The organism is Actinomadura pelletieri DSM 43383, assembly GCF_003634705.1.
GTDB classification, from domain to species: domain Bacteria; phylum Actinomycetota; class Actinomycetes; order Streptosporangiales; family Streptosporangiaceae; genus Spirillospora; species Spirillospora pelletieri.
Genome location: NZ_RBWU01000004.1, coordinates 676,856 through 733,588, shown reverse-complemented (window position 1 = coordinate 733,588; position 56,733 = coordinate 676,856). Strand labels below are relative to the sequence as shown.

52 protein-coding genes and 3 riboswitches are annotated in these 56,733 nt (G+C 73.1%); of the genes, 29 read left to right on the top strand and 23 right to left on the bottom strand.

Annotated elements, in window-relative coordinates:
- Window positions 1-125 precede the first annotated feature (125 nt).
- The gene (locus tag BZB76_RS21430) at window positions 126-926 is read left to right on the top strand and encodes a helix-turn-helix domain-containing protein (RefSeq protein WP_246007097.1); all 801 of its coding nucleotides are present in this window, start codon (window positions 126-128) and stop codon (window positions 924-926) included.
- On the opposite strand, the gene BZB76_RS21425 is transcribed toward BZB76_RS21430, so the two are convergent.
- Window positions 841-2,682, bottom strand: a complete 1,842-nt coding sequence (locus BZB76_RS21425) for an ABC transporter substrate-binding protein (RefSeq protein WP_121436116.1) — start codon at window positions 2,680-2,682, stop codon at window positions 841-843. The two genes, BZB76_RS21430 and BZB76_RS21425, sit on opposite strands and share 86 nt — an antisense overlap.
- Before the next feature lie 227 nt (window positions 2,683-2,909).
- On the opposite strand from BZB76_RS21425, the gene pgi reads away from it, so the two are divergent.
- Complete coding sequence (pgi, locus tag BZB76_RS21420; protein WP_121436115.1) at window positions 2,910-4,541, top strand: glucose-6-phosphate isomerase; 1,632 nt, start codon at window positions 2,910-2,912, stop codon at window positions 4,539-4,541.
- Between the two features lie 9 nt (window positions 4,542-4,550).
- Here the strand turns inward: pgi and BZB76_RS21415 are convergent, their stop codons facing one another.
- The 6 genes from BZB76_RS21415 to BZB76_RS21390 are packed head-to-tail and all read right to left on the bottom strand — an operon-like array spanning window position 4,551 to window position 8,643.
- Window positions 4,551-4,787, bottom strand: coding sequence for an EF-hand domain-containing protein (locus BZB76_RS21415; RefSeq protein WP_121436114.1), 237 nt, complete (start codon window positions 4,785-4,787; stop codon window positions 4,551-4,553).
- A 32-nt stretch (window positions 4,788-4,819) separates the two neighbouring features.
- Window positions 4,820-5,611, bottom strand: coding sequence for a sugar isomerase domain-containing protein (locus BZB76_RS21410; RefSeq protein WP_121436113.1), 792 nt, complete (start codon window positions 5,609-5,611; stop codon window positions 4,820-4,822).
- Window positions 5,604-6,035 (bottom strand): PTS sugar transporter subunit IIA, encoded by a 432-nt coding sequence (locus BZB76_RS21405; RefSeq protein ID WP_170180693.1) that lies wholly within the window; start codon window positions 6,033-6,035, stop codon window positions 5,604-5,606. Before BZB76_RS21405 ends, BZB76_RS21410 begins: the two co-directional genes overlap by 8 nt.
- Before the next feature lie 47 nt (window positions 6,036-6,082).
- A complete protein-coding gene (locus BZB76_RS21400; RefSeq protein ID WP_121436286.1) occupies window positions 6,083-6,385 on the bottom strand; it encodes a PTS sugar transporter subunit IIB in 303 nt (100 codons plus the stop codon).
- Window positions 6,386-6,414: 29 nt separating this feature from the next.
- Window positions 6,415-7,866 (bottom strand): PTS ascorbate transporter subunit IIC, encoded by a 1,452-nt coding sequence (locus BZB76_RS21395; RefSeq protein WP_121436111.1) that lies wholly within the window; start codon window positions 7,864-7,866, stop codon window positions 6,415-6,417.
- A gap of 48 nt (window positions 7,867-7,914) precedes the next feature.
- Window positions 7,915-8,643 carry a GntR family transcriptional regulator gene (locus tag BZB76_RS21390; protein WP_246007095.1) on the bottom strand — a complete coding sequence of 243 codons (729 nt, stop codon included), beginning with the start codon at window positions 8,641-8,643 and terminating at the stop codon, window positions 7,915-7,917.
- A 152-nt stretch (window positions 8,644-8,795) separates the two neighbouring features.
- Here BZB76_RS21390 and BZB76_RS21385 point away from each other — a divergent pair, with 152 nt between their 5' ends.
- The gene (locus BZB76_RS21385) at window positions 8,796-9,935 is read left to right on the top strand and encodes a carbohydrate kinase family protein (RefSeq protein WP_246007094.1); all 1,140 of its coding nucleotides are present in this window, start codon (window positions 8,796-8,798) and stop codon (window positions 9,933-9,935) included.
- Between the two features lie 36 nt (window positions 9,936-9,971).
- Here BZB76_RS21385 and BZB76_RS21380 read toward each other — a convergent pair whose 3' ends face one another.
- A complete protein-coding gene (locus BZB76_RS21380) occupies window positions 9,972-10,910 on the bottom strand; it encodes an AraC family transcriptional regulator (protein WP_121436109.1) in 939 nt (312 codons plus the stop codon).
- Window positions 10,911-10,991: 81 nt separating this feature from the next.
- Here BZB76_RS21380 and BZB76_RS21375 point away from each other — a divergent pair, with 81 nt between their 5' ends.
- Both BZB76_RS21375 and BZB76_RS21370 read left to right on the top strand, forming a co-directional pair.
- Window positions 10,992-11,843 carry an NAD(P)H-binding protein gene (locus BZB76_RS21375; protein ID WP_121436108.1) on the top strand — a complete coding sequence of 284 codons (852 nt, stop codon included), beginning with the start codon at window positions 10,992-10,994 and terminating at the stop codon, window positions 11,841-11,843.
- Between the two features lie 29 nt (window positions 11,844-11,872).
- Entirely contained in the window at window positions 11,873-12,373 is a 501-nt protein-coding gene (locus BZB76_RS21370) for an anthrone oxygenase family protein (protein WP_121436107.1), read from the top strand.
- Between the two features lie 11 nt (window positions 12,374-12,384).
- On the opposite strand, the gene BZB76_RS21365 is transcribed toward BZB76_RS21370, so the two are convergent.
- Window positions 12,385-13,821, bottom strand: coding sequence for an alpha/beta hydrolase family protein (locus BZB76_RS21365; RefSeq protein ID WP_211343107.1), 1,437 nt, complete (start codon window positions 13,819-13,821; stop codon window positions 12,385-12,387).
- Window positions 13,822-13,900: 79 nt separating this feature from the next.
- Here BZB76_RS21365 and BZB76_RS21360 point away from each other — a divergent pair, with 79 nt between their 5' ends.
- Together BZB76_RS21360 and BZB76_RS21355 are read left to right on the top strand one after the other, a co-directional pair.
- On the top strand, window positions 13,901-14,515 hold the full coding sequence (locus tag BZB76_RS21360) for a winged helix-turn-helix domain-containing protein (RefSeq protein ID WP_121436105.1): 615 nt from the start codon (window positions 13,901-13,903) through the stop codon (window positions 14,513-14,515).
- Window positions 14,516-14,544: 29 nt separating this feature from the next.
- On the top strand, window positions 14,545-15,381 hold the full coding sequence (locus BZB76_RS21355) for a metallophosphoesterase family protein (RefSeq protein WP_121436104.1): 837 nt from the start codon (window positions 14,545-14,547) through the stop codon (window positions 15,379-15,381).
- Between the two features lie 23 nt (window positions 15,382-15,404).
- On the opposite strand, the gene BZB76_RS21350 is transcribed toward BZB76_RS21355, so the two are convergent.
- From BZB76_RS21350 to BZB76_RS21335, 4 genes are all read right to left on the bottom strand, one after another.
- Window positions 15,405-15,992 (bottom strand): TetR/AcrR family transcriptional regulator, encoded by a 588-nt coding sequence (locus BZB76_RS21350; protein ID WP_211343106.1) that lies wholly within the window; start codon window positions 15,990-15,992, stop codon window positions 15,405-15,407.
- A gap of 154 nt (window positions 15,993-16,146) precedes the next feature.
- Window positions 16,147-17,889 carry a phosphomethylpyrimidine synthase ThiC gene (thiC, locus tag BZB76_RS21345; protein ID WP_121436103.1) on the bottom strand — a complete coding sequence of 581 codons (1,743 nt, stop codon included), beginning with the start codon at window positions 17,887-17,889 and terminating at the stop codon, window positions 16,147-16,149.
- Window positions 17,885-17,998, bottom strand: a riboswitch (TPP riboswitch). (Overlaps the previous gene by 5 nt.)
- An 87-nt stretch (window positions 17,999-18,085) precedes the next feature.
- Window positions 18,086-19,114 carry a hypothetical protein gene (locus tag BZB76_RS21340; RefSeq protein WP_121436102.1) on the bottom strand — a complete coding sequence of 343 codons (1,029 nt, stop codon included), beginning with the start codon at window positions 19,112-19,114 and terminating at the stop codon, window positions 18,086-18,088.
- Window positions 19,115-19,208: 94 nt separating this feature from the next.
- On the bottom strand, window positions 19,209-19,574 hold the full coding sequence (locus tag BZB76_RS21335) for an Mth938-like domain-containing protein (RefSeq protein ID WP_121436101.1): 366 nt from the start codon (window positions 19,572-19,574) through the stop codon (window positions 19,209-19,211).
- 87 nt (window positions 19,575-19,661) lie between these two features.
- Between BZB76_RS21335 and BZB76_RS21330 the strand changes: the two genes are divergently transcribed.
- Window positions 19,662-20,828: a sensor histidine kinase gene (locus BZB76_RS21330; RefSeq protein WP_211343105.1), complete on the top strand. Its 1,167-nt coding sequence runs from the start codon at window positions 19,662-19,664 to the stop codon at window positions 20,826-20,828.
- Between the two features lie 28 nt (window positions 20,829-20,856).
- Here the strand turns inward: BZB76_RS21330 and BZB76_RS21325 are convergent, their stop codons facing one another.
- Complete coding sequence (locus BZB76_RS21325) at window positions 20,857-22,518, bottom strand: serine/threonine-protein kinase (RefSeq protein WP_211343104.1); 1,662 nt, start codon at window positions 22,516-22,518, stop codon at window positions 20,857-20,859.
- A gap of 233 nt (window positions 22,519-22,751) precedes the next feature.
- Here BZB76_RS21325 and clsA point away from each other — a divergent pair, with 233 nt between their 5' ends.
- Window positions 22,752-23,444, top strand: a complete 693-nt coding sequence (clsA, locus tag BZB76_RS21320) for a cardiolipin synthase ClsA (RefSeq protein WP_246007093.1) — start codon at window positions 22,752-22,754, stop codon at window positions 23,442-23,444.
- Entirely contained in the window at window positions 23,441-25,951 is a 2,511-nt protein-coding gene (locus BZB76_RS21315; protein WP_121436099.1) for a mannose-1-phosphate guanyltransferase, read from the top strand. The genes clsA and BZB76_RS21315 overlap by 4 nt, the downstream gene beginning before the upstream one ends.
- A gap of 54 nt (window positions 25,952-26,005) precedes the next feature.
- Here the strand turns inward: BZB76_RS21315 and BZB76_RS21310 are convergent, their stop codons facing one another.
- The 3 genes from BZB76_RS21310 to BZB76_RS21300 form a co-directional block, all read right to left on the bottom strand.
- Window positions 26,006-27,436, bottom strand: a complete 1,431-nt coding sequence (locus BZB76_RS21310) for an aminotransferase class V-fold PLP-dependent enzyme (protein ID WP_211343103.1) — start codon at window positions 27,434-27,436, stop codon at window positions 26,006-26,008.
- Window positions 27,437-27,546: 110 nt separating this feature from the next.
- A complete protein-coding gene (locus tag BZB76_RS21305; protein ID WP_121436098.1) occupies window positions 27,547-29,148 on the bottom strand; it encodes an ABC transporter ATP-binding protein/permease in 1,602 nt (533 codons plus the stop codon).
- Between the two features lie 118 nt (window positions 29,149-29,266).
- Window positions 29,267-30,610: an aminotransferase-like domain-containing protein gene (locus tag BZB76_RS21300; protein ID WP_246007092.1), complete on the bottom strand. Its 1,344-nt coding sequence runs from the start codon at window positions 30,608-30,610 to the stop codon at window positions 29,267-29,269.
- Window positions 30,611-30,699: 89 nt separating this feature from the next.
- Here BZB76_RS21300 and BZB76_RS21295 point away from each other — a divergent pair, with 89 nt between their 5' ends.
- Window positions 30,700-31,338 (top strand): LysE family translocator, encoded by a 639-nt coding sequence (locus tag BZB76_RS21295; RefSeq protein ID WP_121436096.1) that lies wholly within the window; start codon window positions 30,700-30,702, stop codon window positions 31,336-31,338.
- A 67-nt stretch (window positions 31,339-31,405) separates the two neighbouring features.
- Here BZB76_RS21295 and BZB76_RS21290 read toward each other — a convergent pair whose 3' ends face one another.
- Window positions 31,406-33,571 (bottom strand): MMPL family transporter, encoded by a 2,166-nt coding sequence (locus BZB76_RS21290; RefSeq protein ID WP_121436095.1) that lies wholly within the window; start codon window positions 33,569-33,571, stop codon window positions 31,406-31,408.
- Window positions 33,572-33,714: 143 nt separating this feature from the next.
- Here BZB76_RS21290 and BZB76_RS21285 point away from each other — a divergent pair, with 143 nt between their 5' ends.
- The 9 genes from BZB76_RS21285 (at window position 33,715) to BZB76_RS21245 (ending at window position 41,411) form a co-directional block, all read left to right on the top strand.
- Window positions 33,715-34,407 carry a response regulator transcription factor gene (locus BZB76_RS21285; protein WP_121436094.1) on the top strand — a complete coding sequence of 231 codons (693 nt, stop codon included), beginning with the start codon at window positions 33,715-33,717 and terminating at the stop codon, window positions 34,405-34,407.
- Window positions 34,407-35,873: a sensor histidine kinase gene (locus tag BZB76_RS21280; protein WP_246007091.1), complete on the top strand. Its 1,467-nt coding sequence runs from the start codon at window positions 34,407-34,409 to the stop codon at window positions 35,871-35,873. The genes BZB76_RS21285 and BZB76_RS21280 overlap by 1 nt, the downstream gene beginning before the upstream one ends.
- A 38-nt stretch (window positions 35,874-35,911) precedes the next feature.
- Window positions 35,912-36,784, top strand: coding sequence for a DUF881 domain-containing protein (locus tag BZB76_RS21275; protein ID WP_121436093.1), 873 nt, complete (start codon window positions 35,912-35,914; stop codon window positions 36,782-36,784).
- 7 nt (window positions 36,785-36,791) lie between these two features.
- Window positions 36,792-37,124: a small basic family protein gene (locus BZB76_RS21270; protein ID WP_121436092.1), complete on the top strand. Its 333-nt coding sequence runs from the start codon at window positions 36,792-36,794 to the stop codon at window positions 37,122-37,124.
- On the top strand, window positions 37,121-37,816 hold the full coding sequence (locus BZB76_RS21265; protein ID WP_121436091.1) for a DUF881 domain-containing protein: 696 nt from the start codon (window positions 37,121-37,123) through the stop codon (window positions 37,814-37,816). Before BZB76_RS21270 ends, BZB76_RS21265 begins: the two co-directional genes overlap by 4 nt.
- Window positions 37,817-38,124: 308 nt before the next feature.
- Entirely contained in the window at window positions 38,125-38,655 is a 531-nt protein-coding gene (locus BZB76_RS21260; RefSeq protein ID WP_121436090.1) for an FHA domain-containing protein, read from the top strand.
- A gap of 20 nt (window positions 38,656-38,675) precedes the next feature.
- Window positions 38,676-39,383 (top strand): transcriptional regulator FtsR, encoded by a 708-nt coding sequence (gene ftsR / locus BZB76_RS21255; protein WP_121436089.1) that lies wholly within the window; start codon window positions 38,676-38,678, stop codon window positions 39,381-39,383.
- A gap of 142 nt (window positions 39,384-39,525) precedes the next feature.
- On the top strand, window positions 39,526-39,996 hold the full coding sequence (locus BZB76_RS21250) for a bifunctional nuclease family protein (protein WP_121436088.1): 471 nt from the start codon (window positions 39,526-39,528) through the stop codon (window positions 39,994-39,996).
- Between the two features lie 818 nt (window positions 39,997-40,814).
- A complete protein-coding gene (locus tag BZB76_RS21245) occupies window positions 40,815-41,411 on the top strand; it encodes a MerR family transcriptional regulator (RefSeq protein ID WP_246007090.1) in 597 nt (198 codons plus the stop codon).
- 38 nt (window positions 41,412-41,449) lie between these two features.
- On the opposite strand, the gene BZB76_RS21240 is transcribed toward BZB76_RS21245, so the two are convergent.
- Entirely contained in the window at window positions 41,450-43,966 is a 2,517-nt protein-coding gene (locus BZB76_RS21240; RefSeq protein WP_337959763.1) for a flippase-like domain-containing protein, read from the bottom strand.
- A 265-nt stretch (window positions 43,967-44,231) separates the two neighbouring features.
- Window positions 44,232-44,326: riboswitch (glycine riboswitch) on the top strand.
- Window positions 44,327-44,434, top strand: a riboswitch (glycine riboswitch).
- Window positions 44,435-44,495: 61 nt separating this feature from the next.
- Between BZB76_RS21240 and gcvP the strand changes: the two genes are divergently transcribed.
- Window positions 44,496-47,366 carry an aminomethyl-transferring glycine dehydrogenase gene (gcvP, locus tag BZB76_RS21235; protein ID WP_121436086.1) on the top strand — a complete coding sequence of 957 codons (2,871 nt, stop codon included), beginning with the start codon at window positions 44,496-44,498 and terminating at the stop codon, window positions 47,364-47,366.
- A 157-nt stretch (window positions 47,367-47,523) separates the two neighbouring features.
- The gene (locus BZB76_RS21230) at window positions 47,524-48,630 is read left to right on the top strand and encodes a tetratricopeptide repeat protein (RefSeq protein WP_121436085.1); all 1,107 of its coding nucleotides are present in this window, start codon (window positions 47,524-47,526) and stop codon (window positions 48,628-48,630) included.
- 397 nt (window positions 48,631-49,027) lie between these two features.
- Here BZB76_RS21230 and BZB76_RS21225 read toward each other — a convergent pair whose 3' ends face one another.
- Window positions 49,028-49,453, bottom strand: coding sequence for a PPOX class F420-dependent oxidoreductase (locus BZB76_RS21225; RefSeq protein WP_211343102.1), 426 nt, complete (start codon window positions 49,451-49,453; stop codon window positions 49,028-49,030).
- 66 nt (window positions 49,454-49,519) lie between these two features.
- Between BZB76_RS21225 and BZB76_RS21220 the strand changes: the two genes are divergently transcribed.
- Window positions 49,520-50,170, top strand: coding sequence for an alpha/beta hydrolase family protein (locus tag BZB76_RS21220; RefSeq protein WP_420534804.1), 651 nt, complete (start codon window positions 49,520-49,522; stop codon window positions 50,168-50,170).
- Between the two features lie 123 nt (window positions 50,171-50,293).
- Here BZB76_RS21220 and BZB76_RS21215 read toward each other — a convergent pair whose 3' ends face one another.
- Window positions 50,294-50,497, bottom strand: coding sequence for a DUF5999 family protein (locus BZB76_RS21215; protein WP_117402622.1), 204 nt, complete (start codon window positions 50,495-50,497; stop codon window positions 50,294-50,296).
- Window positions 50,498-50,773: 276 nt separating this feature from the next.
- Here BZB76_RS21215 and BZB76_RS21210 point away from each other — a divergent pair, with 276 nt between their 5' ends.
- From BZB76_RS21210 to BZB76_RS21200, 3 genes are all read left to right on the top strand, one after another.
- Window positions 50,774-51,517, top strand: a complete 744-nt coding sequence (locus tag BZB76_RS21210; protein WP_121436082.1) for a (Fe-S)-binding protein — start codon at window positions 50,774-50,776, stop codon at window positions 51,515-51,517.
- 80 nt (window positions 51,518-51,597) lie between these two features.
- Window positions 51,598-53,043, top strand: coding sequence for a lactate utilization protein B (locus tag BZB76_RS21205; RefSeq protein ID WP_121436081.1), 1,446 nt, complete (start codon window positions 51,598-51,600; stop codon window positions 53,041-53,043).
- Window positions 53,040-53,717 carry a LutC/YkgG family protein gene (locus tag BZB76_RS21200; RefSeq protein WP_121436278.1) on the top strand — a complete coding sequence of 226 codons (678 nt, stop codon included), beginning with the start codon at window positions 53,040-53,042 and terminating at the stop codon, window positions 53,715-53,717. The genes BZB76_RS21205 and BZB76_RS21200 overlap by 4 nt, the downstream gene beginning before the upstream one ends.
- Window positions 53,718-53,741: 24 nt before the next feature.
- On the opposite strand, the gene BZB76_RS21195 is transcribed toward BZB76_RS21200, so the two are convergent.
- Window positions 53,742-54,317, bottom strand: a complete 576-nt coding sequence (locus BZB76_RS21195; protein WP_121436080.1) for a TetR/AcrR family transcriptional regulator — start codon at window positions 54,315-54,317, stop codon at window positions 53,742-53,744.
- Between the two features lie 114 nt (window positions 54,318-54,431).
- Between BZB76_RS21195 and BZB76_RS21190 the strand changes: the two genes are divergently transcribed.
- The 3 genes from BZB76_RS21190 to BZB76_RS21180 all read left to right on the top strand — a co-directional run bounded on the left by BZB76_RS21190 (window position 54,432) and on the right by BZB76_RS21180 (window position 56,152).
- The gene (locus BZB76_RS21190) at window positions 54,432-54,848 is read left to right on the top strand and encodes a plectin (protein WP_121436079.1); all 417 of its coding nucleotides are present in this window, start codon (window positions 54,432-54,434) and stop codon (window positions 54,846-54,848) included.
- A 249-nt stretch (window positions 54,849-55,097) separates the two neighbouring features.
- A complete protein-coding gene (locus BZB76_RS21185) occupies window positions 55,098-55,862 on the top strand; it encodes a maleylpyruvate isomerase N-terminal domain-containing protein (RefSeq protein WP_121436078.1) in 765 nt (254 codons plus the stop codon).
- Between the two features lie 41 nt (window positions 55,863-55,903).
- Window positions 55,904-56,152, top strand: coding sequence for a hypothetical protein (locus BZB76_RS21180; protein WP_117402613.1), 249 nt, complete (start codon window positions 55,904-55,906; stop codon window positions 56,150-56,152).
- A 55-nt stretch (window positions 56,153-56,207) separates the two neighbouring features.
- Here BZB76_RS21180 and BZB76_RS21175 read toward each other — a convergent pair whose 3' ends face one another.
- Window positions 56,208-56,714: an NUDIX domain-containing protein gene (locus BZB76_RS21175; protein ID WP_121436077.1), complete on the bottom strand. Its 507-nt coding sequence runs from the start codon at window positions 56,712-56,714 to the stop codon at window positions 56,208-56,210.
- Between the last annotated feature and the right edge of the window lie 19 nt (window positions 56,715-56,733).

Here is a 56,733-nt window from a genome sequence, read left to right as displayed (position 1 = left end):
CGGGCAACGGTACCGGCCCCGGACCCGGCTCCACCCCGCCAACGAAAAATCTACAATGTAAAGGGCGGGGGCGTTACCTCCGACGTCATCGCCCTCCCGATGACGCCACGAGTAGCGTCGGAGCGGTGACGACGGCGTTGAGCGATGTGAAACCGATCGGGGAGCAGCTGCGCGCGTGGCGGCAGCGGCGCAGACTCAGCCAGCTCGAGCTGGCGTCTGAGGCGGGCGTGTCGACGCGGCATCTGAGCTTCGTCGAGACGGGCCGGTCGGCGCCGAGCCGGGACATGGTGCTGCGGCTGGCCGAGCACCTGGACGTCCCGCTGCGCGACCGGAACCTGCTGCTGGTGGCGGCCGGGTACGCGCCGGTGTTCGCGGAGACCCCGATCGAGGAGCCGAGGATGGACGCGGTGCGCGCGGCGATCAAACAGGTCCTGGACGGGCACGAGCCGTACCCGGCCGTCGTCGTGGACCGCTTCTGGAACCTGATCGACGCCAACGCCGCGGCCGGGCTCTTCATGGAGGGCGCCGCGCCGGAGCTGCTGAAGCCTCCGCTGAACGTGCTGCGCCTCAGCATGCACCCGGACGGCATGGCGAAGCACATCCTGAACCTGGCCGAGTGGCGCGCCCACATGATCGACCGGGTACGGCGGCATGTGGCGCTGACCGCGGACCCGGGGCTCGCCCAGCTCTACCGGGAGCTGCGGAGCTTCCCCGGGGACGTGGGGGAGGCGATGGCACCGCCCGCGGAGCACGAGGTGTTCGTCCCGCTGCGGATGCGGGTGGACGGGCGGGAGCTGTCGTTCTTCGGCACCATCGCCACCTTCGGCACGCCGGTCGACATCACCGTGGCGGAACTGGCGATCGAGTCGTTCTATCCGGCCGACGCGCCGACGACGGACTTTCTACGAGCGCGCGCGGGCTGGTGACGGCCCGGGCGTCCGACTCCTCCGTGGTGAGCGGGTCGTGGTGGACCTGGGTGAGCGGCATCCCGTGCCGGTGCAGCGCGTCGACGGTGTCCCGGACGAACGGGGGAGGGCCCGCCACGTAGGCGGCGCGGTCCCGCCACCGGTCGACGCCGTCCAGGAAGCCGGGCAACACGTCGGGCAACCGCCCGCGCCATTCCCCCCTCGCATCACCCCTCGCATCACCCACCGACTCACCCCGCGATTCACCCGGCGGTTCACCTGGCGCTCCCCCCTGGGACTCGCCCGCCGAGGCGCCGGACGACCGCGACGGGACCGGAACCACCCGGAGACGCGCGCCGGACGACTCCAGGAGGCGCAGATCCGCGAGGTCGTACAGGTCCGCCTCGGTGCGGGCCCCGACGATCAGGTGGACGTCGCGGTCCGGGTCGGTGGCCACGGCCTGTTCGGCGAGCGCCTTCATGGGGGCGAGGCCGGTGCCGCCGCCGATGAGCAGCAGCCCGCGGTCGGGGTCCGGGTCGAGGGGCATGGCGCCCGCGGCCGGGCCGACCAGCACGGAGTCCCCGGGCGCGGTGTGCCGGACCAGGGCGCCGCTCACCCAGCCGGCGGGACGGGCGCGGACGTGCAGACACAGCGTCCCGTCGGGGCGGGGCGCGTTGGCGATCCAGTACGAGCGCCAGACCCGGGGCCAGCGCGGCGTCTGCACGGTCACGTGCTGGCCCGGCCGGAACGGCAGCGGACGTTCGGGCGTGAGCGTGAGGACCGCGAGGTCGGCGGCGCGGCGGTCATGGCCGGTGATCTCGGCGACCCACCAGGGCGGGGCGTCGGCCGCGTCCGCCCGCGCGGCCTCGATCATGGTCGTGGCGGCGGCGGGCAGGTCCTTGGCCAGCGGCGCGGTGGTGGCGATGTAGCCGTCGGCCGCCGAGCCCGCCGTCTTCAGGACGGTCGAGTCGGTCGTCGCGTCCCCGCCCATCAGCGTGAACGTCAACCCGAGCTGCCTGCGCTGCTTCATCAGCAGCCCCGCCTCCGCGAAGTAGCCGGTGAAGTACAGCACGTCCGGTTTCGTCGAGGCGACCTTGGTGAGGACCGGGCTGTAGTCGGACTGGCCGGGTTGGAGCGCGTCCTGGTACACGACCTGCCCGCCGAGCCGCTTCACCGAGTTCGCCGCCGCGTCCGCGAGGCCCTTGGCGTACGTGGTGTTGTCGTGCAGCAGCGCGATCCGCCTGGCCCTGAGCTGCCCGGTCATGAACTTGGCGGCGACCAGGCCCTGGTTGTCGTCGCGTCCGCAGGTGCGGAAGACCTTGCCCTTCCCGGTGTCGGTCAGGGAAGGGTTCGTGGACGCGTCCAGCACGAACGGCACGTTCCGCCGCCCGTAGATCGGGATCGCGGGCACCGCGGCGCCCGAGCAGTAGCCGCCGGCGACGGCCACGACCCCGCTGTTGAGGAGCTTCTGCGCGGCCTGCGCCCCCTGCTGGGCGCTGCACTGGTCGTCGGCCTCCACGATCTCGATGTCGCGGCCGTCCACCCCGCCCGCCTTGTTGATCTCGGCGGCGGCGACCCTGGCGGCGGCGAGGATGTCCTGACCGGCCGAGGCGGAGTCGCCGCTCAGCGGCGCCGGGACACCGATCTTGATGGGGCCCGAACCGCCGGAGTCGCCGGACCCGCAGGCCGCGGCGAGCGGAACGAGCAGTAAACCGGCTCCGGTCGCGGTGAGGAGACGGAACCGGCGTCCGCGGTCCCGGGAGGTCGATCGATTCATCGGCGCCTCATGCGTTCACTCGTGGGAGGGATGGTGAAAGCGTGAAACGTCGGCGCACGGTCGTCGAGACGGCGAGCATGCGATCTCGTGGACGGATCGGTAAGCGCCGCTTGCCCTTTCGGTCGCCCGCGGCGGTGTCCGTGGCCGTCCTATGATCGCCGGTGGGGTACGGTCGCCCGTCCGGGGAACGACGGCGCCGTCCGCCCCGCGACGAGATGAGAGAGGCAATGGCAGATATCACCGAGTCGCCCGAGTGGTCCGCGCTGGGAGAGCATCACGCGGCGCTCGCCGGTCGGCACCTGCGCGAACTCTTCGCCGACGATCCGGCGCGCGCCGACCGTATGACCGTCACCGCGGGGGACCTCCACCTGGACTACTCCAAGCACCGCGCCACCGCCGAGACGCTGCGGCTGCTGGTGGCGCTCGCCGAGCGGGCCGGGCTGCGCCGCCGGATCGACGCGATGTTCTCCGGCGAGCACATCAACGTCAGCGAGGACCGCGCCGTCCTGCACACGGCGCTGCGGCTCCCGCCCGGCGAGGCCCTCACCGTGGACGGGCAGGACGTCGCGGGCGACGTGCACGCCGTCCTGGACGCGATGGCCGACTTCGCCGGACGCGTCCGCGCGGGGGAGTGGACGGGCTTCACCGGCAAACGCATCACCACGGTCGTCAACATCGGCATCGGCGGCTCCGACCTCGGCCCCGCCATGGCCTACGAGGCCCTCGCCGACTACGCGGACGCCGGGATCGCCTGCCGGTTCGTGTCCAACATCGACCCCGCCGACATCGTCGGGAAGCTCGCCGGGCTCGACCCCGAGCGGACCCTGTTCGTCGTCAGCTCCAAGACGTTCGGGACCCTGGAGACCCTCACCAACGCCAAGGTCGCGCGGCAGTGGCTCGTGGAGCGGCTCGGGGACGACAAGGCCGTCTCCCGGCACTTCGTCGCCGTGTCCACCAACGCCGACCGCGTCGCCGAGTTCGGCATCGACACCGCGAACATGTTCGCGTTCTGGGACTGGGTCGGCGGCCGCTACTCCCTCGACGGCGCCATCGGCCTCTCCCTGATGATCGCGATCGGCGGGGAGGCGTTCCGCGAGATGCTCGCCGGGTTCCGCGAGATCGACGAGCACTTCCGGACCGCGCCGTTCGAGCAGAACATGCCCGTCCTGATGGGACTGCTCGGCGTCTGGTACACCGACTTCTTCGGCGCGCAGACCCGGGCCGTGCTGCCCTACAGCCAGCGCCTCGCCCGGTTCCCCGCCTACCTGCAGCAGCTCACGATGGAGTCCAACGGCAAGTCGGTGCGGGCCGACGGCGCGCCCGTCGTCGCGCAGACCGGCGCGATCTTCTGGGGCGAGCCGGGCACGAACGGGCAGCACGCCTTCTACCAGCTGCTGCACCAGGGCACCCGGCTCGTTCCCGCCGACTTCATCGGGTTCGCCGAGCCGTTCGAGGACCGCGCGGGCATGCACGACCTGCTCGCCGCCAACATGCTGGCGCAGACGTCGGCGCTGGCGTTCGGCCGGACCGCCGAGGAGGTCGCCGCCGAGGGGACGCCCGCCGCCCTCGTCCCGCACAAGGTCATGCCGGGCAACCGGCCGACCAGCACGATCCTGGTGCCGAAGCTCACCCCGAAGACCCTCGGGTCGCTGGTCGCGCTCTACGAGCACATCGTGTTCGTGGAGGGGACGATCTGGGGGATCGACTCCTTCGACCAGTGGGGCGTCGAGCTCGGCAAGATCATGGCCATGGACCTCGCGCCCGCGCTCACCGCGCCGGAGCCGCCGTCCACGGCGCCCGACCCGTCCACGGCGGCGCTCGTCCGCCGGTACCGGGAACTGCGCGGGCGCCGGGTCTAGTCGCCGGGTCTAGTTGCCGGGGCTGTACTGGGCGTCCATGACGGCGCGGAACTCCTCGTAGGAGATGAACCCGTCGAGGTTGCTGTCGGCCTTCTCGAACCTGTCCTGCGTCTCGGCGCGCGTCCAGGAGAGCCCGAGGTCCTCCAGGACGAGCGTGAACTCCATCAGGTCGAGCCGTTGGTCGCCGCCCAGGTCCGCGCGCGTGAACACGGTGTGCAGGTCGTCCCCGGTCGGTCTGGTCGTCATCTCGCTCCTCGTTCCGCTCCGACGTGACCGCATCATGTCACAGGGCGGAAGGGCGACGGCCCGTCCCCGGTCAGCTCGGGCACGCGGTGCCGGTAACGCTCGAGCAGCGCGGCGTTGACCTCGTCGCCGCCGGGGACGTTCGCGCTCGTCCAGCGGGCCGGTTCGACACCGCGCTCCGCCGCGAGGTCGTCCAGGTCGGCCAGGACGCGCGACCACGCGTACGCGGCGAGGATCGTGGAGACCGCGGCGGTGCGCGGCGCCGCCGCCGGATGCACGACGTCGCCGCGCGGAACGCGGGTGTCCACCACGACCGCGGCGTGGTCGGCCAGGGTCGTCGCGGTCCGCGCCGTGGCGGCCCGCGACGCCCGCGCCGAGGTCACCGCGACGACGGGGACGCCGCGCGCCGCGCACTCGGCGGCGATCTCGACCGGGTACGGGTTGCGTCCGCTGGTGGAGAACACGACCGCGACGTCGGGCGGGACGGGTGCCGCCGCCTCGACCACGGCACGTCCCACCCCGGCCCGCCGCTCGGCGCGGGTGCTGGCCACGGCGTCGCCGAGCGGGAACACGGCGGGATCCCAGATCGGACGGACCGCGGCGAGCCCGCCCGCCCGGTAGAACGTCTCGCACACCATCGCCAGCGAATGCCCCGCGCCGGCGACGTGGACGATCCCGCCGGCCTCGACCGAGGCCAGCAGCAGCGCGGCGGCCTCGCCGATCGCCTCGCCGGCGGCGGCGTCCAGATCGTCCAGCAGGGCCCGCACCCGGTCGGGGAGCCCCGACCGGGCCCCGGGCCGGGCCTCGGAAGGCCGGGTCTCAGTCATGGGGCACGGCCTCCCTCAGTGCCTCGGCCAGTTCGTCCTCGTCGGACGCGGCGCGGAGCCGGTCGGCCAGACCGCCGCTCAGGGCGCGCGCGAGCCCCGCGAGCGTGCCGACGTGCGCGTCGGGGTCGGGTGTGCAGAACGCGAGCAGCAGGTCCACCGGGTCGTTGTCGGGGTGGCCGAACGCGACGGGCTCGGCCAGCCGGGTCACGCCGACGCCCACGGCCAGCCCGCCCTCCTCGGGACGGGCGTGGACGAGCGCGAGCCCCTTGGTCAACACGATGTACGGGCCGTTCTCCTCGACCACCCGGACGCAGGCGTCCGGGTATCCCGTGCCCGCCGCGCCCGCGTCGACCAGTGCCTCGGCCGCCTTCCGCGCCGCCTCGCGCCAGTCCGCGGCGGTCACATGGCCGGTCGCGGTGACCAAGGGTCGTTGCCGCGGGGCCCGGGGGGTCGTCCCCTCAGAATGAGAGGTCATGGGAGCCAGCCCTGGGTCGTCAGGTGCTCTCGGAGTTGCGCCTCCAGGCCGTCCTTGTCGAGGAAGTCGCTGATCGTGATCACCACGGGTGCGAGGTCGGCGATCTCGCCGGTGTGCATGCCCTGGCCGATCACCACGTCGGGCGACATCCCGCGCGCCGTGGACAGGTCGGTGTTCTCCACGCGCGCCTCCACGCCGATCGAGCGGAGCGCGTCCTCGGCGGTCATCTTGAGCATCAGGCTGGTCCCCATGCCGACGCCGCAGACCGCGAGCACCTCCAGTTGCCGGTCCAGTGCCATGTCGGTCCCTCCCTGTTTCGTGCTGACGGTCACGCCTTCGCGGTGGCCTTGTCGTCGGGCCGGTCGTCCGGCCGGTCGTCTTGTGCCGCCTCGGTCGCGGCGCGGTGCCTCTCGGCGCGGCCGAGCAGCAGCAGCGTCGCGACCATGGCGGCGAGCGCGACGATCGGAACGATCCAGACCGTGGCGTCGCCGACGACCGGGTCGACCGCCTTCAGCAGCCACGCGATCGCGTACCAGTCCGGGTCGGCGAGCGTGGCCAGCTCGGGCGCGGTCCGGTCGAACAGGTCCCAGGTGAGGGCCTGCCCGACGGCGAGGACCAGGCCGGTGATCACGCCGCCGAGGACGGCGCCGCGCCAGCCCGCCACGACGTTGCCGAACAGTCCGGCGGCGCCGCCCACGAAGAACAGCATGATCATGGGCGGGGCGAGGGTGAACCAGCCCGCCCCGGCGAACACGCCGAGGCAGACGAGGAACACGCCGGTGGACGCCACGAACCCGACCATGACGGCGGTCGGCGCGACGGGGAACACGGTCGGCGCGTCCAGCGCGGGTCGTGTGCCCGGGATGACCTTGTCGCTGAACCCCTTGAACGCCGGGACGATCTCGCCGAGGAACATCCGCACCCCGAACAGCAGGATCGCGATGCCGCCCGCGAACCGCAGGCCGACCAGCAGCGCCCACACCCAGGGCGACAGCTTGGGGTCCATCTCCGTCGCGGCCTTGCCGACCACGGAGTCGTCGGCGAGCGCGACGCCCACCAGCATGATCGCGGAGATGATCAGCGCGGTGCTGACGTTGACGTCCTTGAAGAACGACAGCTGGCGCGGCAGCTTCAGCTTCTCGGTGTCGTGCTTCTCCCGGCTGCCCAGCGGGCGCGCCGCGTACCCGGTGAGCAGGCAGGCGAGCGAGCTGGTGTGCGCGAATCCGAACCGGTCGTCCGGCATGACGCGGCGCATCAGCGGCCGCATCCACAGCGGCTGGACGGTCCAGTAGGCGGCGACGAACCCGGCCCCGCACAGCACGAGCGTGAGCTGGTCGGCGCCCGGCGCGATCGTCACCAGGGACGCGACGGTGACCGTGCTGACCCAGAACATCAGGTGCCCGGTCAGGTACAGGTAACGGGCCGCCGGGAACAGCCGGACGACCAGCACGTGGAGGAGGAACGCGACGGTGATGACCAGGGCGATCGTCCCGCCCTGGTCGGCGAGGAAGTCGGCGAGGGTCCGGTCCGCCTTCGGCGGCGTCGTGCCCATCGCGCTGGCGAGGACGGTCTGGAAGCTCGTCAGCCCGCCGGTGAACACCTCCACGCCGATGAACAGGATGACCACGCCGATCGTGGCGCGCAGCGCGCCGGCGAACACGTCCTCGAACCGCTTGCGCTGCAACATCAGGCCGAGCAGCGTGATGAGCCCGATCAGGATGGGCACCTGACCGAACACGTTGTCGGCCAGGAAGGTGAGGATGTCCTTGATGACGTCCATGGAGAAGTGGCCTCACTTCCGGGATGTGTGGTGCGCCCGCGGGCCCCGTCAGCGCGGTGGTCGCAGGTCGAGCTCCAGGCGGTACCGGTCGCCGCGGTAGAGCGACCTGACGTATTCGAGGGGCCGCCCGTCGGGATCCCTGGTGATCCGTTCGAACAGGAACGCCGGCATGTGCACGGGGACGCCGAGGTCGGCGGCCTCCTCGGCGGTGGTGACGGTCGGCTCGATCGTCTCCGTGCCCGAGGCGATCTCGACGCCGTTGCCGCGCAGCAGTTCGTAGAACGATCCTTCCTCCAGGTCCTGCCGGCGCAGGTCGGGCAGCAGCGCCCGGGGAAGGTAGAGCGTCTCGATGGCCATGCTGGCGCCGTCCGCCAGCCGTAGCCGCCGAATGGTAAATACCTCTTCGAGAGGCGACAGCGCCAGCCGCCTGCCGATCCGCGCCCCCGCGGCTTGCGTGCGGAACGACAGGACCCGACCACCCGGCTTCATCCCGCGTCTGATCATGTCCTCGGTGAACGAGGTCATGGTCAGTGAGACGGCGATGCGGGGTTCGGCCACGTAGGTGCCGCTCCCGTGCCGCCGGTCGAGCAGTCCCTCGGCGACGAGACCGTCGATGGCCTGCCGCAGCGTGGGCCGCGACACGCCGAGTTCCTCGGCCAGCCTGCGCTCTGACGGCAGGGCGTCCCCCACGTCCAGGCCGTCCAGCATCGTGAGGAGCTCGCGACGTACCGCCTGCCGTTTCGTGTTCCCGGAGCGGGACTCACCGGCGGATGTCACGCCGCTCACCCCCTTTGTTGTGGTTCCTATCGCGACACACCGTATGTCCTAATATGTTGACTGGTCAATACCACTTGTGGATGTCGAGCTGAATGTCGGAGGTGTCGACTAGGTTCCGTGGGAACGTGCCACACCGTGCTCAGGGGGGCGCAGTGACGCAACAAGTGACCCGGCGGGCCACCGGCCCGGGATCGACGCCCGAGCCGTCCTTCGCCGATCCGTGTGCCGAGCGGGAACCGGCGGGGCGGCGGCTGCACGGCGCGGGGCCCGGTCCGCCGGCGGACCTGGACGTGTTCCTGTCCGGCCGGGTGTTCATGGACATGATCTTCACGGGGCTGCCGGGGCTGCCGCCGCCCGGCACCGAGATCGTCACCGACGGGCTCGGCTCGGCTCCCGGCGGCGTCGCCAACATCGCCGTCGCGATGAGCAGGCTCGGGTTGCGGGTCGGGCTCGCCGCCGAGTTCGGCGACGACCTGTTCGGCTCCTACCTGTGGCGCACCCTCGCCGAGCAGGAGGGCGTCGACCTCGGACCGTCCCGGCGGGTGCCCGGCTGGTCCACGCCGGTGACGGTGTCGCTGGCCTACGACTCCGACCGCAGCATGGTGACCTACGAGCGGCCCGTCCCGACCCCGGTGGACGGTCCGCCGGTGGCGACGCCGTCCGCGCGGGCCTGCTTCGTCGACGTCGACCGTCCGGTGCCGGCGTGGGCGCCCGCCCTGCGCGAGCGTGGCACGCTCGTCTTCGGCGACCTCGGCTGGGACCAGACCGGCGCCTGGCCCGCCCAGGTCCTCGACCGGCTGGAGCACGTGGACGTGTTCCTCCCCAACGCCGCCGAGGCGATGGCGTACACGCGCACGAGCACCCCGGCGGGCGCCGCCGAGGCCCTCGCCGAACGGGTGCCGGTGGTGGTCGTGAAGTGCGGCGGGGACGGCGCCATCGCCGTCGACTCCACGACGGGGGAGCGGACCGAGGTCGGCGCGCTGCCCGTCGAGGCCCTCGATCCGACCGGGGCGGGCGACGTGTTCGCCGCCGGGTTCGTGTTCGCCACCCTCGCCGGTCTCCCGCTCGGCGAGCGGTTGCGGTTCGCCAACCTGTGCGCCGGGCTGTCGGTGCGGCATCGCAGCGGCTCCCTCGGCTCCCCCTGCTGGGGCGAGATCGCCGCGTTCGGCGAGTCCGGCGAGGTGCCCGAGTCGGTGCTCGCCGACTACGCGTTCGTGATCCCGTTCATCCCGGACGCCGCCGACGACACGGTCGTCGTCCGCGCGGAACCCACCCTCCGCCCGCAGCGGTAGCGCGGCCGTCACAGCCGTTCGGCTGTGACGGGCCGGTCAGCCGGTCGGGCCCGCGCGGTACTCCTGGGGGCTGACGCCGTGCTCGCGCTTGAACGCGGTGCTGAGCGCGAACCCGTTGCCGTAGCCGACGCGCCGCGCCACCGTCTCCAGCGTCGCGTCGCTCTCCCGTAGCAGGTCCGCGGCCTGCGCGAGCCGGATGCCGGTCAGGTACGCCATGGGCGGCTCGCCGATCAGTTTCGTGAACCGCTGGGCCAGCGCCGCGCGGGACACGCCCACCGCGGACGCCAGGTCGGCGACCGTCCACGGGTGCGCCAGGTCGTCGTGCAGGAGCCGGAGCGCGGGCCCGACGACGGCGTCGCCGTGCGCGCGGTACCAGCCGGGCGCCCCCGCGTCCGGGCGGGAGAACCAGGCGCGCAGCGTCGCGATGAGCAGCAGGTCGAGCAGCCGGTCGAGGACGACGTCCTGCCCCGGCTCGTCCTTGCCGATCTCCTCGCCGAGCACGTCGACGAGCGGTGACTTGAAGGTGTCGCCGCGCACGATCGCGATCGGCGGCAGCGCGGACAGCAGCCGCCGGGTGACGGCGCCGCGCATCTGGTAGGCGCCGATCAGCATGACCGTCGAGCCGTCCGGGTCGTCGCCCCAGGCGCGCACCCCGAGGTCCATCGCCTCCGACAGGCTCGTCCCGTCCGGGGTGGTGCAGCGCTGCCCGGGGTGGATGACGATCTGCGGCTCGGTCGCCGGGTCGTCGGCGACCGTGTACGGATCCGGCCCCCGGAAGATCACCATGTCGCCGGGGGAGACGCGCTCCGGCTCGCCGCCGTCGGGCAGCAGCCACGCGTCGTCGCGGACCATGGACAGCAGCGTCAGCGGCGCCTCGTCCTGGATCCGGATCGCCCATGGCGGGGCCAGCGTCGAGCGGATCATGAACGCTCCCCGGGCCCGCGGGCCGTCCAGCAGATCGGTGAGCGCGTCCATGCGACCAGCGTAGACGCTCACGTATGCGGGCGAGCTTCTCAACGATGGTCGCTGGAGCCGCGCCTCTGTTGACTTGAGGGCATGACGACGAACGAGACGCAGAACCCCAACGAGACCGGCCTCACCCTCGTCCTCGGCGGGACCGGCAAGACCGGCCGCCGCGTGGTCGAGCGGCTGGAGGCCCTGGACGTCGCGGTCCGCATGGGCTCGCGGTCGGCGTCCCCGCGCTTCGACTGGGAGGACGAGGCGACCTGGGCGCCCGTCCTGCGAGACGTCGAGAAGGTGTACCTGTCGTACTACCCCGACCTGGCCGCGCCGGGCGCGCGGGAGGCCGTCCGCTCGTTCACGGCCGCGGCCGTGGACGCGGGGGTCCGGCACGTGGTCCTGCTGTCGGGACGGGGCGAGGACGAGGCGGGGGAGTGCGAGCGGATCGTCCAGGCGTCCGGCCTGGCGTGGACGGTCGTGCGGGCGAGCTGGTTCGCGCAGAACTTCAGCGAGGACTACCTTCTGGACCCCGTCCGCGCCGGGCAGGTCGTCCTCCCTGCGGGCGACGTGCCGGAGCCGTTCGTGGACGCCGACGACATCGCCGACGTGGCCGTCGCCGCGCTCACCCGCGACGGCCACGAGGGCGAGGTCTACGAGGTGACCGGCCCCCGCGCGCTCACCTTCGCCGAGGCCGTCGCCGAGATCGGCCGCGCCGCCGGACGGGACGTGGCGTTCGTCCGCGTCCCCCTGGACGACTACGCGGCCGAACTCAGGAGACTCGGCCTCCCCGAAGACCTCGTCGCCTTCCTCGCGCACCTGTTCGGCACCGTCCTCGACGGCCGCAACGCCCGCCCGGCCGACGGCGTCCGGCGCGCCCTCGGCCGTGCCCCGAAGGACTTCGCCGACTACGCCCGGCAGACCGCGGCCAGCGGCATCTGGACCGTCTGACACACCTCTCCACGGAAGGAATCTCGACCATGAGATCCGCTCTCGCGGGCGTCTCGGTGACGCTCTCCCTGATCATGGCGGCCGGGATGGCCGGGACGTTCTTCGGCTTCTCCACCGGAGTGATGCCCGGCCTGAACGCGGCCCGGCCCGCGTCGGCGATCGACGCGATGCAGAGCGTCAACCAGAAGATCCAGAACCCGGTGTTCGTGGCGATGTTCCTGCTCGTCCCGCTGCTGGCCGTCGCGGCCGGGGTCCTGCTGCTGACGCTGGACCACAGGTCGGCGGCGATCCTGTTCTTCGTCGCCGCGGCCGTGTACTTCGTGGGCGCGCTGGTCCCGAGCTTCGCGGTGAACATCCCGATGAACAACGACCTGGACGCCGTCACGATCCCGACGGACCCGTCCGAGGCGGCGAGGGTCTGGTCGGACTACTCCGGCCGCTGGACCGCCTGGAACACCGTCCGCGCCGTCTTCGGTTGGGCGAGCCTCCTCGCCATGAGCGTCGGCGTGTACCTGTGGGGAAGGGACTGACCGGCACGGGGTCACGGGACGAGCAGACCCCAGTAGACCGCCCACGGAACGAACACCACGCCGCCGGTGAGCAGCAGCCCGGTCCGGACGCGTTCGCCCGCCGGGACGGCCGCGCCCGTCCCTCGCCAGGTCCTCCACCACGCCGCCACGGTCGCGACCGTGGCGGCGACGGCGGCCACGGCGAGCCCCTGCAGCACAAGCCAGGGCAGCGGCCGGCCCGCCAGGACGGGACCCGGGTCCGGCCACCGTCCGGCGGCCATCAGGTAGAAGACGTAGACGATACCGCCGAGCACGGCCGCGAGACCCGCCCCGGCGAGCAGTCGGGCCCAGCGGCTCACCGGGCGTACGGTCCGTCCGCGGAGCCGCCGCACCAGGGCGGTCAGGGGATACGCGGTGAACGCGACGACGAACAATGCCAACGCCGCGAGCTGCGACCAGCCCGACGCCCACCACGGCGAGGGCGAGACCTCCGCGCTCGGATGGTCCTGGGCCGGAGGCGCCGCCGCGTCGGCGTCGGGCAGCCGTCCGCTCGTCACGTCGCGGACCCACGAGCCGACCAGGTCGGCGTACCCCGGAGCCAGCGCCTCGCCACGGGTCAGCCCCCCGTCGGGGGACACGTGCGCGCCGTGGTCGGCACCCGGGAAGAAGCGGAACGTGTAGTGGGTGTTGCCGCCGCGGCGCAGCGCCCGCGCGAACAGCGGCGGGTTGTCCGCCGGTGGGGTCTGCAGGTCGCGTTCGCCCCAGACGCCGAGCAGTGGCTGCCGGACGCGCTCCAGCACGCCCTCGGCGTCGAAGAACGCCTCGGCGAACAGGCCCGCGTCCGCGCCGAGCCGCGCGAAGTTGCGCTTCGCGTGGTCGAGCAGCGACCCGGACACGCCCGCCCGGCGGAGCCCGAAGGTCTCGTTCCAGACCTGCTGCCGGATCGGGGACATGGCGTTGCCGCCGACCACGATCACGAATGCGACGTCCGTGGACCGCGACGCGGCCAACGGCGCCACCCAGCCGCCCTCGCTGAGCCCCCACACGCCCACCTTGGCCGGATCGACGCCGGGCCGGGCGCGTAGCGCGCCGACGGCCCCGAGCGCGTCGTCGGCGAGCTCGGAGAAGGAGCGGCGCAGGTCCGTGTACCCCTCGGAGCGCTTGTCGTAGATCAGGACGGCGAGGCCCCGCCGCGCGAACTGGGTGGCCTCGGTGAGCAGGTGCTCGCGCGGCACCCCGGCGCCGGACCCGGTGACGAGCACCACCCCCGGCACGGGCCCGCGGGCCCGTGCCGGGGCCAGGACCGTGCCGTGCAGGGTGAGCCCGCCGAACCCCTGGAAGCTCACATCGGTGGAGGTCAGGCCGGACGGCGCCGGGATCCGGTCGGAGGCGACGGCCGGCGTGAACCAGGACGTGCCCAACAGGACGCCGGCGACCAGTGCCAGCGCGAATGTCATCGCTGTCTTCATGCCGAGCACCGTAAACCACAGAGAACTCTCTGCAAAGAAAACTCTGCAAAGATACGTCTGTAGTACTAGACTGCTCCTCATGAAGGACGACACCGAGCCGGTGATCCTCGACGACCCGGGCAGGATCAAGGCGCTGAGCCATCCGCTTCGCCGCAGGATCCTGCACCGGCTGCGCACGCACGGTCCGGCGACGTCCACCACGATCGGCGAGGTGGTGGGCGCCAACACCGGGACGACCAGCTACCACCTCCGGCAGTTGGAGAAGTACGGGTTCATCGAGGAGATCCCGGAGCGGTCCACCGGCAGGGAACGCTGGTGGCGCCCGGCCGACACCCCGCGCGACCTGCGGCTGCCCGCCCCGGAGACCGTGGCCCCCGAGGACCGGGCCGTTCTCGACGAGCTGATCCGCGTCGCGCACGCCGAGGACATGGAACTGTTCCGCGCGCTGCCCGCCGAGTACGAGCGTGACCGAGCCTGGGCGCGGCTGTCGCGCGGCTTCGCCCACATGACCGAGGAGGGCCTCGCGTCGTTCTACGAGGCGTACATCCGGCTCCTGCACGAGCACGCCCACAGCCGCGAGGACGCGCCCCCCGGAGCCCGACCCGTGCACATCCGCCTCTTCACGCTCCCCGCCGACGGTCCGGACGACCGGCCCGACGTTCGGCCGGACGTTCGGCCGGACGAGGGGGAGTGAGCCGCCGTCATGGGGCTTACGATCATTGGATGGGCGATGTCCACGCGATCAGCGATCTGCATGTCGGCTTCCCCGAGAACCGCGCGTTCGTCGAGGGCCTGCGGCCCGAGTCGGGCGACGACTGGTTGATCGTGGCCGGAGACGTCGCCGAGCAACTGTCCGACGTCGAATGGACGCTCCGCACGCTCGCCGAGCGCTACGCCACCGTGATCTGGACGCCGGGCAACCACGAGCTGTGGACCGTGAAGAACGATCCGGTGCAGGCGCGCGGTGAGGCCCGCTACCGGGCGCTCGTCGAGATGTGCCGGCGCCTCGGAGTGCTGACGCCCGAGGACCCGTATCCGGTCTGGAACGGCGAGAACGGTCCCGTGACGATCGCGCCGCTGTTCCTGCTGTACGACTACACGTTCCGGCCGGACGGGACGTTCACCAAGGAAGAGGCCCTGAAGGTCGCGCACGAGGCGGGCGTGGTGTGCACCGACGAGGTCTACCTGCACCCGGACCCGCATCCCACGCGCGACGCCTGGTGCGACGCCCGGATCGCCTACACCGAGAAGCGGCTCGCGGCCCTGGAGCCGGGCACGCGGACGGTACTGATCAACCACTGGCCGCTCGTCCGCGAACCCACCCGCGTCCTGTGGTATCCGGAGTTCGCCCAGTGGTGCGGAACGGTCCGAACCGCCGACTGGCACAGCCGCTTCAACGCCGTGTCCGTCGTCTACGGGCACCTGCACATTCCCCGGACGATCTGGACCGGTGACGTTCCCCACATCGAGGTGTCGGTCGGTTACCCGCGCGAATGGCGCAGACGGGCCGACGCGCCGCGCGGCCCACGCCGGATCCTGCCCGTCCCCGAGACCGACTGACCCGGGTGGCGTTCCAGCCCGTGCTAGCCCGTCCTGCCGGGGATCAGCCCGGTGGCGGCGAGGGCCAGCAGCCGGTCGGCGGCCTCCGGCTCCTGTTCGGTGACCGTCGCGATCGCGCCCGCGAGGCGCAGCGCGTCGGCGAACGCGACGCCCGACGGCACGTCCCCGGCCTTCTGCGCGCGGACGAACAGCGTCTCGCCCGCCTCGAGCATCGCCCGGCACGCCGGGAACGACTCGGACCGGTCCTCCCGCAGCGACACCAGGGCGGCGGTCGCCATCCCGCGAAACGCCGTGGTCCGCGCGACGAACGCGCGCAGCCACTCCGCCAGCGCCTCCCCGGGCACGGGCGAGAGCCGCAGTTCCCGGCCCGTGGCGGCCAGCGCGTCGAAGGCGTCGGCGAGCAACGCCTCCAGGAGATCCTGGCGCGTCGGGAAGTGCCGGTAGAGCGTTCCGATGCCGACGCCCGCCAGCCGGGCGATCCCCTCGAGGGAGGCGCCGGCCCCGTCGCGTTCGAACATCTCCCGCGCCGCGGCGAGCAGCCGCGCGCGGTTGCGGCGCACATCGGAGCGCACCGCCCGCGCCGGGGCCGAGGGCGTGTCGTCGCTGGTCACCTGAGTTGTCGGTCCTTCCCGGCCGGGCAGCGGGCCTGCGGCGATCCGTGGGATCCGCGGCTTTTGGAACGGTCCCTCGATAGTAGCCCGCACCCTGCGGTAACTCCGCCGCCGGCCCGCGCACCCGGCCGGAAGGCCCGACGGGAACGACGGATCAGGCGCCGGGGGAGAGCGGCAGGTAGACCCGCCCGCCCGCCGACTTGAACTCCTCGGCCTTCTCCCGCATCCCGGCGGACAGGACCTCGTCCTCGGCCAGGCCGCGCTCGTCCGCGTACCGGCGGACATCACGGGTGATCTTCATGGAGCAGAAGTGCGGCCCGCACATCGAGCAGAAGTGCGCGGTCTTCGCCGGGGCGGCCGGGAGCGTGGCGTCGTGGAACGCGCGGGCGGTGTCCGGGTCGAGGGACAGGTTGAACTGGTCCTCCCACCGGAAGTCGAACCGCGCGTCCGACAGCGCGTCGTCCCACGCCTGCGCGCCCGGATGGCCCTTCGCCAGGTCGGCGGCATGCGCGGCGATCTTGTAGGCGATGACCCCGGCCTTGACATCGTCGCGGTCGGGCAGCCCGAGATGCTCCTTCGGCGTGACGTAGCAGAGCATCGCGGTGCCGTACCAGCCGATCATCGCGGCGCCGATCGCCGAGGTGATGTGGTCGTAGCCGGGCGCGATGTCGGTCGTCAGCGGGCCGAGCGTGTAGAACGGCGCGTCGTCGCACCACTCCCGCTGCAGGTCGACGTTCTCCTTGATCTTGTGCATCGGGACGTGCCCGGGACCCTCGTTCATCACCTGGTTGTCGAACTCGGCGGCGATCCGCGTCAGCTCGCCCTGGGTGCGCAGCTCCGCGAACTGCGCCTCGTCGTTGGCGTCGGCGATGCAGCCGGGACGCAGGCCGTCGCCGAGCGACCAGGTGATGTCGTACGCGGCGAAGATCTCGCACAGCTCCCTGAAGTTCGTGTAGAGGAAGTTCTCCTCATGGTGGGCCAGGCACCACGCCGCCATGATCGACCCGCCCCGGGACACGATGCCGGTCTTGCGCCGCGCCGTCAGCGGCACGTACGGTAGCAGCACCCCGGCGTGGACGGTCATGTAGTCCACGCCCTGCTCGGCCTGCTCGATGACCGTGTCGCGGAAGATGTCGAAGGTCAGCTCCGCGGGATCGCCGCCGACCTTCTCCACCGCCTGGTACAGCGGGACCGTTCCGACCGGCACCGGCGAGTTCCGCAGGATCCACTCGCGGGTGGTGTGGATGTCCCGGCCGGTCGACAGGTCCATGATCGTGTCGGCGCCCCAGCGGGTCGCCCACGTCATCTTCTCGACCTCGTCCTCGATCGACGACGCGACCGCCGAGTTCCCGATGTTCGCGTTCACCTTCACCAGGAAGTTCCGGCCGATGATCATCGGTTCGATCTCCGGGTGGTTGACGTTGGCGGGCAGCACCGCGCGGCCGGCCGCCAGCTCGTCCCGGACGAACTCCGGCGCCACGCCCTCGCGCAGCGCCACGAACTCCATCTCCGGCGTGATCTCCCCACGCCGCGCGTACGCGCGTTGGGTGACCGCGCCGCAGGTCGCCCGGCGCGGCCGGCGCGGCGGGAACGCGTCGGTGGCGGCGGTACCTGGCGTCGCGCGTCCTTCGGTGCGGCGACCGTCGTCCTCGGGGCGGACGGCGCGGCCCTCGTACGGCGCTGTGTCGCCGCGGTCGGCGATCCACGGCTCCCGTGGCGAGGGCAGCCCGCGGCGGACGTCGGTCGGCCGGTCGGGGTCGGTGTACGGCCCGGACGTGTCGTACAGGACGACGGCGTCGCCGCTGGTCAGCCGCACCTCCCGCATCGGGACGCGCAGGTCGGGACGCGACCCCTGGAGGTAGATCTTGTGGGCGGATGGAACCACTGGTTCGGTCATGACGACTCGATCTCTCCCTACGCCGGCATTACCCGGTCAGGTTCATGCGGTCAGCGGCCGTCTCAGCCGCTATCTCAGCCCGGTTCGCCGGGCCCCCGCGATCTGTCGTCCCTGACGCTAACCCGGCGCACCCCGGTTGCCGCAACCGCCGTCCATGGGATAGGAGGGCCGCCGGGAGCCCGCCGCTCGAGGTCGTTCAGGACCGGCGCGCGGACCGCACCACCAGCGGCAGCGCCAGGGTGAGCGTGCGCAGCGGCTCGGGGGCCGACGGCGACCGCTCCAGCCGCCTACGGCCGTCACCGGGGTCGCCCACGGTCCTCAGCGACGCGGACTCGCGGCCGTCGATGCCGGTGACGACGTGACGATCGCCATGCCGCCGGGTGGTGCCGAGGAGCATCCCGCTGGGCGTGTGGAAGGACGGCTCCTGCGAGCCCCGGACCGTCCCGAGGAACCGGCCGTCCGCGTCGGACACGCGCACGACCTTGCGCCGGGCGGGAAGGGGCGTCCTGCGGAACACCAGCAGCCGCGCGGCGTGCGGGTCGCGCAGCACGACCCTCCCGCGGCCGGAGGCGACCGCGAGGAGGGTGCCGCCGCGCTCGTCCCGGTAGCGACCCGCGCCCTTCGCGAGGCCGCCGTTCACGAGGACGCCCTCCACGAGGACCTGGTCGGCCCTGGCCAGCGCGTCCGCCTTGGGCGGATCGATCTCCTCGCCCGTGTCGTCGAGGACGCGCCAGCGCAGGCCGAGGTGCTCCGTGACGGCGGCGTGCACGGCCGGAAGCCGGCCGGCGGGGAGGTCCCGGTCACGGAGCAGAACGGCGGCGTCGCCCTCGACGGTCGTGACGGCGTCGACGCCCGGCGCCGCGCCGGTGTCGAACCAGACCGTCCAGACGGGGTCGGTGCCCCGCCACACGATCCCGACCGCGTCCACCGCGCCGACGGGGATGGTCGCCTCCTCGGCGCCGCGACGCAGCACCAGGCCCGTGTCCGCCAGGGTCACGACGAGGCGGTCGCGGTGGATCAGGAAGGCCCAGACCGCGGCGGCCAGGGCGAGGAGCGCGCCGACGCCGATGGCGGCGGTGCGGGAGGACGGCGCCGCGAGCGCGCCGACCACCAGGGCGGCCAGCGCGACCCGGAACGGCCACCGGTAGGCCCCGCGGCCGAGCGTGACCCGCGATACCGGTGCGGCCCCGGACGGTGCGGGAGGGGACGGCGAGGGGACGGACACGGTCGGCTCCCTATCGAGTTTGCAGAACTATAGGACGGGACGGGCCGTCCCACCGAGGTGTCCGAAGAAAGAGTGAAATGTCGGGAACAGCGGTTCAGCACGTCGAGTGGAAGAGACCGCCGACGCGTTCGGTCTCGACCAGCCCGTTGTAGAGGGCGACGGCCTCGGTCGTCTCCGCCACGTGCACCTCGATCCCGGCGTCCCGCAGCACCTGGAGGGTCTCCGGCATCGTCCCGAGACGCAGCTCCATGCCCCGGCTGAGGACGACGACCGCGCAGCCGTGCTCGATCAGCTCCTGGACGTCGCCCGGCTGGATGCCCGGGTCGTGCCGGGTGCCGTGTTCGGCCCAGTCCCACTCGCGTCCGCCGCCCGGATAGAGCTTGAAGTCCTTGCCGGGCTCAAGCCCTTCGACCTCCATGCGACCCCAAGCGATATGGGTGATCCGAGGTGACTTGGTCATGGGCGGAGCGTAGTGGTTTCCCGCAGGGTCCCTCTACGGTCAGGGCGATGCGCGGTGATCGGGATGATCGGCGAAGATGGTCGGGTGGTGAGGCTTCCCGGGATCGGCGCGGCGGCGGCGAGGGACGTCGCGTGCGCGGTGCTGCTGGCGTACGTCGCGGTGGCGGTCGCGGTGATGTGGCCGGGCGTCCGCGAGCTGGACGCGGCGGGGACGTTGCTGCTGGTCGCCGCGCACGTCCCACTCGCGGTGATCAGGCGCTGGCCGACGCCGGGACTGATGGCGCTGCTGGCGTTGGTCCTGCCGTACCACCTGGCGCAGTACCAGCATCACGCGCTGATACCCGTCGAGGTGGTCGTGCTGTTCGCGTACGCGGTCCTCGGCAGGAGAGTGCGGGTCTACCTCACCGTGGCGGGCGTCGTGCTGTTCGTCTGCGTGATCGGGGTGACGCTGCGGGCGGGCGGCGGCTCGGTCCGGGAGCAGATCGCGGTCATCGAGGCCGTGGTCGCCGTCGTGATCTCCGTCCAGATATGGCGGTCGCACCGGGCGCGGCTCGCGACGATCACCGAGCGGGCCGAGCGGGCGGAACGGGCCCGGGAGGAGGAGGCGCGGCGCCGGGTCGCCGAGGAACGGCTGCGGATCGCCCGTGACCTGCACGACCTCCTCGCGCACAGCATCACGCTGATCGGCGTCCAGGCCGGGGCGGCGGCGCATCTCGTGCGCGGGGACCGGCCGCTCGACCGGGAGGAGCTGGCCGACGCGCTCGCGTCGATCGCGGCCACCTGCCGCGAGGCCCGGACGGAGCTGCGCGGCACCCTTCAGGTCCTGCGCGGTACCGATGTCGCGACGCCCGGCGCGCCCGGGGCGCTGCCCGGCCTGGACGGGATCGCCGACCTCGTGCGGTCCGCGCGCAGCGGCGGCCTCACGGTCGCTCTCGACGCCGCGGAGACCGGTCCGCCGCCGGAGGTCGGCGTCGCCGCGTACCGGATCGTCCAGGAGGCGCTGACCAACGTCGTCAAGCACGCGCGGGCCGAGCACGTCGAGGTGTCGCTGAGGCGGGACGGCGAGGGAGCGTTCGTCGTGCGGATCGCCGACGACGGGGTCGGGCCGTCCGGAGGGCCGGGCGGTTTCGGGATCCTCGGGATGATCGAGCGGGCGCGCAGCGTCGGCGGGACCCTGGACGCGGGGCCCGGCGACGGCGGCGGGTACGTCGTCACGGCCACCTTCCCGCTCGCGGACGTCCCCTCCCCACGGTGACCGCGCGGACGCGTCCCGGGGCTGCGGCTCACAGCACGCGGACCGAGGTGAGGATCAGGTCGAGGTCGCCCGGGTGGGCGAAGGTGTCGGGAATCGACAACAGCAGCAGGCCCGGCCGTCCGCCGTCCGCGCCGTCCCGGTCGACGACCAGCAGCGCCATCGTGTCGCCCGTCACCGGCCAACCGTTGGCCTTGGCCTGCGGGAAGTCGAACCGGACCTTCTCCAGCCAGCCCTTGCCCCCGCCGTTCACGTCCACCGGACCTGACCGCAGCGTGGTCTCGGTGTGCTGGACGGTGAACAGTTCGCCGATGACCCGCGTCTTCACGCGGGCCGCGACGGCGGCGAGGTCACGGGGGCCGGTGTAGCCGCGGCTCTCGGCGTCCCTCGGCACCCCGGCCAGGGAGGTCGCGTTGAAGGTGGAGTCGCCGTTGCGCCGCGGCAGCGGCGCGATCTGCCCGCTGGTGAACATCCCCGGCTTCTTCCAGGCCCCGCCGGCCGTCACCCACGGCCCGCGGAACCGGGCGTAGGAGATCCCGGCCGCCGCGTCCTCGATCCGCCCCGCCACCGGCGAGACCGCCCCCGCCTGCCGGGACGAGGACGGCTCGTCCGCCGTGGAGCCCTTCGACTCGTCCCGGTCCAGCGCCACGAGGACGAGGGCCGCCACCAGCGACGCCACGGCGACGACCCCCGCGACACCACCGAGGACCCACCTGACGGGCGACCTTCCGCCTCTGCGCGGCGCGGGTGGCGCGGGCGTGGTCGGGTCGACCTCGGTCGGACCCGCGCTCGGCACCGCCGGGTTCAGGGCCGGGTTCATGGCGGGGTTCATGGCCGGGTTCATGGCGGAGGCCATCGCGAGGACGCCGGGCGGCAGCCAGTCGTCGCCCGCGGCGCCCGCGCACCGCTCCAGCACCTCCGGCAGCGCCGGACGGTCCGCGGGGTCCTTGGCCAGGCACGCGGCGACCAGGTCGCGCAGCTCGGCCGGGACGGCGTCCAGGTCGGGGTCCTCCCGGACGATCCGGTACAGCACCGTGTGCGCCTGACCGCGGCCGAAGGGGGCGGCGCCGGTGGACGCGAACACCAGGACCGAGCCCAACGCGAACACGTCCGCGGCGGGCCCGATCTCCTTGTCCGCGCGGGCCTGCTCGGGCGACATGTACGCGACGGTGCCGGTGATCGCGCCGGTGGCGGTGCCGGACGTGGCCTCCAGCGCCCGGACGATGCCGAAATCGATGACCCGGGGGCCGTCCGGCGCCAGGATCACGTTGCCGGGCTTGAGGTCGCGGTGCACCAGCCCGCAGGCGTGCACGGCCATCAGCCCCTCCGCGAGCCCCGCCCCGAGGACGCGGACCGCGCGGACCGGCAGCGGCCCCTGCTCGTCCACCGCCGACTGCAGCGACGGTCCCGGCACGTACGCGGTGACCAGCCATGGCCGCTCCGCGTGCGGGTCCGCGTCGACCAGTTGCGCGGTGAAGAACCCGCCGACCCGGCGGGCCGCCTCGATCTCCGTGGCGAACCGGCGCCGGAAATGCGGGTCGTCGCCGTACTCCGGCCGCACGAGCTTCACCGCCACGGGCCGTCCGCCGGGGGAGCGGCCGAGGAACACCTGGCCCATCCCGCCGCCGCCCAGGCGCGCCGACAGCGTGTACGCGCCCACCCTGCGCGGATCGTCGTCCTGAAGTGGACCCAACGCGACATCCTTCTGGGGCGTGCCCCGGACCGGGCCGGAGCGTCCGGAGAGATCATTTTCAGTGAAGCAGACGCCGCCCGGACGGGTTTTGTTGGCGGCGGTTTCGGGCGGGGCCGATTCCGGTCGCGCGCGTGATGTCGTTCGCCCGGGTCACGGGGCCGCACCCTCGGGGTCTTTCAAAATCCTTACCGATAAGGTCAGGATCGAGGGGACCAGGGGAGGCGAGCGCGTCGGTGAGCACAGAGCGGGAAGCCACGCAGGACCGGATCTTCACGGTGCCGAACAGCCTGAGTCTGGCCCGTCTGGTGGGCGTGCCGCTGTTCCTGTGGCTCGTCCTGATCGAGGCGGACTGGTGGGCGCTCGGCCTGCTGGTGTTCGCGGGCCTGTCCGACTGGCTGGACGGCAAGGTCGCGCGGATCCTGAACCAGACGAGCAAGCTCGGCATGATGCTCGATCCCGCCGCCGACCGGCTCTACATTCTGGCGACGCTGATCGGGCTGACGATCCGCGAGATCATCCCGCTGTGGCTGGTGGTGCTGCTCGTCGCCCGCGAGGTCGTGATCGTGCCGATCGCGCCGATCGTCCGGCGGCTCGGATACAGCGGCACGCTGCCCGTCCACTTCATCGGCAAGGCGGGCACGATGTGCCTGTTGTACGCGTTCCCGTTGCTCCTGCTGGGCGACCATGACGGCGCGGCGGCGACCACGGCGAAGGTGATCGGCTGGTCGTTCGCGATCTGGGGCGCGGGCCTGTACTGGTGGGCGGCCGTCCTGTACTGGACGCAGACCCGGCAGCTGATGGTGGCGGGCCGCGGCTCGCCCCCGGCCGCCGACCCGTCGCCGGGGTCCGACGCGCCGCCGGGATCCGGCGCGGCGCCCGCGGCCGATCCGGCGGGCGGACAGGAGGGAGCGGAAACCTCCCGATGAAGGCCGTCGTGATGGCGGGAGGCGAGGGGACGCGGCTGCGTCCGATGACCGCCAACCAGCCGAAGCCCCTGCTTCCGCTCGTCAACCGGCCGATCATGGAGCATGTGCTGCGGTTGCTGAAGCGGCACGGGTTCGGCGAGACCGTCGTCACGGTCCAGTTCCTCGCCGCGCTGGTCCGCAACTACTTCGGCGACGGCGAGGAGCTCGGCATGTCGCTGAGCTACGCGACGGAGGAGGTTCCGCTCGGCACCGCGGGCAGCGTGAAGAACGCCGCGGAGGCGCTGCGCGACGACCGGTTCCTGGTGATCTCCGGGGACGCGCTCACCGACATCGACCTGACCGACATGGTGCGGTTCCACGAGCGGACCGGCGCGCTCGTCACGATCGGGCTGAAACGGGTGCCCGACCCGCTGGAGTTCGGGATCATCATCGTCGACGGCGACGGCCGCGTCCGGCGGTTCCTGGAGAAGCCCACGTGGGGTCAGGTGTTCTCCGACACCGTCAACACCGGCGTCTACGTGATGGAGCCGGAGGTCCTGGACCATGTCGCGTCGGGCGGGCCGGTCGACTGGTCCGGTGACGTGTTCCCGGCCCTGCTGGACGAGGGCGCCCCGCTGTTCGGGTACGTCGCCGACTGCTACTGGGAGGACGTCGGCACCCACGCCAGCTACCTCAAGGCGCAGGGCGACCTGCTGTCCGGGCAGGTCGACGTCGACCTGGACGGGTTCGAGGTGTCACCGGGCGTGTGGGTCGCCGAGGGCGCCGAGGTGGACGCCGAGGCCGTCCTGAAGGGCCCCCTCTACATCGGCGACTACGCCAAGGTCGAGGCGGGCGCCGAGTTACGCGAGTACACCGTCCTCGGCAGCAACGTCGTCGTGAAGGAGGGCGCGTTCCTGCACCGCGCCGTCGTCCACGACAACGTGTTCGTCGCGCCGTCCACGACGCTGCGCGGCTGCGTGGTCGGCAAGAACACCGACATCATGGCCGGTGCCCGTGTCGAGGAGGGCGCGGTCATCGGCGACGAGTGCGTGATCGAGGCGGAGGCGTACGTCTCCAGCGGTGTGAAGGTGTACCCGTTCAAGACGATCGAGGCGGGCGCGGTCGTCAACACCAGCGTGATCTGGGAGTCGCGGGGGCAGCGCGACCCGTTCGGGCCGCGCGGCGTGTCCGGTCTGGTCAACGTCGAGATCACGCCGGAACTCGCGGTACGGCTGGCCAGCGCCTACGCGACGACGCTGAAGAAGGGCACGACCGTCGTCACCGGGCGTGACGTCTCCCGTGCCGCCCGCACCCTGAAACGCGCGGTGAACAGTGCCCTCACCGCGAGCGCGATCAACGTCCGCGACCTGGAGGCGACGCCGCTGACCGTCGCCCGGTTCGAGACCGGACGCGAGGACGCCGTCGGCGGCGTCTACCTGCGCACCACCCTCGGCGACCCGCAGGGCGTCGACATCGTGTTCCTCGACCCGGACGGCGCCGACCTGTCGCAGTCCGCGCGGCGCAGGCTGGCCCGCGTCTTCGCCCGGCAGGAGTACCGCCGCGCGTTCCCCGGCGAGATCGCCGAGCTGACCTATCCGCCGCGCGTCGTGGAGACCTACACCCGCGACCTGCTGCGGCGCGTCGACATCCGCGGGGTCCGCGAGGCCGGGCTGAAGATCGTCCTGGACTGCGCGGGCGGGGTCGCGTCGCTGGTCCTGCCGAGCCTGCTCGGCAAGGTCGGCGTGGAGGTCCTCACCCGCAACGCCGGGCTGGACGAGGCCGACCCGACCGAGACGCTCGCCGAGCGGATGCGGGACCTGGAACGGCTCGGCGAACTCGTCTCCTCGTCACGGGCCGCGTTCGGGGTCCGGTTCGACCCGGTCGGGGAGCGGATCTCGCTCGTGGACGAGAACGGGGAACTGGTCGGCGACGACCGCGCGCTGCTCGTCATGCTGGACCTCGTCGCGGCCGAGCGGCGCGGCGGACGCGTCGTGCTGCCGGTGACGACGACGCGGGTCGCCGAGCGGGTGTGCCGGTTCCACGGCGTCGAGGTCGAGTGGATGGCCACATCGCAGGACGTGCTCACCAAGGCCGCGGCGCGACCCGGCGTGATCTTCGCGGGCGATGGGCGCGGCGGGTTCCTGATGCCCGAGTTCAGCGGCACCGTCGACGGGATCGCGGCGTTCGTCCGGCTCGTCGGGCTCGTCGCGCGGACCCGGCTGACGCTGTCGCGGATCGACCGCCGCATCCCTGCGGCGCACCTGCTCCGCCGCTCCGTCCCGACGCCGTGGGCGGCGAAGGGCGGCGTGATGCGGCACGTCGTGGAGGCCGCGGGGGACCGCCCGATCGACACCACCGACGGGGTCCGCGTCGTCGTGGAGGACGGCCGCTGGGTCCTCGTCCTGCCCGACCCGGCGGAGGCGGTCACCCACCTGTGGGCCGAGGGACCGGGCGTGGACGCCGCGCAGGCGCTGCTGGAGGAGTGGGCGGCCGTGGTCGAACGCGCGGCCTCCGGGGCACGAGGGTGACCAGGGGCAGGGGTGACCAGGGGCAGGGGTGACCAGGGGCAGGGGTGACCGGGGTCAGCAGCGTTCGCGGGGTCGTAAGCCCGTGGCGTCCGGTTCCCGGTCCCGGTATGCGGCGTCCAGGAACCCGATGAGACGTTCGACGTCCGCGACGTTCGAGACGAGGCCGAGGGACGCGCGGACGGCGCCTCCGCTGGGCAGGCCGAGCACGTCGAGGTAGTCGTCGAGCGTCCGGGTCCGCGTGTGCGCGGTGCGGCGCAGCGCCCGTTCGGGGATCCGGAAGGCGCCTTCTCCGGCGCCGGGGTTGCAGAAGCAGCCGGTGCGGACGCAGATGCCCGCGGCGGCGGTGTCCCGGGCGACGATCCGCTCGTCCACGACGGCGCCGCGGGCGTCGAGGACGTTGAACGCGACGGTCCCGCCGCGCCGGTCCGTGCCGTCCGGCCCGTACAGCCTGATCATGGCGGAGCCGTCGGAGTGGCGCAGGGTCGCCAGGCCCCGCAGCAGCAGGGACGTCAGGTGGCCGACCCTGCGGTGGATGAGGTCCATGCCGATGGCCTGGACCCAGCCGATGCCGAACTCGACGTCCGGGATCGCCAGGAAGTTCAGGGTGCCGTCCTCGAACGCCGTCTCGTCGGGCGCGAGGACGTGCCAGCCGCCGAGGGCGCTGACCGCCTGGATCGTTCCGCCCGCGAACCAGGGCCGCCGCAGCCGGGCCAGCGCGTCCCGCCGCGCGACCAGGCAGCCGACGCCGGTCGGGTACCCGAAGACCTTGTACCAGCTCACCGGGACGAAGTCGGGGCGTGTCCGGCTCAGGTCGAGGCGGTTGGCGGGGACGAACGCGGCCGCGTCCAGCAGCACCTCGTAGCCGTGGTCGTGGGCCTCGTCGATCCAGTCCAGCGGGTGCTGCACGCCGGTGAAGTTGCTCTGCGCGGGGAACACCAGCAGACCGCGGCGGCCCGTGAGCGCGGCGCGGACCTCCTCGCCGGGGACCCGCAGTTCCGGGCCGCGGACGGGAACGTGCGCGACCTCGGCGCCGCGTGCCCGCGCGAACTCGCGGATCCCGTTGACGGAGTTGTGGTTGTCGCCGGTGAGGACGAGCCGGTCGCCGCGCCCGAACGGGTACGCCTCGCCGACCAGCCTGCACGCCCCGCTGGCGTTCTGGGTGAACACCACCGCGTACTCGTCCGGGGACGCGTTGAAGAAGTCCAGGATCGCCGTCCGCGCCCGCTCGATGAGAACCGTGGACGCGCTGGACGCCGGGTTCTCCGAGTGCGGGTTGCCGTAGCAGCCGCCGGACAGCCGCTCGACGTGCGCGCGGAGCTGGGCGGCGGCGGCCACGCCCGATCCGGTGTAGTCGAGGTAGGTCTGTCCGTGCTCGTCGAGGTGGCGGTACTCGGTGGCGCGGAGCTCGTCCAGGCGTCGCGTGTCCTCGTAGCCGGCCATGGTGTTCCCCCGGGCGGCCCGATGGCAGTCGGACAGAGCGGTCATGACGCACCCCCGCATGCAGTAAGCCACACTCTCCGAGAAAACGGTCCGAAATACGGAGATCGTCGACAAGGGTGTTGTCTGACCAATTTCGGACCACTATCGAATGTTTGTCAGGTTCGCCGGGCGAGGACCAGGCATGTTCCCGCGAGGAACAGCACCGTGAACCCGCCCAGCACCGCCCAGTCGACGGCCACGGCCCGCGCGAACGTGTCGCCGTACGAGGCGAGCAGCGGCGGCCCCAGCGGCGAACGGCCCGACCCCCACAGCCGCTCGACACCCAGGCTGTGGCCGAGGCCCTCGAACGCCCACCGGTTGGACATCGCGTGGCTCAGCCACCGTCCCGGCGCCGCCATCACCGGGACGGGCAGGATCGCGCCCACGAACAGCACCTGTGGGAAGCACAGCATCGGCAGCGCCATCGTGGCCTGCGTCGGATCCGTGACCGCCGCGGACACCAGCAGTCCCAGCGCCAGCGCCGCCAGGGAGCATGCCACCAGCGTGACGAACACCTCCCCGTACGCGCCCCACCCCAGTGCGGGCAGCCGGTCCAGCGCGCGCAGGACGCCGAGCATCAGGGCGTCCACCACGGCGAGCAGTGGCAGCAGCACCGCCACCTTCGCCAGCACGTACGGGCCGATCCGCAGCCCCGTGAGCCGCTCGCGTCGCAGCACCGGCAGCTCCGTGCAGATCTGCGACAGACCGTAGGTGAGGCCGAAGAAGAACCCGCCGAACGCGATCCAGAAAAGGATCATCACCGTCGCGCCGGGACTCGGGGATCCCGGCGAGAACGCGTCTGGCCGGAACAGCACCGCGAACATCGCCAGCACCATGACCGGCGAGCCGACCAGCACGGCCAGCGTCAGCCTGCTCCGCGTCAGCAGGTCGGCGTTCCGCCGGGTGAGCAGCGCCCACTGCCGCCACGCCCCGATCGGTCGGCCGCCGTCCCGCCGGACCGCCGCGCTGGTGCGGGAGGAAGCGTCACCGTCCGGGCGCCCGCGGTCCACCCGGCTCGGCCGGACATCGGCCAGACGAAGGTAGACGTCCTCGAACGCCTTGGCCTGGAAGTGGTCGAGCGCCTCGTCAGGTGTCCCGTGGAAGGCCAGCGTTCCGTCGAGGGCGAGGACGGCCACCCGGTCGCACACCGCGACGTCCGGTGGATGGTGCGTCGTGAGGACCACGGTCGTTCCCGTGTCGGCCAGGCCGCGCAGCAGCCGCATCAGCCCGGCCGCCGACGCCGGGTCCAGCCCCGACGTCGGCTCGTCGAGGAAGAACACCCGGGGCCCGGTCAGCAACTCGACGGCGATGCTGGCGCGTTTGCGCTCCCCTCCGCTCAGCGATCCGACGCGTTGCCCGGCGCGGTCGGTGAGCGCCAGCGCCGCCAGCGCCGCGTCGACGGCCTCGTCCAGCTCCTCCGGCGGCGTTCCGGACGGTAGCCGCAGCCCGGCCGCGTACCGTAGCGTGCGCCGCAGCGGCATCTCCAGATGGACGATGTCGTCCTGCGGCACGTAACCCAGCGTGCCCGCGTCCCCGTCGTGGCCGACCTCTCCCTCCGCGGGTGGCCGCACGCCCGCGATGGCGTCGAGCAGGGTGGTCTTCCCCGCCCCGCTGCCCCCGATGATCGCGACGAGTTCGCCGGTGCCGATCGTCAGCGACACGTCCCGCAGCGTCCGCCGCCCGCCCGCGCGCTGCCCCACACCCCGGACCTCGATCATCCGTCCCGCTCCCACCCGGGGGCGGCCCCCCGCGCCCGCCGCGTCGGACCCCGGTCCCCTTCAGGCCACGATGAACGATCACCCCGCGCCGGTCCAGGCTCCGTCAGGCCGGGTGCGGTCAGTCGACGGCCGCGTCCTCGGGCGATCCGGCGGCGATCCCGGCGAGGGTGTCGAGGGCGCGGGCGAGGACGTCCGGGGGCGGGGACGCCAGGCCGACGCGGACGGCGCGGGGAGCGGCGTTCGTTCCGGCGGCGAAGGCGGCGGCGGGCGTCACCGCGATCCCGTGCCGTGCCGCCGCGGCGACGAAGGTGTCGGCGCGCCACGGAGGCGGCAGCTCCCACCAGCAGAAGTAGGACGGCGGGCCCGACCGGGACACGGCGCCCGGAAGGTGCTCGGCGGCGATCCGGTGGCGGGCCTCGGCGTCGGCGCGTTTGGCCTCGACCACCTTGTCGACGGTCCCGTCGGCGATCCAGCCGGACGCCGCCGCCAGCGCGAAACCGGCGGGCGCCCACGCGCCGGACCGCAGGGCCCCGGCGACGCGCCCGGCCAGCGCGGTGGGCGGGACGACGAACCCGGCGCTCAACCCCGGGGCGAGGCGCTTGGAGAGGCTGTCGACGACGATCGTGCGGTCCGTGGCCACCGACGCCAGGGGCGCCGGACCGTCCTCGGGGAGGAACGCCCAGACGCGGTCCTCGACCGCGTGGAGACCGAGTCGTTCGAGGGTGTCTGCCAGCTCGGTGCGACGCCGGGACGGCATCGTCGTTGCGCACGGGTTGTGCAGCGTGGGCTGCAGGTACACCGCGCTCAGCGGGGCGGCCCGGTGGGCGTCGGCGAGCGCGTCCGGGCACAGCCCGTCCCCGTCGGCGGCGACGGGGACGAGCGTCACGCCGAGCCGTGCCGCGATGCCCCTGATCACCGGATAGGTCAGCGCCTCGACCGCGAGCCGGCCGCCCGGCGGCACGAGCGCGGCGACGGCGCCCGCGATGGCCTGCCGCCCGTTCCCGGCGAACAGGACGCCTGCGGGGTCGGGGCGCCAGCCGGGCACGGCGAGCAGCGTCGCCGCCGCCTCCCGGGCCGCGGGCGTGCCCGCGACGCCGACCGGGCCGAGCGACGCCCCGAGGACGTCCGGCCGCAGCAGCCGTTCCATGCCGGCGGCCAGCAGCGCCTCCTGCTCGGCCACCACGGGATGGCTGAGCTCCAGATCCACGCGCGCGTCCCCGGGCTCGGCCAACGCCGGGACGCCCGGACGGTCCGCCGCGCGGACGAAGGTGCCGCGCCCCACCTCCCCGACGACGAGGCCGCGCCGCCCCAGCTCCCGGTACACGCGGGCCGCCGTGGAGGGCGCGATACCGCGCCCGCGCGCGAAGTCGCGCTGGGGGAGCAGCCGGTCGCCGGGCCGCAGCCGTCCCGCCGCGATGTCGGCGGCCACCTCGTCCGCGACGCGCCGGTAGTCCTCCACCACACCTCCGATTGCACCGAGAGCAATCTAAATATTGCACTGAGATTACTCGACTGTCTAGCATCGGAGCACATCGACGACTGAGGAGTGTCATGATCTCGACCGGTGCGATGGCGGCGATCGCCCTGTTCGCCCTCGGGCTGGTGCTGAGCCCCGGCCCGAACATGATCTATCTGGTGTCGAGGTCGGTGACACAGGGCCGCCGCGCCGGGCTGATCTCGCTGGCCGGCGTCGCGGCCGGGTTCCTCGTCTACGTCACGGCCGCCATCGCCGGGATCACCGTCGTCTTCACGCTCGTCCCCGCGCTGTACACGGCGATCAAGGTGGGGGGCGTGGCGTACCTGCTGTGGCTGGCCTGGCAGACGCTGCGGCCGGGCGGCACATCGGCGTTCGTCCCGAAGGACCTGCCCGCCGACCGGCCGCGCCGCCTGTTCGCCATGGGCCTGGTGACGAACCTGCTCAACCCGAAGATCGCCATCCTGTACGTGGCGCTGCTGCCGCAGTTCGTCGACCCGGACCGGGGGCACGTCCCCTTCCAGATCATGCAGCTCGGTCTCATCCAGATCACCATCGCGGTCACCGTCAACGCCCTGATCGTGCTCGGCGCGGGCGGCGTCGCGGTGTTCCTCGCCCGGCGGCCCGGCTGGCGGCGGGTCCAGCGCTACCTCATGGGGTCGGCGCTCGCCGGGCTCGCCGTCCAGATCGGCGTCACCCGCCCCGCCGCCCACTGACCGCCGCCTCGCGCGGGCGGTCAGCGGGCCGGGCTCGGGTCGGGCTCGGGTCGGGCTCGGGCGGGGCTCAGGCGGGGATCGGAACGCGTTCCCGTTCGTCGGACGACGGCAACGGCGACGCGGGCACGCGCAGCACGCGGGCGGCCCACCCGGGCAGCCACCAGTTCCACCGGCCGAACAGCGAGACCATCGCGGGAACGAGCAGCGCCCGCACCACGGTCGCGTCCAGCAGGATGCCGATCCCCAGCCCGGTCGCGAAGATCTTCACCTCGACGATGGGGGCGGCGGCGAGCGAGGCGAAGGCGAGGAACAGGATCAGCGCCGCGCTCGTCACCAGCCGTCCGGTCCGGCCGAGGCCCTCGACGACGGCGGCCTCGGTCGACCCGGTCCGGTCGTACTCCTCCCGCAGCCGGGCCAGGATGAACACCTCGTAGTCCATCGAGAGTCCGTACAGGAACGCGAAGACCATCGCGGGGACGAACGAGGCGATCGACCCGGTCGCCGAGATGCCCCACACCAGGTCGCTGCCGTGCCCCTGCTGCCACACCAGGGCGATCGCGCCGAGGACCGCCGCCAGCGACAGCAGGTTGAGCAGCACCGCCTTCACCGCCAGGAGCAGCGAACGGAAGGCGCGGGCGAGCAGGACGAACGTCAGCACGCAGATCAGCGCGAGCATCAACGGGAACGTCCCGTACACCTTGGAGACGAAGTCGATGTCGTTCGCGGTCTCACCGCCGACCCGCGCGCCCGGCGGCACCGCGTCCCGGACCGCCTTGACGACGTCCTTGCCGGCGTCCGTGCCGCCCTCGGCGACGGGCAGCACGGTCACCAGCGCCGTCCCGCCCCGCCGCCACGCGTCCCCGGCGGGCGCGGCGACCGCGTGCACGCCCGGCAGGGCGCGCAGCTCCGCCGCGGTCGCCGCCGGGTCCGCGCCCGCGCCCACGGGCAGCAGCACGTCCACCGGCGTGAGGACACCGGACGGCACACCGGCGCGGCGCAGGTCGGCGAGCCCCTCGTAGGCGGGCCCCGACTTCGCCAGGGCGCCGCTGCTCGGCTCCCCGAGGTTCAGGCCCAGCGCGGCGAACGCCAGACCCCCGAGCACGGCCAGCGCCGCCAAGGCCGCCGGGGTCCGGAACCGGACGACCCGCCGGGCCCAGCCCGTCCAGGCCCGCCCGGCGCGGGCGCCGTCGCTCCGCCACCGGGGCGCGATCCGGTCGAGGGCGGGCCCGACCGTGACGAGCGTCACCGGCAGCAGCGTCAGCGTCACCAGCGCGCTCACCGCCGGGATGATCACACCGCCGTACGCGACGCTGCGCAGGAACGCGACCGGCACGACCAGCATCGCGACGAGCCCGATCGCGACGGCGGCCGCGCTGAACACCACCGCGTGCCCGGCCGTGGCCATGGCGCGCCGGGTCGCGTCCTCGGTCGACAGGCCCCGCGCCCGTTCCTCCCGCCACCGCGTCACCAGCAGCAGCGAGTAGTCGACGGCGACGCCGAGGCCGATGAGCGCCACGACGAACTGCACCATGAAGTTCACCTCGGTGACGCCGGTGAGCGCGTAGACCAGCAGGAACGAGCTGAGAATTGACACGACCGCGATGACGAGCGGCACGACCGCCAGCACCGACCCGAACACGAACGCCAGGACGACGAGCGCCCCGAGCCCGCCGACGAGGGTCTCGGTGAGGACGCTCGGTCCCTCACTTCCGGCCTCCTCCTCCAGGCCGTCCATGCTCGTGACGCGCAGCTCCGTCCCCGAGGGCAGCAGCGGACGCATCGCCTCGGTGATCGGTCCGACCGGGTCGGGCCCCTCGTCGAACTCGGTCGCCCCGGGATCGATTTGCGGGTAGACGAGGCCGTAGACGGTCCGGCCGCCGTCGCCGGTGAAGCGGACGTCACCGGTGTCCGCGTACGACACGACGCGGGCGTCGAGCCGATTTCCGGCCGCCGCGAACGCCGCGCGCAGGCCCTCGCGCACGGCGGGCGTGTCCGCGGACGTCCCGGCGGGCAGCTTCACCACGGGCACGAGGGGTTTGGCGTCGCCGCCCGTCCGGTACTCCGCCACGATCGCCGCGTTGGCGTCGCGCGCCGCCGAGCCGGGCGGCGCGAAGTCCTCGACGAGCCGGTCGGGGACGTTCAGCGCGGCGAACGCCCCGGCGCACGCGGCGGCGAGCCACACCAGCGCGATCAGGAGCCGGTGCCGCAGCACGAATCCAGAGAATCTGTCCATGCGCCCATGGCAGCGGCCCGCCCTTCCGGCGCCGTGTGAACGGTCTTGGAGTTCCCTGGGAATCCGCGTTCACAGGGAACTCCAAGGTCATTCACAGGGTTCCCGCAGTGCGCGAAGGAGGGCTCACCGGACAGACTTGCACCGTGACGCCCACCAAGATCCTTGTCGTGGACGACGAGGCGTACCTCGCCGACCTCGTCGCGACCGCGCTGCGCTACGAGGGTTTCGAGACGGCCGTGGCCGGGTCCGGCGCCGAGGCGCTGGCGAGCGTCGCCCGGTTCGGCCCGGACCTGATCGTCCTGGACGTGATGCTGCCGGACGGCTCAGGCCTGGACGCCTGCGCCCGGCTGCGCCGCGACGGCTGCGAGGCCCCCGTGGTGTTCCTCACCGCCCGCGACGCCACCGAGGACAAGATCAAGGGCCTGACGGTCGGCGGCGACGACTATGTGACCAAGCCGTTCAGCCTGGAGGAGCTGATCGCGCGGATCCGCGCCGTGCTGCGCCGCACCCGGCCCGGGACGCGGGAGCGGGCCCGGCTGTCGTTCGCCGACCTGGAGATCGACGAGGACACCTACGAGGTGCGGCGCGGCGGCCTCCTGGTCGACCTCACCCCCACCGAGTTCAAACTGCTGCGCTACCTGCTCCTCAACGCGGGCCGCGTGCTGACGAAACGGCAGATCCTCGACCACGTGTGGCAGTACGACTTCGGCGGCGGCGACGGCGTCGTCCAGACCTACGTCAGTTACCTGCGCCGTAAGCTCGACGACCGCGACCCCCGGCTCATCCACACCGTGCCGCGCGTCGGGTACATCCTCCGCATGCCCCGGGAGGGCTGATGTCGCTGCGCAGGCGCATCCTGCTGACCCAGCTCGGCCTGCTCGCGCTCGGCCTGCTGATCGCGGGCGCGTCGAGCTTCGCCGCGCTGAACGACTGGAAGAACGACAGCGAGCACCGCCGGATGACCGCGGTCGGACGCGAGGCGGCGGCGCTGTTCGCCGAGGGCGGGCCCGGCGGCGCGTGGTCGCGGCTCCCCGCCGCCACCTCGGAACTGGACCGGTTGTGGCGCGCCGCCGGCGACGGCGGAGGACTGCCGATGTTCATGCAGGTCCGCCGGGCCGACGGCGCGACCGTGGACACGGTCTCGTTCGGCGACGCGCCACCGCTGCCGGACGATCTGCGCCCGGACCGGGCGCACGACGACAACCCCGACGGGGAACGGTTCGTCCGCACCGACGCCCGTCCCCGCCCCGGCGAGGAGGCGGACGAGGGCCCGTTCGGGCACGAGGGCCCCGACTGGCTCGTCCGCACCGCGTGGGTCCCCGGCGGACGGCACTACCTCGTCACCGCCATGCGCACCACCGAGCAGGACGAGTTCTTCGGCCGCACCCTCGGCACCCAGACCATCGTCACGGTCGTGGTGCTCGCCGGGGTCGGGCTGCTGGTGTGGCGGGCCGTCCGCTGGGCCACCCGCCCGCTGGAGGAGATCGCCTCGACCGCCGCGCGGATCGGGGACGGCGAGCTGTCCCGCCGCCTCGCCGTGCCCGGCCCGAACACGGAGGTGGGCCGGCTCGCCGAGGCGCTGAACGGGATGCTCGCGCAGATCGAGGCGGCGTTCCGGGAACGGGAGGCCTCCGAGGACCGGCTGCGCCGCTTCGTCGCGGACGCCTCCCACGAGCTGCGCACCCCCGTCGCGACCGTCCGCGGATACGCCGAACTGTTCCGCCGCGGCGCCGCGGACCGTCCGGAGGACCTCGCCAAGGCGATGAGCCGCATCGAGTCCGAGGCCGAGCGGATGAGCCGCCTCGTCGACGAGCTGCTGCTGCTCGCCCGCCTCGACCAGGGCCGCCCGCTGGAACGCGAGCCCGTCGACCTGGCCGCGCTCGCCGCCGACGCGGTCGCCGACGCCACCGTCGTCGACCCGGACCGCCCGCTCACCTTGGACGCGGACGCCCCCGTCGTCGTCACCGGTGACGCCGCCCGGCTCCGGCAGGTCCTGGACAACCTGCTGGCGAACGTCCGCCGCCACACGCCCCCGGGCACGGCCGCGACCGTCCGGGTGTCCGGGCGCGCCGAAGACGCGGTCCTGGAGGTCGCCGACGAGGGCCCGGGAATTCCGCCCGCCGACCGCGCGCGGGTCTTCGAACGCTTCTACCGGGCCGACCCGTCCCGGTCCCGCGACCGCGGCGGGTCCGGACTCGGACTGTCGATCGTCGCCGCCGTCGCCGAGGCCCACGGCGGCCGTGCCTCCGTCGCCGACGCCCCCGGTGGCGGCACCGTGTTCGCGATCACCCTGCCGCGCTGATCCCGGCCTTCGCACCCCGGGCGGGCCATGATGGGCCGGTGAGCGCACACCGGGACGACGACCGGCACGGGTGGCGGCGCCCCGACGCGTCCATGTCCCTTCTCGCCGACCTGTTCAGCGGCGACGTCCTCGACCACGGCTACGCCGAGGCCGCGGCCCGCAGGTCCGGCGACGCCGCCCCTGCACGGGCCCGGACACGGCTGCGGGGCGGCGGCGTCCTGCTCGTCCTCGTCCTGGCCGGCACGCTGATCGCGGTCGCCGGGGCCGAGGTGCGGCGCGACCGGTCCGTGGCGGCCGAGCGGCGCGCCGGACTCGTCCGCGAGATCCACGCCCGCACCGCCGAGACCGACGCCCTCCAGCACCGCCTGAACCGGCTGCGCGCCGAGAACGAGCGGCGCCGCGCCGCCGCCCTCGCCGACAGTGACGCGGGCCGCGAACTGCGCCGGTGGCTCGCCGCCGTGGCCGCCGCCGCGGCGGCCACGCCCGCCGCAGGGAAAGGCCTGGTCGTCACCCTCGACGACGCGCCGCGCGACGAATCCGCCGGACGCGCCGCCGGCGGCGGACGGGTCTATGATCAGGACCTCCAGGTCCTGGTGAACGGACTCTGGGCGGCGGGCGCCGAGGCGATCGGGATCAACGGGCAGCGGCTCACGCCGACGACGGCGATCCGCGCCGCCGGGGAGGCCGTCCTGGTCGACTACCGGCCGCTCGGCCGCCCCTACGAGGTGACGGCGGTCGGGGACCCCGGCCGGCTGCGCGCCGCGTTCTCCGGCTCGGCCGCCGACCGACGGCTGCGGAACCTGAACGAGCGTTACCGGATCAGGTACGACACGCGCCGCGCGTCCGCGGTGGAACTGCCCGCGGCGGGCGGCGTCCGGCCGCGGTACGCGGCCCCACGCGAGGGAGGGTGACCCAACGGTGATCGCGCTGATCGGACTGGTGATCGGCGTGGCGCTGGGCCTGTTGGTCCAGCCGGACGTGCCGCTCTGGCTGGAGCCCTACCTGCCGATCGCGATCGTCGCGGCCCTCGACGCCATGTTCGGCGGCATCCGGGCCCGCCTGGAGGGGATCTTCGACGAGAAGGTGTTCGTGGTGTCGTTCGTCAGCAACACCGTCATCGCCGCGCTGATCGTGTTCCTCGGCGACAAGCTCGGCGTCGGCTCGCAGCTGTCCACCGGCGTCGTGGTCGTCCTCGGCATCCGGATCTTCTCCAACGCGGCGGGCATCCGGCGGAAGCTGTTCGGCGCATGACCGGCGAACGGCCCACCGGCCTGCGCGGACTTCTGCCGCTGCTGCGTCCGCGGGTCAGCGTCGGCCAGCTCGCCGGGGGGCTGCTGTGCCTTGTGCTCGGCTTCGCGGTCGTCGCGCAGATCCGCTCGAACGAGCGCGACACCGCCTTCGCCACCGCGCGCCAGGACGAACTCGTCGTCGTCCTGTCCGATCTGGGCCAGCGGTCCGAGCGGCTGCGCGGCGACCTCCGCGAACTCGAAGAGACCAAGGCCCGCCTGGAACAGGACGCCCAGGGACGAACCGCCCTGGAGGAGGCGCGTGAACGAGCGACCGCCTACGGTCTGCTGGCGGGCAGCCTGCCGGCCGAGGGTCCCGGCATCGAGATGATGATCTACGATCCGCGCGGTGGTGTCACGGCCTTCGGCCTCCTCGACGTCCTGCAGGAGCTCCGCGACGCCGGAGCCGAGGTCATTCAGGTCAACGACGTCCGGGTCGGTGTCGACACCTACTTTCTGGACGACCGGAACGGGGTCCAGGTCGATGGGCGACCGCTCGTTCCCCCGTACCGGTTCCGCGCCATCGGCGACGCGCACACGATGACGACGGCCCTGAACATTCCGGGCGGCGTGGTCAGGACGTTGCGGGGCGCCGGCGCGACCGTCTCGATCGCCTCACGCGCGAAAGTCGCCGTCGACGCGATACGGTCGTCATAGGGGGTACGGAGAAGGCGATGAGCCGGACGCCGGGCTCGGGCGTCGCGATCAGGGCGTCCGCGCGGCGGCGTAGACCTGCGATCATCGACGAAGGTAGTTTGGTCCGGGCGGCTCACCGTTCAGGTTGACCCCTCGGGTAATACCCGCGTAAGTTGCGGCGACCGTCCCGTGAACGGCGGTGAGTTGGACCGTGGTCCGGGGGCGGGTCCCCGGCGTGGGTTGGTTTGAAGGATGCGCGTGGCGCCGGCGGCTCCCGTTGTGAGACGGGGCACGGGCGGCACGCCGATGGTAGGAGGCCGAGCCGATCGATGCCGAGCGTCTACTGCACGCAGTGCGGTCACGCCAACCCGGACGATGCCCGCTTCTGCTCCAACTGCGGCACTCCGCTCATGCGGAGCGCGCTGCCCCCCCGGGAGTCGCCCGGCGAGTCCACGTCCACGATCTCCATCGGCGGGTTCGAGGCGCTGGACACCGACGCGGGCGCCGAGGAGCCGTCGCTCGGTCCCGACCAGATGGCCATGGAGGCGCTTCCCCCGGGAACCGCGCTGCTCGTGGTCAAGCGGGGCCCGAACGCCGGCAGCCGTTTCCTGCTCGACCAGGACCGCACGTCCGCGGGCAGGCACCCCGAGAGCCACATCTTCCTCGACGACGTCACGGTGTCCCGGCGGCACGCCGAGTTCGTCCGCCAGGGCGGCACGTTCTCCGTCCGTGACGTCGGCAGCCTCAACGGCACCTATGTCAACCGGCAACGGATCGACCACGCCGGCCTGTCAGGCGGTGACGAGGTGCAGATCGGCAAGTTCCGGCTGGTGTTCCTGACCAACCCGGCGCACGCCTGACGGGCGACGATGGGAGGGCCATGAACCCGCAGCCAGCCCGGTCCCCGATGACGATCGGGGACGTCCTCGGACTGCTCAGGCCCGACTTCCCCGACATCACCATCTCCAAGATCCGGTTCCTGGAGTCGGAGGGCCTCGTCGAACCGCAGCGCAGTCCGTCCGGCTACCGCAAGTTCAGCGACGCCGACGTGGAGCGGCTCCGGTTCGTCCTGACCGCGCAGCGCGACCACTACCTGCCGCTGCGCGTCATCAGGCAGCACCTCGAGGCCCGCGATCGTGGTGAGAACGTTCCGCCGCTCGGCGCCGACCGGCGCCGCCCCCGCACCCTCGTCGCCGCCGACACCACGGCGGACGCAACGGCGGTCCGGCTCACCCGCCGCCAGCTCCTCGACGGCGCGGGCATCGACGAGGCCCTGCTCGCCCGCCTGGAGGAGTACGGCCTCGTCCGCCGGACCGGCACCCACTACGAGGGCGACGCCCTGAACATCGCGCGCGCCGCCGCCGCGCTCGGCGAGTTCGGCTTCGAGGTCCGGCACCTGCGCGCCGTCAAGGCCGCCGCCGACCGCCAGGCGGGCCTCATCGAGCAGATGGTCGCGCCGCAACTGCGCCGCCGCAGCCGCGGCGCCCACGAACAGGCCGCCGCGACCGCACGCGAGATCGCCGCCCTCTCGGTCAAACTGCACGCCGCGCTCGTCTCCGCCGGCCTCCGCGAAAGTCTCGACCGCTGATCATGTGCGCCGCGGAGGATTTTGTCGGACCCGCGGCCTCACGAGCTGTCCGGGCCGGGGTGTACGTTGGCTACAGGGTTCGGTCACGAATCGATCCGCTGCACGTGGTGATCGAGACAGCGAGAACCGGCAGGGAGTCGCAGTGAAGCAGATGGAGGTCGTCGGCGTCCGGGTCGAGATGCCCTCCAATCAGCCCATCGTCCTGTTGAAGGAGACGGAGGGCGACCGCTACCTGCCCATCTGGATCGGGGCCGTCGAGGCGACCGCGATCGCCTTCGCCCAGCAGGGAGTGCTGCCCGCCCGCCCCCTCACCCACGACCTGTTCCGCGACGTCCTGGACGCCCTCGGCGTCCAGCTCCGCACCGTCAACATCACCGCGCTGCGCGAGGGCATCTTCTTCGCCGACCTCGTCTTCTCCAACGGCGTCGAGGTGAGCGCCCGCCCGTCCGACTCCATCGCCCTGGCCCTGCGCACCGGCGCCACCATCTTCGCCAGCGAGGACGTCCTCGAAGAGGCCGGCGTGGCCATCCCCGACGAGCAGGAGGACGAGGTCGAGAAGTTCCGCGAGTTCCTCGACACGATCTCCCCCGAAGACTTCGGCCGAGCCGGCTGACACCCCCGACCCACCCGCCCTCCGAGGAAACGGAGCCCGCCCGCTTGGGCGCCTCCCATAGCCAGGTGGGCCGTCGGTCCACGCGATGGTCGCGTTCGCTCTGGCCGAGCGGCCACTGCACCGCCAGCAGGAGGCCGGTTTCCCACCGCCCACCTCGTCCTACCGACGCCTTGTGGCGTTCGTGCCTTTGAGGACGGCCTGGTTCTGCCCGGCTGCGCCATCCAGCAGACCGTGTACGACGTCCCTACGTCGACAGGTGCGGCGCTCGCGGCGATCAACGGACGGAACACGTCCGAGGGGACGCTCCGACCCCCCGAACCGCGGTACCGGGCACATCCCTCCGCTCCTGTCGATATCAAGATTCGGCAACCATGATCGTTCATGGTGTCCCACCGAACCGAATGCCGTACCGTAGGCCCCATAAGCGGCGACCTCAGCCCCCGCCGCAACCACGCACGAACCCCAACCGTTGCGATCGCGTCCGAAGGCAGGTTCAAGCGAAGCGAGAACCTGATCGCGCAGCGAGCCGCAAGGCGAGCCGGAGCGATGCAGCGATCGCACCGCAGTTCACGACGATGGAGGGCGCCCCGCGCCCGAAGGAGGAGTGCACTGCAGACAACACGGGTAGGAGTGGGTTTGGCGTGGGAGGCGCGTAGTTTGCCCACGTGAAGCCGCTTCATCCGGGCATGCGACGCGCCGACAGTGAACGTTGACCACACCCTGACCGGCACCTTCCGTGCTGGTGGAACACCCGTGGTGGTATTTCGTCAAACCCCCTTGACGAAGCGCCACGGGATGATTTGGAGCCGGAGGTCCGCGTGGCGGTGAGCAGCGGCGAGGGCAAGGCGACCCCCGAGAGGCATATGGCGTCCCAGCGCGCCGGAGAGCAGGGTCTGCTCTTCGACACGCGGGTGTCGGTGCCACCGGAGGACGTCGGCTACCGTGGCCCGACGGCGTGCGCGGCGGCGGGGATCACCTACCGGCAGCTGGACTATTGGGCCCGCACGAAACTGGTGGAGCCGAGTGTCCGGTCGGCGCACGGGTCCGGGAGTCAGCGGCTGTACAGTTTCCGCGACATTCTCGTCCTGAAGGTCGTGAAGCGGCTTCTCGACACCGGGGTGTCGTTGCAGCAGATCCGTACGGCGGTGACCCATCTGCGTGACCGCGGCGTCCAGGATCTGGCGCAGATCACGTTGATGAGCGACGGTGTGAGCGTGTACGAGTGCACGTCGGCGGACGAGGTCGTCGATCTGCTGCAGGGTGGGCAGGGCGTGTTCGGGATCGCGTTGGGACGGGTGTGGCAGGAGGTGGAGGGCAGTCTCGCGGAGCTGCCCGGTGAGCGCGCCGCGACGGGCGACGACGCCCACCCGCACGACGAGCTGGCGAACCGGCGCCGTGCGCGCCGCACCGGTTGAGTTCACCGCGCTTCCCCCCATCGACGGCTCTTCGGTTCTCACAGCGCTTCCTTGCGCTGGAGGTAGGCGAACGCGCCCCAGCCGGGCAGCACCGGTAGCCACAGTGTGAGCAGGCGGTAGAGCAGGACGGCGGATGTCGCCGTCTCCGCGGACAGTCCCGAGATCGTCAACGCCAGGGTGAGGGCGCCTTCGACGGCGCCGAGACCGCCGGGTGTGGGCGCGGCGGAGCCGAGCGCGTTCGCGGTGAGGAAGACCACCATGACGGACGTCAACGGCAGTGCGCCGCCGAACGCGCGGATCGAGGCGTCCAGGCACAGCACGAACGCCAGTGTCAGCAGCAGCGTCCCGCCGAGTCCGGTGGTGAGCTTCCTCGGCGACTGCAGGACGTCCAGCAGGCGGGGCACCACCCCGGAGAACATGCTCTTCAGACGTGATGTGGCCTCCCGCCGGACGCGGGGGACGGTCATCGCCAGCCCGGCCAGCAGTCCCAGCGACAGCACCACGATGACGATCGTCCGGGACGGTGCGAGGTCCTGGGTGGCCTGCGACGTCGACCCGGTGAGGAATCCGAACAGGACCAGCAGCAGGATGTGGGTGACGAGGCCGACGAGTTGTGACGCGCCGACGCTCGCGACCGCCTGGCCCGGCCGTACCCCGGAACGCTGCAGGTAGCGGGTGTTGACGGCGACCCCGCCGACCGCGGCGGGCGCCACGAGCTTCACGAACGACGCCGCGAGCTGGGCGAGGATGGTCCGCCCGAGCGGTAGTCGCTCCGGGACGAAGCCCATCAGCATGAACGATGCCGCGACGTAGGTGAGCGCCGCCGCGCCGAGCGCGACGAGGACCCAGTGCCAGCTGGCCGTGGACGCCATCGTCCCGACGTCCAGGCTCGCCACCTGCGGGATGACGATGTACGCGGCGATCGACAGCGCCACGATGCTGACGACGGTGCGGAGCCGGAAGCGTTCGAGCCGGGCGGGCGCGACCTCCGTCTCCGGTTTCAGCCGGACGATCTGTTCCCGGATGCGGGACAGCAGGTCCCGGTCGTGCCGCAGCGCCGCCCGGGTCGCCCGGGACAGCGCCACCCGCTGCAGCAGCGGCACCGCCGTGGCGAGGGCCTCCTCGCCGAGGACGGTCACGGCGGTGCGGACGGCCCGCTCCGGTCCCACCCGCAGCGCCAGCGTGGTGAGCAGTTGCGCCAGGTCGAGCCGCAGCGCCAGGTCGCCCGCCGCGACCTCCCCGGCGCGCAGGTCGGTGATGTAGGCGTGGCCGTCGTCGCCGACGAGGACCGCGCCGTCCTGGAGCCGCCGGTGCGCGAGCCGTGCCGCCTGCAGGGCGCGGAACTGGCGCCACACGTCCGTCAGGAGGTCGTCGGTGACCTCCTCGTCGGGGACGTCCGTGAGCCGCCGTCCCGGCACGTGTGCGTAGGCGAGCATCGCGGCCTGCGTGCCGACCTCGGACGTTCCGGCGAGGCGCGGGGTGCGGGCGCCCGCCGCGTCCACGGCGTACGCCATCAACGTCTCCTGCTCGAGGGACCGGCGCAGCGACCGCAGCGCCCGCCCGGTCGTCCTGCCGCGCAGCCGCAGCAGCCGCCACATCCGGTACAGCAGGCCCGCCGTCTGCTGGTCGCGGTCGAGGACGTGCAGGACGACGTCCCAGTCGCCACGGTCGGTGTCGGAGCCGGCGGCGGGGCCGGTATCGGGGCCGGGGTCAGGACGTTCGGCGAGGACGACGCCGTACCGGCGGCCCTCCTCGGCGTCGTCGGCGGGGTCGTCGAGGCGCGCGGCCCGCTCCGCCCGCAACCCGAGGCGTTCCAGCGCCGCCACGACCGCCCGGCCGGAGGGCCGTGGATTGGGGGTGCCGACCACGTACAGGGTGCCGTGGCCGATGGCGCGGCCGAGGAAGTAGGTGGCGGCGAGCGCGGCGACCGAGGCGTACGACGCGGTGAGGCCCGTCAGCGCCGCGAGCCCGATCATCGCCCAGGTCGCGGCCTGCCACCGGGCGCGGCCCGCCATTCCCACGGCGGTCACGAACGCGATCACGGGGGCGATGTCGGTGTGGAGGGGGGCGGTGTCGGTGCCGCCCCAGATCAGCGAGTCCAGGACGCCGCCGGGCGCGGCCCGCATGACCTGGTCGTCCAGGCCCACCGTCAGCGCGAACGCGATCATGGCGGCGAGCAGCGCGATCGCGACACGGGTCCCGTCCTTGTGGAACAGCCGTTCGATCGCGAACGCGATCGGGACGGCCAGCACCCCGAAGCTGGACACCAGCGTCGCCAGCGACAGCAGCAGCCGCGGCGCGTGCGCGGTGCCCTCGGCGATGTCGGTCTGCAGTCCCTGCGTCGTCTGCTGCGCGAACGACACCAGCAGCATCACCACCGCCAGCCCCGCCAGCGCCGCCGCGAACCGGATCGCGTCTGAGGGCCGGCGGATCCGGTCGGGTTGGGCGGGCTCGTCCACGCGGACGCCCCCGGGAGCGCTCGGGGACGCGCCGGGCCCCGGCGCGTCGTCGGTGGGCGCGCCGTGGGAGGGCGTGTCGTCCCCGGCCGGCGTCACGTCGTACCGCCGCGCTGACCCTCCGTCATCATGATCGGAATCCCGGGGCCGTCGGCGCGCCGTCGAGCGACGGGCGCCCGGCAGGCGTCGCGTGTCCAACCCGCAGTTCCATCTCCGTCCCGCGTCGCCCGAGGCTCGTTCCGTCCCAGGTGGGAATGCACATCGTAGTGGCTGGTACACCGGTCGCCGCGGCGGCCGTCCCGCCCGCGGGGCGAAGCGATCACCGGATCGGTTCATTGGGTAGGGTTTGTCCAGGACATGCCGTCGACCCTGTGCGGGAGAGATTCCACGCCGCCAGCGTGGGACGCCGAAGGGGCAACCTCCCCGGAACCTCTCAGGCAAAAGGACCGCTCGGGCGAGGCGCCTCTGGAAAGCAGACGTCGCTTCCCTCCCGGGACGGCGCTCACCGAAGGGGAAATCCCGCGGACGCGGGTGAAGCTCTCAGGTGCCGATGACAGAGGGGGAGACCGGCCGCCGGCTCGCGCCCGGCGGTGCACCCTGAGCGACCGCAGCAGCCAGGAGGCTCTCCATGACCGCCCAGTTCTTCGCCCCCGTGGCCGCGCCCCAGCATCCCCGCGCGGCGTTCGCGGACCGGCACGTCGGCCCGTCCCCGGACGACCAGGCGCGGATGCTCGCCGCGATCGGCTACTCCGGCGTCGAGGCGCTGATCGACGACGCGGTCCCCGCGGCGATCCGCACGTCCCGGCCGCTGGACCTGCCGCCCGCGCTGAGCGAGTCCGCCGCGCTGGACCGCCTCCGCGAGCTCGCCGCCCGCAACACCGTCCACACCTCCATGATCGGGCTGGGCTACGCCGGCACGATCACCCCCGGCGTGATCATGCGGAACGTCCTGGAGAACCCCGGCTGGTACACCGCCTACACCCCCTACCAGCCGGAGATCTCCCAGGGGCGGCTGGAGGCCCTGCTCAACTTCCAGACCGTCGTCGCCGACCTGACCGGGCTGCCCGTCGCGAACGCGTCCATGCTGGACGAGGCGACCGCCGCGGCCGAGGCCATGGCCCTCGCGCACCGCGTGTCCAGGAGCAAGGAACCCGGAACGTTCCTCATCGACGCCGACGTGCTCCCGCAGACGATCGAGGTGGTCCGGACGCGGGCGGTCCCGCTCGGCATCGACGTGGTCGTCGCGGACCTGTCCGACGGGCTGCCCGAGGGCGACGTGTTCGGCGTGCTGCTGCAGTATCCGGGGGCGTCCGGGGCCGTCCGCGACCTGGAGCCGGCCATCGCGCGGGCGCACGACCGCGGCGCGCTGGCGGTCGTCGCCGCCGACCTGCTCGCGCTGACGCTGCTGCGCCCGCCGGGCGAGTCCGGCGCCGACATCGCCGTGGGCTCCGCGCAGCGGTTCGGCGTCCCGTACGGCTTCGGCGGCCCGCACGCCGGGTACATGGCGGTCCGCGAGGACATCCGGCGGCAGCTTCCCGGACGGCTCGTCGGCGTGTCCGTCGACGCCGACGGCGCCACCGCCCACCGGCTGGCGCTGCAGACCCGCGAGCAGCACATCCGCCGGGAGAAGGCCACCAGCAACATCTGTACCGCGCAGGTCCTCCTCGCCGTGATGGCGGGCATGTACGCGGTCTACCACGGCCCGGAGGGGCTCGCCGCGATCGCGCAGCGGACGCACCGCCGCGCCGCCGAGATCGCCGCGGGGCTCCGCGCGGGCGGGGTGGAGATCGTCCACGACGCGTTCTTCGACACGGTCCTCGCCCGCGTCCCCGGACGGGCCGCCCAGGTGGTGGCCGCGGCCCTCGACCACGGCATCAACCTGCGGCCGGTGGACGCCGACCACGTCGGGATCGCCTGCGACGAGACGACGCTGCCCGCCCACGTCACCGCCGTCCTCGCCGCGTTCGGCGTCCAGGCGGCCACCGACACGCCCGAGGCCGTCCCGGACGAGCTGCGCCGCGAGAGCCCCTACCTGACCCACCCGGTGTTCCACGCCTACCACTCCGAGACCGCGATGCTGCGTTACCTGCGCAGGCTCCAGGACAAGGACATCGCGCTCGACCGTTCGATGATCCCGCTCGGATCGTGCACGATGAAGCTGAACGCCACCGCGGAGATGGAGCCGATCACCTGGCCCGAGTTCGCGAACATCCACCCGTTCGCGCCCGTCGACCAGGCCGCCGGATACCTGGAGCTGATCGGCGAACTGGAGGCCGCGCTCGCCGAGATCACCGGATACGCGAAGGTGTCGGTCCAGCCCAACGCCGGCTCGCAGGGCGAACTGGCCGGGCTGCTCGCCATCCGCGGCTACCACGCCTCGCGCGGCGAGGAGCACCGGAACGTGTGCCTGATCCCGTCGTCCGCGCACGGCACCAACGCGGCCAGCGCCGCCATGGCCGGGATGCGGGTCGTCGTCGTCGCGTGCGACGAGGGCGGCAACGTCGACCTCGACGACCTGCACGCCAAGATCGACAAGCATGGTGACCGGCTTGCCGCGATCATGGTGACATATCCGTCCACGCACGGCGTCTTCGAGGAGACGATCACCGATGTGTGCGCGGCCGTGCACGACGCGGGCGGCCAGGTCTACGTCGACGGCGCCAACCTCAACGCCCTGGTCGGCCTCGCCCGCCCCGGCGAGTTCGGGTCGGACGTCTCGCACCTCAACCTGCACAAGACGTTCTGCATCCCGCACGGCGGCGGCGGACCCGGCGTCGGGCCGATCGGCGTCCGGGAGCACCTGGTCCCGTTCCTGCCCAACCATCCGTTGCGCGCCGAGGCGGGGCCGGAGAGCGGCGTCGGCCCGATCTCCGCGGCCCCCTGGGGATCGGCGGGCATCCTGCCCATCTCCTGGGCGTACATCGCGATGATGGGCCCGGACGGGCTGACCGCCGCGACCGAGGGCGCCATCGTCGCCGCCAACTACCTCGCCACCCGGCTCGCCCCCCACTACCCGATCCTCTACACCGGCCGCAACGGCCTGGTCGCCCACGAGTGCATCGCCGACCTCCGCAAGATCACCAAGGAGACCGGGATCACCGCCGAGGACGTCGCCAAACGCCTCATCGACTACGGCTTCCACGCCCCGACCCTCGCGTTCCCGGTGGCCGGCACCCTGATGATCGAGCCCACCGAGTCCGAGGACCTCGCCGAGCTCGACCGCTTCTGCGACGCCATGATCGAGATCCGCCGGGAGATCCAGCGGGTCGCGGACGGCGCGTACGACGCCGAGGACAACCCGCTCAAGGGCGCCCCGCACACCGCGGCCTGCCTGATCTCCGACGACTGGAAGCACCCCTACACGCGCGAGGAGGCCGCCTACCCGACGCCCGCCGTCCGGGAGAACAAGTACTGGCCTCCCGTCCGCCGCATCGACCAGGCCTACGGCGACCGCAACCTCGTCTGCTCCTGCCCGCCGCCGGAGGCCTTCGAGGACTGAGGTTCGCCATGTGCCCGGGCCACCGGCCCGAGCAGCGATACGATGACGGCCGGCATCGGCCGCCGCGCCCCGGCGGCCGGTGACGGCCGTTCGCGCGCTCGCCCGCGTTCCCCGACGATGCAGGGCCTCCAGGGCCCGATGAAGGGCAGAAACGCACATGGACACCTCCGACGACCCGGCGCGGTTGTGCGAGGAGGCGAGGGACCTCGCCGAGAACGGCGACGCCGAGCGTGCGGCGCGGCTGTTCGAGCGGGTGCTGGCACTCGGTGAGACGCCCGTCCGGGCGCGGGCGGCCCTCGGACTGGCGGTCGTCCTCGACGACGCCGGTGACGTGGAACGGGCGCGGGACGCGGACCGGACCGCGATCGCGACCGGCGACCCCGAGTACGGGCCGCGCGCCGCCTACCATCTGGCCCTCACGCACGAACGGGTGGGGGAACGGGGTCTGGCCGCGCCCGCGTGGCGGATCGTGGTCGACTTCGGCAACCCCGCGTACCTGCCGCCCGCGCATCTGGCGCTCGCCCGGATCGCCGACGACGCGGGCGAGTTCGACGAGGCCCGCGACCACTGGGAGGCGGTGCTCGCGACGGGCGACGCCGAGTACGGCCCGCCCGCCGCGCACGATCTCGCGCAGCGCCTGCTGGAGCGCGGTGAGCCCGCACGGGCGCAGCGCGTCCTGGCCGCCGGGCTCAAACTGATCGACCGTGTCGCGGCCCCCTACGCGCACGCGCGGCTCGCCGTCGCGCTCGGCATCTCCTACCTCGACCAGGCGATCGGCTCGTTCGGCGCGGCACTGGGCGACGAGCCGTCCGACGCGGAGGTGGGACCGCTCGCCACCGAACTGCTCGCCCGAACGCTCCCGCTGCGCGGACGCGCCGCCGAGGCGGCGGAGGTGTGGCGGCGGGGCCTCGCCGACCCGGCGACCGCCCCACAGGTCCGCGCGCGGCTACGCCGCGACTTCGGCGGCGACGACGACGGCGACCCGGCCGACCTGTGGTGGGAACCGGTCGTCGAACAGGCCGTGTCGGACGGAACACTGCCCGCCCTCGCCGGCGAGGCCTTCGGCGCGCTCGACCACATGTACGCGGTCCTCGCCGTCCGCGACGCCGACCTCGCGGGCGAACAACGACCGGGCGACGCCCACGAGGCGGTCGGCCGGGCGGTCCGCGTACCGAGCGACTACGCCTGGGGCGCGCTACTGAGGGAAAGCTTCGCCGAACGCCTCCGCCTGGCCATGGACGCCCCAGACGCGCCCGAACACTAGCGAGCCCCCGAACATATCGGGGGCGTGAACCACAGCGGTAGCCCGAACACAACGCTGGAGCCGACACCAAGAGGCGATGGCGCGCTCCGCGATGACCTTGGTGATTCGGGCACGGACAAGGTACCCGGTCGGCACGGCGTCGCAGACCCGAACTCCTCGCCGCGGTCGCCAGCGCCGACTCGAACACTGCGGGGGTCCGAACACTGGGCGGGCCTGACCCTCAGCGCGGGCTCGAACCAAGGCGGGGGTCGGAGCCACTGCGGGGGTCCGAACACTGCGGGGGTCCGAACACTGCGCGGGCCTGACCCTCAGCGCGGGCTCGAACCAAGGCGGGGGTCGGAGCCACGGCAGGGGCGGAACCGTAGGGCGGGCCCGAATGCTGGGCGGCGGTGACGCACTAGGCGGCGATGGCGCGTTCTGCGGTGACCTTGGTGATTCGGGCGCGGACGAGGTATTCGGTCGGGACGGCGTTGCGGGATCCGAACTCCTCGGCGCGGTCGGCGCCCATGTAGCGGCCGCCGATCACCGCGGCCCAACGGCGCATCTCGTCCAGGTCCTCGATGAGGGTCGCCTCGGCCTGGAGTGTCACGTAGGAGAACGGCGGGGTCTGGTCGTCCACGCAGAGGGACAGGCGTGGGTCGCGGGCGAGGGCGCGGCCCTTGACGCTGGTGCGGCTCGTGTTGAACAGCACGTCGTCGCCGTCCAGGACGAACCAGATCGGGGTGACGTGCGGGGTGCCGTCCTTGCGGACGACGCCCGCCTTGCCGGTGCGGGTGCCCTCCGACACGAACGCGCGCCACTCACTGTCGGTCATCTTCTCCATGCCGCCCATTTTCCATGCCGCCGGGGCGACACCGCTGGTCAGGTAGTGGGCGGCTACTGTGGGCGCATGGCTGGGCGGATGGACGTCGTGACGGCCCACGGGCCCGCCGAGGTGCTGCTGGACGAGCCGAGTGCCCCGGCGTTCCTGCTGGTCCTGACGCACGGGTCGAACGGGGGAGTGGAGGCGCCCGACCTGCTCGCCGTGCGGGACACCGCGCTCGCCTTGGGCGGCGCGGTCGCGCGGGTGACGCAGCCGTTCCGGCTCGCGGGACGCCGCGCGCCGGGGTCGGCGGTGAAGCAGGACGAGGCGTGGCTGGAGGTCGTCGGAGCGTTGCGGCGGCGGTTCGGCGACGACGTCCCGCTCGTGCAGGGCGGTCGCAGCAACGGCGCCAGGGTGGCGTGCCGGACGGCGACGGCGGCCGGCGCGGCCGGTGTCGTGGCGCTGGCGTTCCCGCTGCACCCGCCGCGCAACCCGGAGAGGACGCGGGTGGACGAGCTGCGTTCGGCGGGCGTGGAGGTGCTCGTCGTCAACGGCGACCGTGACCCGTTCGGGGTGCCGGACGCGGCGGACGCGGCGGAGGTCGCGGTGCTGGCGGGGGAGCGGCACGACCTGAAACGCGATCCCGCCGCGGTCGGGAGCGCGGCGGAACCGTGGTTGCGACGGTGGGCGGGGTCGCGGGGTCGGGCGGCCCGCCCCGTGCGGACGGGCGGCCCGTAGAGGTCGTGTCGGCGGTCCGGTCGGCGGTTCCGGGCCCGGGGAACGGGCCCGGAGGTTCAAGGGCAGGTGAGCCGTGCCCCCGAGGATGATCACCCGTTTGAACTAGCCCCCCGTGGGAGCCGTTCAGGCGGCGGACGGAGCCAGCGGATCCGTCGGCCGGTGCGGTGCGATGATTCCCCCGTCGGGCAGCAGCTCACCGGTGTCCTCGAACAGCACGACGCCGTTGCACAGCAGGCTCCAGCCCTGTTCGGGATGGGAGGCCAGCGTCCGGGCGGCGTCGCGGTCGGGTGCGTCGTGCGAGGGACAAGGTGGCTGGTGCGGGCACATTGTGTGCCTCCGGTTCAACTACTGGTCGGTCGTGGTGCTTTCCTTTTTGGACGCCTCTCAGTGTGGAACGGTTCGCACATTCCGGCCATAGCCCGTTGGGACGGTTGTCCGTTGGTACTGGAGTACCGGGGACGTGTGACCCGTCTCACTCGGAGGTGCCAGACCCAGCGTTTCCGTTCCGGGATAACGGAGGGAGAACGACACGCCGTCGGCGCGTGAAAGCCCTACGATGTTCGGCGGGAACGGCCTTGGCGAGGCGTGGGGGGAGTGAGGCCGGTGCGGGTCGCGCTGTCCGTCGCCTGTTTCGATGACGCGCTGTTCCCCGGTACCGGCAAGGCGATGACCGTGCTGCTGGAACGGCTCGGGCACGAGGTCGTGTACCCGCCGGGGCAGACCTGCTGCGGGCAGGTCCACTGGACGTCCGGTTACCACCGCGAGGCCGCCGACCTGGCCCGCGCCTACACCGCGGTGTTCGAGGGCGCGGTGCGCGACGGCGCCGAGGTGGTCGTGGCGGCGTCGGCGTCGTGCGCGGCGACCGTCCGGGCCGCCTACCCGCGGATCGCGCGCACCGCCAGGGACCCGGGGCTCGCCCGCGCCGCCGAGGGGATCGCCGTCCACGAGCTGACGGAGTTCCTCGTGGACGTCTTAGGCGTGACCGATGTCGGCGCGTACTTCCCGCACCGGGTCACCTACCATCCGTCGTGCCAGTCCACGCGGACGCTCGGCGTCGCCGACCGGCCGTTGCGGCTGCTGCGCGCCGTCCGGGGTCTCGACCTGGTGGAACTCCCGGCGGAGGGGGAGTGCTGCGGTTTCGGGGGCGCGTTCGCGATGAAGAACTCCGATGTGTCGGTCGCGATGGTGGCCGACAAGGTCCGGCACATCCGCGACACGGGGGCCGACGTGGTCTGCGCGGTCGACAACTCCTGTCTCGCGCACATCGGCGGCGCGCTGTCCCGGTTGCGCGGCGGCGTCCGGACCTTGCATCTTGCGGAGATCCTCGCCGCGACGGGGCCGGCGTGACGGCCTCCTCCCCGCGGACGACGCCCTCCTCCGCGCGGACGAGCCCGCCGACCGCGGCGGGCGGGGCGGTTGCGCTGCCGATGCCGAAGTTCGCCGTGGCCGCCCGGTCGGCGCTGGCCGACACCGGCCAGCGCCGGAGTCTGCGCGTCGCGGTCGCGGCGGCGCGGGAACGCGAGGCGGCCGCGGCGGCCGAGCTACCCGACTGGGAGGAACTGCGCGAGACCGCCCGCGCCGTCGGGGACGCGACGCTGCTCGACCTCGACACGCACCTGGAGACGCTGGAACGCGCCGTCACCGAGGCGGGCGGCACCGTGCACTGGGCCGCGGACGCCGACGAGGCTCGCGCCATCGTGACCGGACTGGTGCGGGCGGCCGGTGCGGACGAGGTCGTCAAGTCCTCGTCGGCGACCCTCAGGGAGATCGGGCTGACCGGCGCGCTGGCCGACGCGGGCGTGACCGTCCACGAGACCGCGCTGGCCGATCTGGTCGTGCGGCTCGGCGACGACGAGCCGTCGCACCTGCTGTCGCCCGCGCTGCACCGCGACCGCGCGGAGATCAGGGAACTCTTCCTGCGGACCGGCATGGTCATGACGGAGTCTTCGGCGGACACCGATCCGGGGGAGGCCGCGGACGGGTCGCCCGACGATCCCGCCGCGTTGGTCGCCGCCGTCCGCGCCCATCTGCGCGAACGGTTCCTGCGCGCCCGTGTCGGGATCACCGGCGCGAACTTCCTCGTCGCCGAGACCGGCACGCTCGTGACGCTGGAGTCCGAGGGCAACGCGCGGATGTGCGCCACCCTCCCCGACACGCTGATCACCGTCGCCGGAATCGACAAGGTCGTCCCGACATGGGCCGACATGGAGGTGTTCCTCCAACTCCTGCCGCGCTCGTCGTCCGGTGACCGGATGACGCCGTATGTCGCGTGCTGGACGGGGGTGGCGCCGGGCGACGGGCCACGCGCGTTTCATCTCGTCCTGCTCGACAACGGGCGCACCAGGGCCCTGGCCGACGAGGTCGGCCGCGCCGCGCTGCGCTGTGTCCGCTGCTCGGCCTGCATGAACGTCTGTCCCGTCTACGAGCGCACCGGCGGTCAGGCGTACGGCCCGGTCCATCCGGGGCCGATCGGCGCGATCCTCACCCCGCAGCTGCGCGGGGTGGACGGCGCGGCGGACGCGTCCCTGCCCTACGCGTCGACGCTCTGCGGCGCCTGCGCCGACGTCTGCCCGGTGAAGATCGACATTCCGGAGGTGCTGGTGCACCTGCGCGGTCTGGTGGTCGAGTCGCGGCGCCGCCGGCCCGTCCCCACGCCGGAGCTGATGCTGATGCGCGGCCTGGCGTGGACCATGGCCGACCCGCGCCGCCACGAGACCGCGCTGCGGCGCGGCACCCGGTGGGCGCGGCTGCTGTCGCGCGGCGGCCGGATCCGGCGCCTGCCGGGCCTGCTCGGGAAGTGGACGGAGGCGCGTGACCTGCCCGCGCCGCCGGCGGAGAGCTTCCGCGCGTGGTGGACGCGGAGCCGGCCGTGACCCCCGCCGGCAGACCGGTCGGACCGGTCGGCGCGGGCTCGCGCGCGGAGGTGCTGCGGCGGGTCCGGGAGGCGCTCGGCGGGGCGCGCGGCCCGCGCCCGCCGGTGCCGCGCCGCTACGCGCGCCGGCTCTCCGACGCCGAGGCCGGGACCAGGGCGGACGTTCTGGCCCTGTTCACCGAGCGGGTCGCCGACAACCGCGCGGCGGTGCGGCATGTGAGCGCCGACGAGCTGGGCACGGCCGTCGCCGCCGCGCTGTGGGGGCGGGAGGCCCGGCAGATCGTCGTCCCGGCCGACCTGCCGTTCGGATGGCTCGCGGAGCTGGACGGCGTCCGCGCCCTGGCCGACGCCCCGGCGGTCGACACCGGCACGCTCGCCGCCGTGGACGCCGCCGTCACCGGCTGCGCGGTCGCCGTCGCGCAGACCGGGACGATCGTTCTGGACGGTGGCCGCGCGCAGGGCCGGCGGGCGCTCACCCTCGTCCCCGGCTACCACCTGTGCGTGGTGCACGCCGACCAGATCGTCGGGACGGTCCCGGAGGCGGTGGAGCGGCTCGACCCGTCGCGTCCGCTGACGTGGATCAGCGGGCCGTCCGCGACCCACGGGATCGAGATGGTCCGCGTCGAGGGCGTCCACGGCCCCCGCCATCTGGAAGTCCTCGTCGTGGAGGACTGAGCCGCGACCCGGCCGGGCCGGGGCTCAGCGCACGCCGCCGATGACGAGGTCGAGGCCCGCGGTGAAGCGCGCGTCCCAGTCGGTCGTCCGGTCGGCGCCGTCCTCGACGGTGCCGCGCGCCTCCAGCGCGGCGTGCCCGATGACGTACCCGAGCAGGGTGTGCGCGGCGACGGCGGCGGTGTCCTCGGGGACGCCGCCGCGGCGGAGCACCTCCCGCAGCGACGCGACGGTGGTGGTGAGCGCGGCGGGGTTGCGGCGGGTCACGACCAAGGGGAGGACGCCCGCGTGGGCCAGCAGCCGGGTCCGGTAGTCGGTGGCCCAGGCGCGCAGCACGTCCCGCCAGGCGCCCCGGGACGCGTCGGCCCCGGTGTCGGCGGGCGCGGAGGCGACGTGCGCGACGAGCCCGTCGAGGAGCTGTTCCTTGCCACGGGGAAGGTGGTGGTAGATCGCCATCGCCTCGACCTCCAGCGCGTCGCCGAGCCTGCGCATGGTGAGCCGGGCGAGGCCCTGGCCGTCGACGATCCGCAGGGCCGCCTCGATGATCCGCTCGGTGGACAGGGGCGCGCGGTGCTGAGCGTTGATGCTCGGTTGACGAACCATGAGAACTGACCTTACTACGTAAAGGGCGGTGGCGGGGTGTCCGCCGTCACGACACGCCGACGGTCCGCGTACGCTTTCCTCGACCGAACACTGTCGAGGGCCGAGGAGTGACCGATGCCGCTGGGCCGCCGGGTGAGCAAGGACGTCGCGGAGCCGTACGAGGCCGACCAGCGGCTGGCCGCCGAGTACGAGGACCGGCTGGCCGCCGCCGGGGCGGCGGAGCGGGCGCTGCGGGACGCGCAGGGCGCCGACACGCCCGAGTCGGAGCTGCGGGCGCTGACGGTCGCGTTCGACCGGGCGATGACGGACGTGCTCGCCGCGGCCGAGGCGGCCGAGCGGGTCGCGATGGGCCCGCAGGTGTACTCGGTCGAGACGCAGGACGCCAAGACGCGCCGCGCCGCGGAGATCGCCTACCGCAAGGCCAAGGCGCGGCCGGACGTGCGACCGTGGACCGACGAGGTCGACCGGCTGCGCACCGCGCGGGAGGCGCACCGGCTCAGCTTCCGGACGCGACCGACCGCGATCGTCTGAGCGGGGCGGCACGCCGGGGGGCGTGCCGTCCGGCGGTGATCCGTCGGGTGATCCGACGTGGGTTTCGACGTGTGACGACACAGCGTCACCGGGTGGCACGGGCCGCCGAACTTTGAGAGTCTGCCCTCTCGGGGGAACGCCGGGGCGCTCGCGCCGCAGGTCGCAGGCCGGGACCGGCGCGCGGCGGCGCCACGGCGGGGGAGGGCACGCTGCGCAGCAACTTGTGCTCTGGACGCGGGGGGAAGTCACGTGGAGCGCACGCCGCCGGACCGGTGCCGTGTACTGGAGTCCTATCAGGACGGGGTGCGGGCGATCCGGGAACTGGCGGAGAGGGTCGGTGACTGGGAGGCGCCGACCCCCTGCACCGACTGGCGACTGATCGACCTCGCCGGGCATCTGCGCTGCGTCGCGGAGAACTACCTGGAGTACCTGCAGGACGCTCCCGACAGCCGGCTGGCGAAGCTGTTCGCGCGGGACGCGGCGACGGCGGTGCTGATCAGGCAGCAGGCACGGCAGAACGCGGCGGAGCTGGCGGTGCTGCCGCCGGAGCCGGGCCCGGACCGGATCATGGCGTTCGGGGTGTCGGCCGGGGCGTACGCGGACCTGATGCCGGACATGTGGGACCGGACGCATCTGATCTACCGGGGCACCAAGTACACGGTCGGAGATCACGCGGGCGCGGCGTGCGTGGAGTGGCATCTGCACGCCTGGGACATGGCCCGCGCCGTGGGGGCGCGGTACCGGCCGCGGGATCCGGACCTGCTGGTGTCGGCGTGGCACTGGGGCGTCCCGCATCTGCCGCTGGCGTCGGGGGACGCCTGGGAGTCGGTGCTGCGCTCCTCGGGCCGGTCGCCGAACTGGCCGGGCCCCGACACGGGTCCGGGTGCCCGGACGCGGATTCGGCGGGGCGGTGTTTCACCGTCGTGTGAGCGGTCATACGCCCCAGACGACTCCGCCGCACGACGTGTACCGCCGGCCGGGCGGCGGAAGGGAGACCCGGGCACGCCCGGGTAGGCAGTGATCTGCGGCGCGGCGGGGGAACGGAGACAGGACCGATGGCGACCTGCGAAGTCTGCGGCAACGAGTACGACATGACGTTCGAGGTGCACGCGCAGGGCGAGGTGCACACGTTCGACTCGTTCGAGTGCGCGGTGACCCGGATGGCGCCCGTCTGTGAGCACTGCGGGTGCCGCATCATGGGCCACGGCGTGGACGTGGACGGACACTGGTACTGCTGTGCCCACTGCGCCCGCGCCGTCGACCCGGAGCGTGGACGTCAGGCAAGGGACGCCGTGCTCGCGTGAGAATCGTGCTCGTGTAGAACGTTCTGATGTAGGGCCTGTTCGTGCGGGGTGCCGTTCAGGCGTGGGCCGCGGAGAGGCCGTTGCCGAACGGGCGTTCGCGGCCGTCCTCCAGGTAGACGGCGCGGCCCGTGGCCATGGCGCGCAGGCTGGGGTCCATCCGGCGTGCCACGTGCGGGGGAGCCAGTTCGGGGATCTTCTCGGGAGCGACGAGGATGTGGTCGGACAGTTCGTCGGGCGGCAGCCGGATCGCGGCGATCTCCTCCCCGGTGATGCTGCCGCCGAAGACGAACACGTTGACGGCGTCGACGCCGTTCTCGCGCGGCGGGCCCCAGTCGACGCAGGCCAGGCCGTGCAGGCGGGGGACGAGGCCGATCTCCTCCTCGCATTCGCGCACGCACGCCGCCAGGGGGGACTCGTCGGCCTCGATGACCCCGCCGGGCAGGGTCCAGCCCTCGCTGTAGGTGGGTTTGACCAGTAGGACCCGCCCGAGGTCGTCCAGGAGCAGGGCCGCCGCGGCGCCGCGGGCGCGCGGCAGTGAGGCGTAGTAAGCAAGGTCGGGCATGTACCGAGGTTAGGCGCGA

Coding starts and splice junctions, on each gene's coding strand:
- BZB76_RS21425 (WP_121436116.1), bottom strand. CDS start 2,682: ATGAATCGATCGACCTCCCGGGACCGCGGACGCCGGTTCCGTCTCCTC.
- pgi (WP_121436115.1), top strand. CDS start 2,910: ATGGCAGATATCACCGAGTCGCCCGAGTGGTCCGCGCTGGGAGAGCAT.
- BZB76_RS21415 (WP_121436114.1), bottom strand. CDS start 4,787: ATGACGACCAGACCGACCGGGGACGACCTGCACACCGTGTTCACGCGC.
- BZB76_RS21410 (WP_121436113.1), bottom strand. CDS start 5,611: ATGACTGAGACCCGGCCTTCCGAGGCCCGGCCCGGGGCCCGGTCGGGG.
- BZB76_RS21400 (WP_121436286.1), bottom strand. CDS start 6,385: ATGGCACTGGACCGGCAACTGGAGGTGCTCGCGGTCTGCGGCGTCGGC.
- BZB76_RS21395 (WP_121436111.1), bottom strand. CDS start 7,866: ATGGACGTCATCAAGGACATCCTCACCTTCCTGGCCGACAACGTGTTC.
- BZB76_RS21380 (WP_121436109.1), bottom strand. CDS start 10,910: ATGGACGCGCTCACCGATCTGCTGGACGGCCCGCGGGCCCGGGGAGCG.
- BZB76_RS21375 (WP_121436108.1), top strand. CDS start 10,992: ATGACGACGAACGAGACGCAGAACCCCAACGAGACCGGCCTCACCCTC.
- BZB76_RS21370 (WP_121436107.1), top strand. CDS start 11,873: ATGAGATCCGCTCTCGCGGGCGTCTCGGTGACGCTCTCCCTGATCATG.
- BZB76_RS21365 (WP_211343107.1), bottom strand. CDS start 13,821: ATGAAGACAGCGATGACATTCGCGCTGGCACTGGTCGCCGGCGTCCTG.
- BZB76_RS21360 (WP_121436105.1), top strand. CDS start 13,901: ATGAAGGACGACACCGAGCCGGTGATCCTCGACGACCCGGGCAGGATC.
- BZB76_RS21355 (WP_121436104.1), top strand. CDS start 14,545: ATGGGCGATGTCCACGCGATCAGCGATCTGCATGTCGGCTTCCCCGAG.
- thiC (WP_121436103.1), bottom strand. CDS start 17,889: ATGACCGAACCAGTGGTTCCATCCGCCCACAAGATCTACCTCCAGGGG.
- BZB76_RS21335 (WP_121436101.1), bottom strand. CDS start 19,574: ATGACCAAGTCACCTCGGATCACCCATATCGCTTGGGGTCGCATGGAG.
- BZB76_RS21315 (WP_121436099.1), top strand. CDS start 23,441: ATGAAGGCCGTCGTGATGGCGGGAGGCGAGGGGACGCGGCTGCGTCCG.
- BZB76_RS21310 (WP_211343103.1), bottom strand. CDS start 27,436: ATGACCGCTCTGTCCGACTGCCATCGGGCCGCCCGGGGGAACACCATG.
- BZB76_RS21305 (WP_121436098.1), bottom strand. CDS start 29,148: ATGATCGAGGTCCGGGGTGTGGGGCAGCGCGCGGGCGGGCGGCGGACG.
- BZB76_RS21295 (WP_121436096.1), top strand. CDS start 30,700: ATGATCTCGACCGGTGCGATGGCGGCGATCGCCCTGTTCGCCCTCGGG.
- BZB76_RS21290 (WP_121436095.1), bottom strand. CDS start 33,571: ATGGACAGATTCTCTGGATTCGTGCTGCGGCACCGGCTCCTGATCGCG.
- BZB76_RS21280 (WP_246007091.1), top strand. CDS start 34,407: ATGTCGCTGCGCAGGCGCATCCTGCTGACCCAGCTCGGCCTGCTCGCG.
- BZB76_RS21265 (WP_121436091.1), top strand. CDS start 37,121: ATGACCGGCGAACGGCCCACCGGCCTGCGCGGACTTCTGCCGCTGCTG.
- BZB76_RS21260 (WP_121436090.1), top strand. CDS start 38,125: ATGCCGAGCGTCTACTGCACGCAGTGCGGTCACGCCAACCCGGACGAT.
- ftsR (WP_121436089.1), top strand. CDS start 38,676: ATGAACCCGCAGCCAGCCCGGTCCCCGATGACGATCGGGGACGTCCTC.
- gcvP (WP_121436086.1), top strand. CDS start 44,496: ATGACCGCCCAGTTCTTCGCCCCCGTGGCCGCGCCCCAGCATCCCCGC.
- BZB76_RS21230 (WP_121436085.1), top strand. CDS start 47,524: ATGGACACCTCCGACGACCCGGCGCGGTTGTGCGAGGAGGCGAGGGAC.
- BZB76_RS21225 (WP_211343102.1), bottom strand. CDS start 49,453: ATGGAGAAGATGACCGACAGTGAGTGGCGCGCGTTCGTGTCGGAGGGC.
- BZB76_RS21220 (WP_420534804.1), top strand. CDS start 49,520: ATGGCTGGGCGGATGGACGTCGTGACGGCCCACGGGCCCGCCGAGGTG.
- BZB76_RS21215 (WP_117402622.1), bottom strand. CDS start 50,497: ATGTGCCCGCACCAGCCACCTTGTCCCTCGCACGACGCACCCGACCGC.
- BZB76_RS21205 (WP_121436081.1), top strand. CDS start 51,598: ATGCCGAAGTTCGCCGTGGCCGCCCGGTCGGCGCTGGCCGACACCGGC.
- BZB76_RS21195 (WP_121436080.1), bottom strand. CDS start 54,317: ATGGTTCGTCAACCGAGCATCAACGCTCAGCACCGCGCGCCCCTGTCC.
- BZB76_RS21190 (WP_121436079.1), top strand. CDS start 54,432: ATGCCGCTGGGCCGCCGGGTGAGCAAGGACGTCGCGGAGCCGTACGAG.
- BZB76_RS21180 (WP_117402613.1), top strand. CDS start 55,904: ATGGCGACCTGCGAAGTCTGCGGCAACGAGTACGACATGACGTTCGAG.
- BZB76_RS21175 (WP_121436077.1), bottom strand. CDS start 56,714: ATGCCCGACCTTGCTTACTACGCCTCACTGCCGCGCGCCCGCGGCGCC.